Origin of the sequence: Pseudomonas sp. 09C 129 (assembly GCF_002843625.1) — a bacterium.
GTDB classification, from domain to species: Bacteria; Pseudomonadota; Gammaproteobacteria; order Pseudomonadales; family Pseudomonadaceae; genus Aquipseudomonas; species Aquipseudomonas chlororaphis.
This window is the reverse complement of sequence record NZ_CP025261.1, coordinates 1,192,087-1,249,757: the sequence shown is the minus strand read 5'-3', so window position 1 is coordinate 1,249,757 and position 57,671 is coordinate 1,192,087. Positions and strand designations below refer to the sequence as shown.

Sequence of the window (57,671 nt, the reverse complement as noted above, 5' to 3'; positions counted from 1 at the left end):
GCCGCTGGCGATCCTGCTGAGCACCAACCTGATCAACATCGCCCTCAACCTGTGGTTCGTGCTGGGCCTGGACTGGGGCGTGGCCGGCTCGGCCAGGGCCTCGGTGATCGCCGAATGGACCGGTGCGCTGATCGGCCTGGCCATGACCCGCCCGGCCCTGCGCGCCTACCCGGGGCAGATTGCCTGGGCGGCGTTGCAGCGCTGGGCCAGTTGGCGGCCGTTGCTGGCGGTCAACCGCGACATCTTCATCCGCAGCCTGGCGCTGCAATCGGTGTTCTTCCTGATCACCGTGCAAGGCGCGCGCCTGGGGGACGCGACCGTGGCCGCCAACGCGCTGCTGCTCAACGGCCTGCTGCTGACCGCCCACGCCCTGGACGGCCTGGCCCACGCGGTGGAAGCCCTGTGCGGCCACGCCATCGGCGCCCGCGATCGCCTGGCGCTGCGCCGCTCGCTGGTGGTCGCCGGCGGCTGGTCGCTGCTGGCCAGCATCGGTTTTGCCGTGCTGTTCCTGTGCGCCGGGCACCTGTTCATCGAGATGCAGACCGACATCGCCGAAGTGCGGCAGACCGCCTTCACCTACCTGCCCTACCTCGCCGCCCTGCCGTTGATCGCGGTCTGGAGCTACCTGCTGGACGGCCTGTTCATCGGCGCCACCCGCGCCCGGGAAATGCGCAACGGCATGCTGCTCAGCGTGCTCCTCACCCTGCCCTGCGCCTGGGCCTTGCAGGGCCTGGGCAACCACGGCCTGTGGCTGACGTTCCTGCTGTTCATGCTGGTGCGCAGCCTGACTCTGCTGGCCTTCGCCCTCGGGCTGCGCCGGCACGATGGCTGGTTCAGCCCGGCCCGCTGAGCTTTGCGGCGCGCATAAAAAAACCACCGCAAGCGGTGGTTTTTCTTGAGCCGTCGAAACCTCAGGAAGACAGGTACGACGAGCGGGTCAGGCCCAGACGCAGGGCGTCGAGGAACTGGGTACGCTCGCTGGCGCTGATCTTCGCGCTGGCCACCTTGTCGCGGTAATGAGTCATCAACTCCTCCGGCGACAAGTGCACGTAACGCAGCATGTCTTCGATGGTGTCATGGGTCTCGATCCCGGCGTGGTACACGGTGCCGTTCGGGTTCTGGTAGATGTTCACCGAGTCGGTATCGCCGAACAGGTTGTGCATGTCGCCGAGGATCTCCTGGTAGGCACCGACCAGGAACACGCCCAGCAGATAGTCCTCACCCTCGTTCAGGCCATGCACCGGCAGGCTGGTCTCGATGCTCTGCTCGTCGACGTACTGGTTGATCTTGCCGTCGGAGTCACAGGTCAGGTCTTGCAGCACGGCGCGGCGCAGCGGCTCTTCGTCCAGGCGATGCAGGGGGATGATCGGCAGGACCTGGTCGATGGCCCAGGTGTCCGGCAGGCTCTGGAACACCGAGAAGTTGCAGATGTACTTGTCGGCCAGCTTGTCGTTGAGTTCGTCCAGTACCTGGCGGTGCGAGCGCTGGCGCGCCTTCAGCGAGTTGTGCAGGCGCCGGCACACGGCGAAGTAGCACTGCTCGGCCAGGGCTTTCTCGGCCAGGGTCAGCTTGCCGTCGGCGTACTGGGCGGCCACGTCGCTCATGTAGTGGGTGGCGCGCCAGTAGGTTTCGGTGACCATCTCAATATCGGTCGGGCCCAGCAGATCCACCAGCCATTGCACGGTTTCCGGCAGGCTTTCCTTGTTCTCGATCAGCGGCACGTCGTCGTTGTGTTTCTCGACGTCGGTCACCTGCACCACCAGCATGGCGTGGTGCGCGGTCAGCGAACGGCCGCTTTCGGAGAAGATGTGCGGATGCGGCAGGCTCTGCGCGTCGCAGAACTCCTTGAGCATGCCGACCACGACACCGGCGTAGTCGTCCATGTCGTAGTTGATCGAACTGGCGTTGCGCGAGTGGGTACCGTCGTAGTCCACGCCCAGGCCACCGCCGACGTCGATGTGATCCACCGGCAGGCCGAGGTTGCGCAGCTCGCCGTAGTAACGAATGGCTTCCTTGAAGCCATGCTGGTAGTCCGCCAGGTTGGCGATCTGCGAGCCCATGTGGAAGTGCAGCAGGCGGATGCCCTGGTCCAGGCCGGCGCCGCGGAAACGCTCGACCACCGACAGCAGCTGCGCCGCCGACAGGCCGAACTTGGATTTCTCGCCACCGGTGTCGGCCCACTTGCTCGACGCCAGGGACGACAGGCGCACGCGCAGGCCGACCTGCGGCTTGACCTTGAGCGAGGCGGCCTCTTCGATCACCAGGGCGACTTCGGATTCTTTCTCGATCACGATGAACACGTTGTGGCCCAGCTTCTGGCCCATCAGCGCCAGGCGGATGAACTCACGGTCCTTGTAACCGTTGCAGACGATGGTGCCGCCTTTCGGCGCCAGCGCCAGCACCGCCAGCAGCTCGGGCTTGGAGCCGGCTTCCAGGCCGATGGAGACGTTCTGGGTGGCGATGATGTTCTCGATCACCGCTTCCTGCTGGTTGACCTTGATCGGGTACAGCGCGGTGTACTTGCTCTGGTATTCCAGGCGCTCGATGTTGGCGTCGAAGGCACCGGTCAGCTGGCGCACGCGGTCCTGCAGGATATCCGGGAAGCGCACCAGCAGCGGCAGGGACAAGCCGCTCTTGCGCAGCTCCTCGACTTGTTCGAACAGGTCGATGGGCGAGCTGTTCGGGCCGTTCGGACGAACTTCGACGCGACCGGCGTCATTGATCGCGAAATACCCGGCCCCCCAATGGCGAATCCCATAAACACTGCGGCTGTCCGCAACTGTCCATTGGCTGCCATCGTCTTTGCGTGTGCGTCGTACGGACATCGAAGTCCCCTATAAAGAAGTCATAGAGCGCCACCCCGGTCCGGGGCTGGCGCAGTCTAAAGAATGAAAATGACGATTAGCCTGCAACGAGGACGTAGACCTCGGTTACAGCGCTGAGTTTAGAAACCGGTCATGAACAGGCTCTGTGAAAACCATGAAGACGACGGCGAGCCTGAATCGGATCAGGGCTGCATCAAGTCGGGGGTGGTTTTCACAGAGGCTGCTAGCCGCCGGACTTCTTCGCCTTGAAACCGTGCTTGATCAGCTCTGCCAAGAGTAGCTCGACATGATCGCCCTGGATCTCGATGACGCCGTCTTTCAGCGCGCCACCGGTGCCACAACGTTTCTTCAACGTGGTCGCCAGCTCCTTGAGCGCGTCTTCGGCCAACGGCACGCCGGTGATGGTGGTCACCGTCTTGCCGCCGCGGCCCTTGCTTTCGCGACGCACGCGAGCGATGCCGTCGCCGGCAGGGATAACGGTTTGTTTGCAGATGCAGGCTGCCACCGGCTGGCTACAGTCCGGGCAATGTCGACCTGCGTCGGTGGAAAATACCAGGCCACCAAGGGCGGCGAAGGATGCGGCTTTTTTGGCCACCGGCAATCCTCTTGGGAGGACAAAGACTGGTCGAAGCACATGGCCTGTGCCATCGACCGCGAAGCCCCACTCAGGCAGGGGCAGCGCTACTGGACCGGTGCGCTTATATAAGAAGCAACGCCGGCTCAGCTTGAAAAAGGTCGCGCAGTGTAACGGCAAAAAGCCGACTTGCTAAGAGCCTAACCGCGCCAATTTATACAACTTTAGCGACGCCGCGCCAGATAGCGCTGCAAGGCCGCCAGGGAGTCCGGGCAATAGGGCTTTTCGGTGATTTCCCGCATCACTTCGTCGATCGCAATGAAGCGCGCTTCCAGCACCTCTTCCGGCTGCAGGCGCAGAGGCCCGTCCCAGACCGCCGAAAAGGCCGAGCACCAGAGACGATTGTCGGTGTCTTCGAAAAAGAAATGGTCATGGGCGGTCAATTCCACCCCGCTCACCCCCAATTCTTCCTCCAGCTCCCGGGCCGCCGACTCGGCGTAGCTTTCAACGGCCAGCACCATGCCGCCCGCGGCCACGTCCCAGTAACCGGGATAAATGGCCTTGCTCAGGGTGCGCCGATGCACGCACAGCTCGCCGGCGGAATTGAACAGCAGGATATAGGTGCCGCGCCCGATCAGGCCGCGCTCGCGCAACTCCGAGCGTGCCAGCGTGCCCAGCAACTGGTCTTCGCCATCGACCCAGGCGACTTGTTCGGCATCGGAGGCCGCGCGATGCGCGGCCTCATTGGAGGTAACCACCATGAATCAACCCTGATTGAGCAATTGACGCAAGTCGATGACAGCCGCGTTGGCGCGGGAAATATAGTTGGCCATGACCAGCGAGTGGTTGGCCAGCACGCCGAAGCCACTGCCGTTGAGAATCATCGGGCTCCAGATCGGCTCCTGGGACGCTTCCAGTTCACGGATGATCTGGCGCACGCTGACAGTGGCGTTCTTCTTGGCCAGCACGTCGGCGAAGTCGACCTCGATGGCACGCAGCAGGTGCGACAGGGCCCAGGCCTGGCCGCGCGCTTCATAGAACACGTTGTCGATCTGCATCCAAGGAGTTTCCACCACCTCTTCGTCGACCTGCGGCGACTGGCCCGGCGCCGGGGTTTCGGTTTTCAGCGCGGTGTTGAGCTTGACCCGGCCGACGCTGGCCGACAGGCGCTGGGACAACGAACCCAGGCGGGTCCCGACATCACCCAGCCAGTTGTTCAGGTTGTCGGCACGGGCGTAGAACAGCGCGCTCTTCTGGTTCGGATCGGACAGGCGTGCCTGGTAGCGGCTCAGGGAGTTGATGCCTTCCTGGTACTCGGACTCGCTGGACGGCAGCACCCAGCTCTTGTTGTCGAAGTTGAAGCGCGGCTCGGCCTTGGCCAGGTCGGCGTCCTCGGCGGACTGCGACTGGGAACGGGCGAAGTCCTTGCGCAGGGCCCGGGTCAGGTCGCGGACCTGCACCAGCACGCCGTATTCCCAGCTCGGCATGTTGTCCATCCACAGGCCCGGCGGGAAACGGTCGTTGGAGATATAGCCACCCGGCTTGTTCAGCAGGGTGCCGGCCACGGTCTTGAGGGTTTCCACCGTGGTGTAGCCCACGACCATCTGCTTGCCTTCCTTCTCGGCGGCAATTTGCGCGCCTTGCTGGACGGGGAACAGCGACGGTTCCTGGCTCCAGTACCAGCCCAGGGCACCGGCCACCAGCAGGTACAAGGCCACCAGGGTGCCCAGGGCGCGGCTGAACAGCAGGCCACCAAAGTAGCTGCGTGTCGCCGACTTGGGTTCGGCAGCACGATCCGGCGCGCTGCCCGCGCGGTTCTTCCAGTCCAGCATGGCTATATCCTTTCAATCACTTGGGTTCATCGGTTCGACCACAACCCTACTCCATCGTGCCTCGAACCGAGCGGATTAAAAATCATCCGCCGCGCAAGGCGCCACATGCCGGGTGTACATCGAGCGGCCACTATAAATGAAGCACAGTTCAGAACCTATGCGACCAGTCGGTCGGGAACTGAATAAGGTCGCGTTGCAGATTGTTGACGTACGACACTCGTACAATCCATAAGAGGTGCTAGCATAGAGCCACCAGTCGATCTCAGCATGCACCCTAACTAGTAGTCAGGATATGACCGAGCCAGAAGACCCCAGCCGTGAGCGCCTCAAGCACCACTTTGCCCAGCGGGTAATTCACCAGGCGCGTCAGATCCTCGAGATATGGCAGCGCCTGCAGCGCAGCGAATGGTCGACAGCCGACATGTCCGAACTCAGCGAGGCCAACCTGCGCCTGCTGCGTTTCGCCGAACGTTTCGAACAACCCGAACATACCCAGCTGGCGCGCAGCATCAGCGACTCGCTGGAAGCGGTGGACGCCAACCGCGGGCGCCTGAGCAGCGGCCTGATCACCGACCTCAACCGCCTGATGCAACGCCTGTCGCGCACCGGCCTGCGCCATGGCGACCAGTTGGAGCAGACCTTCCTGCCGCCCCTGCGCAAGCCGATCTACGTGATGCTGCAAGACCACGATCGCGGCGAGCGCCTGGCCAAGCAGCTGGAATTCTTCGGCCTCAGCGCCCAGTCCCTGGACAGCATCGCCGCGTTCCGCTCCTCGATGGTCGAGCGCTTGCCGGCGGCGATCGTCATCGACGTCGACTTCTGCGGCAACGGCATGGGCCTGCAACTGGCCGCCGAAGCCCAGGAAGGCCTGGAGCAGAAGCTGCCCCTGCTGTTCTTCAGCCTCCACGAAACCGACACCCCGACCCGCCTGGCCGCCGTGCGCGCCGGCGGCCAGGAGTTCCTCACCGGCACCCTGGAAGCCTCGAGCCTGCTGGAGAAGATCGAGATCCTCACCTGCGTCGCCCAGTACGAACCTTATAAAGTGCTGATCATCGACGACTCCCGCGCCCAGGCCCTGCACACCGAGCGCCTGCTCAACAGCGCCGGGATCATTACCCGGACGCTGATCGAACCGATCCAGGCCATGGCCGAACTGGCCGACTTCCAGCCGGACCTGATCATCCTCGACATGTACATGCCGGCCTGTACCGGCACCGAGCTGGCCAAGGTAATCCGCCATAACGACCGTTATGTCAGCGTGCCGATCATCTACCTGTCGGCCGAAGACGACCTGGACAAGCAGCTGGACGCCATGAGCGAAGGCGGCGACGACTTCCTGACCAAGCCGATCAAGCCGCGCCACCTGATCACCACCGTGCGCAACCGCGCCGCCCGCGCGCGCAACCTCAAGGCGCGCATGGTCCGCGACAGCCTGACCGGGCTGTACAACCACACCCATATCCTGCAACTGCTCGAAGACTGCAGCTTCCGCGCGCGCCGCGAAAACAAGCCGCTGAGCTTCGCCATGCTCGACATCGACCACTTCAAGCGGGTCAACGACAGCCACGGCCACCCCATGGGCGACCGGGTGATCAAGAGCCTGGCGCTGTTTCTCAAGCAACGCCTGCGCAAGACCGACTTCATCGGCCGCTACGGTGGCGAAGAATTCGCCATCGTCATGCCCGACACCGACCTGGAAGCGGCCTGCAAGGTGCTGGATGAAATCCGCCAGCGCTTTGCCGAAATCCATTACCCGGCCCAGCCCCAGGACCTGTGGTGCACCTTCAGCGCCGGAGTGGTTGAACTGCGGGAAGACTCCGACAGCCTGATGATGGCCAGCCAGGCCGACGAAGCGCTCTACCGTGCCAAGGACAGCGGGCGCAACCGGGTCCAGGCAGCGCGCCATCAAAGCGCCACTTTTTCACCGGAATCCACCGATTCGGTCATAACCCTGTAATACAAACGCAATAAGTTCAGGCGCTTACCATTCAAGTCGTTGGTAGGACGCGATGCGCCTGAAGCTGCTGACCAATCTCAATACCCTGCTATTAGTTGCCGTTTGCCTGGCCCTGGGCGCAACGCTCTGGTGGTCGCAACGCGCCCTCGAACGCCCCTACCTATTGATGGAGCGCTACCTGGGGCTGTCCCAGCAGTTCCAGAACCAGGTGGCGCGCAACATCGAGGACTACCTGGCCAGCGGCGACGCCCTGCGCCTGAGCAGCGCCAGCCAGGCCATCGAAACCCAGCAGGCCCAGCTCGACGAACTGCCCTCGGAACTGGCGCAAAGCCTGCGCCCGAGCCTGTCGGGCCTGGCCGAGTTCAGCAAGACCGACCTGCTGGCCGCCGGCAAACTGGCCGGCGATCCGCAAGCGCTGCTGCTGCAGGCCGAGCGCGAGCTGGGGGCCAGCCTCGAACAACTGAGCCAGTACGCGACCGGGGCGGCCAGCAATCCGAGCGCCGCGACCTACCTGCCGTTGCTGCTGACCGCCTCCCAGCACCTGGGCAAGCTGTCCCTGGCCCGCGACAAACTGGTGAGCAGCGGCCGCAGCGAACTGGCCGCCGATGTCGAGCGCGAAGTGAGCAACATGCGCGCCCAGGCCGAGCAGCTGGAAACCCTGCCGTTGCTGGGTGTCGCGGCCAGCAATGCGTCGAACACCGATGACTTCGCGGCCATGATGGGCCTGGAGAACACTGAGAAGGCCGCCGTCGAAGACGCCGGCATCGGCCTCAAGCGCGAACTCAACAGCCTGCTCGGCCGCTACCCCGCCGAGCTGAACCGCACCCGCGAACAGATCCAGAAACGCGCCGACCTCAGCGCCGCCACCCACCTGAAAATCACCGCCGTGCAGCAGGCCATCGCCGAACTGGAACCGGTCGTGCGCGCCCAGCACGGGCAGATCCAGGGCGAAGTGCGGCTGATGCAGGGCCTGATGATCGGCCTGATCCTGCTGATCGCCCTGCTGATCGACACCTTGCAGCGTCGGCTGGCACGGGTCCTGACCAATCTGGCGCCGGCCCTGTCGACCTGGGCCGAAGGCGACTTCAGCCGCGACATCCAGCTGGGCCGGACCAACCGCGAACTGCACGACATCGAAGAATCCCTGAACCGCCTTCGCGCCTACCTGGTGGACCTGGTGGGCACCATCCGGCAGAACGCCGAACAGGTCGCCGGCAGCAGCCGCGCCCTGGCGGAACTGAGCAGTGGCCTGCACGGCGGGGCCGAGCGCCAGGCCGGCGACACCGCGCAGATCCGCGACGCCCTGGGCGAGCTGGAAGCGACCATCCAGCAAGTCGCCGGCGATGCCAGCCAGGCCGCCGATGCCAGCCGCAGTGCCGGAATGGCGGTGGAACAGGGGCAGAAAGTGATCGGCCTGAGCCTGACCGGGTTGCATGCCCTGGTCGGCGAAGTACAAGGCAATGCGCAGATGATCGAACAACTGGCCGAGGAGTCGGCGACCATCGGCGGCGTACTCACGGTGATCCGCTCCATCGCCGACCAGACCAACCTGCTGGCCCTGAACGCCGCCATCGAAGCCGCGCGAGCCGGGGAAATGGGCCGCGGTTTTGCCGTGGTCGCCGAAGAAGTGCGCTCCCTGGCCCAACGCACGGCGGGTGCCACCGCCGAGATCCAGACCCTGATCGCCGGCCTGCAGGCCGCCGCCCGGCAATCGGTGGAAGGCATGCGCGCCCAGGTCGAACATGCCGAAGCCACGGCCAGCCAGGCCCAGGCCGCCGACGGTGCGCTGGATGAAATCGTCGGGGCGATCCAGACCATTTCCGATACCGCCATCCGCATCGCCGATGTCACGGCCCAGCAAAGCGGCGCCGTCAGCGAAATCCGCGACCACAGCGAGCGCATCCATCAATTGGGCGGGGATAACCTGCAACGCATCGGCGAAGGCCGCGAACAAGGCGAGAACCTGCTGGCCCTGGGCGGCCAGCTGCACACGGCGGTGCAGGCATTCCGCGTCTAGCCCTATAGTCCTGTAGCCGCTGCCGAGCCTGCGAGGCTGCGATCGAGGACGCAGTCCTCGCAAAACCGGCCTATGCAGGTTGCCTGAAAGAACGCGGTCGCAGGCTCGGCAGCGGCTACGGGGCGCATACGCATACCCCACCGCTCTCCGCTATCATGCGCACACCTTCGATTCGCGAGATTGCCATGCGTCGCCTGCTTTGCCTGATGCTGTTTGTGCTTGCCCTGCCGGCGAACGCCGCCGGGTTGCTGGACAGCCGCCCCAGTTCGACCCTGGGTTCGATCAACAACAGCGCCGACTTCCTGCCGGTGCGCGAAGCGTTCCAACTGAGCCTGCTGCAAAGCACGCCGCAGTCGATCAAGCTGCGTTTCGTCGCCACCGAGGGTTACTACCTCTATCGCCACCGCTTCCAGTTCCGCGCCGAGCCCGCCGATATCACCCTGGGTGCCGCCCAACTGCCCAAGGGCGAACAGAAACACGATGAGTTTTTCGGCGACGTCGAGGTCTACCACGGCATTGTCGATGTCGAACTGCCGCGCAGCGCCACGGACCAACGGGGCTTCACCCTGGCCGTGACCTACCAGGGCTGCGCCGACAAGGGCCTGTGTTATCCACCGGAAACCGAGCGTTTGCAGATCGATGGCGCGGCCTCCTCGGCAAATGCCTCAAGTGCCGGCGGCCCCGCTACCGACAATGGGAAAACCGCCTGGAGCTGGCGCGAACTGGCGCTGTTCTTCCTGGCCGGCATCGGCCTGACCTTCACCCCCTGCGTCCTGCCAATGCTGCCGATCCTGTCCGGCGTGGTCCTCAAGGGCCAGGTCGGCGGCTGGCGCGGCTTCAATCTGTCGCTCGCCTACGTGTTGCCGATGGCCGCCTGTTTCGCCCTGCTCGGCGCCTTGATGGGGCTGTTCGGCGCCCAGCTCAATTTGCAGGCACGCCTGCAATCGGCCTGGGTGCTGGTGCCCTTTGCGTTGTTCTTCGTCGTGTTCGCCCTGGCGATGTTCGATGTCTTCGAACTCAAGCTTCCGCGCTTTATCAGCCAGCGCCTGGAACGCATCGCCGGGCGTACCGAGGGTGGTTCGCTGTGGGGCGCGGCGATTCTCGGGGTGGTGTCCAGCCTGCTGGTATCGCCCTGCGTTTCGGCGCCGCTGGCAGGCGCCCTGCTGTATATCAGCGCCAGCGGCGACGCCCTGGGCGGTGCCCTGAAACTGTTCGCCCTGGGCCTGGGCATGGGCGCGCCGCTGTTGCTGGTGGCCACCGGCGGCGCGGCCTGGCTGCCGAAAAGCGGGCCATGGCTGGTCTACGTGAAAAACGCCATTGGCGTGCTGTTGCTCGGCCTGGCGATCGGCCTGCTGAGCCGGGTCTTGCCGGGCCAGATCAGCCTGTTGCTGATTGGCGCGCTGGCGGCCGGCGTCGGCCTGTTTCTCGGTGCCCTGGAGTTTGTCTACAAGGCACCGCGCGCGCGCCTGGCGCAGCTGGGCGGGCTGTTCCTGCTGTTTTATGCCCTGGCCTGCTGGTACGGCGCATTCAGCGGCCAGACCGACCCGCTCAGCCCGCTCGCCCGCCCACCGGTCGCGGCCACCAGCAACAGCGCCGGACAAACCAGCGCCGGCCAGTGGCAGACCATCACCACCCCCGGTGAGCTGGAGCAGGCCCTGGCCGATGCCCGGAATGCCGGTACCCCGCTGCTCCTCGACTGGTACGCCGACTGGTGCATCAGTTGCAAAGTCATCGAACGCGAGGTGCTCAACGACCGCCAGGTCGTCGAACGCCTGCAGGGCTACCGCCTGGTGCGCTTCGATATCACCGCCAGCAACCGCGAACAGCGCGCCCTGCTGGACCGCTACCAACTGTTCGGCCCGCCGGCGCTGATGTTCTTCGGCAAAGATGGCGTCGAACGTGCCGATGTGCGTGTGGTCGGCGAAATCAGCGCCGCGGACTTCGCTGAACGCATTGCTGCAGCAAATGACCGGATTTAGTCAGTTGGTCACATATTTTAGGTAAACATCGGTCATCGTGCTGCCTATTGCAGAGAACTGGACAGTCACAAAGGCTTTGCGGCATAGTCGCCGGGTTCTGATAACCGCACATTCCAATCACTGCGCAATAACAAGGAACGGCAGATGGCGACCCTACTGGTTCTTCACGGACCCAACCTGAACCTGCTCGGCACCCGTGAACCGGGGGTCTACGGTGCAGTCACCCTGGCTGAGATCAATCAGGACCTGGAACGCCGGGCCCGCGAGGCCGGCCACCATTTGCTCTACCTGCAAAGCAACGCCGAGTACGAATTGATCGACCGTATCCACGCCGCCCGCGATGAAGGCGTGGACTTCATTCTGATCAATCCAGCAGCTTTTACGCATACAAGCGTCGCATTACGTGACGCGCTGCTGGCGGTGAGCATCCCATTCATCGAAGTGCATTTGTCTAACGTGCACAAACGCGAACCTTTCCGCCATCACTCCTACTTCTCCGACGTTGCGGTGGGAGTGATCTGCGGCCTTGGCGCCAGCGGTTACCGACTGGCCCTGGAGGCCGCACTAGAGCAGCTTGAACAACAAGCTAAACGCCCCTGACCGACCCTTGGGAGTTGATGATTCATGGATATCCGTAAAGTTAAGAAACTGATCGAACTGCTGGAAGAATCCGGCATCGACGAGCTCGAGATCAAGGAAGGCGAAGAGTCCGTACGCATCAGCCGCCACAGCAAGACTCCAGCCCAGCAGTACTACGCACCGGCACCGATGGCTGCTCCAGTTGCCGCGCCTGCTGCTGCCGCTCCGGCCGCCGCTGCCGCACCAGCAGCTCCAGCTGCCCCAGCGCTGAACGGCACCGTTGCCCGTTCGCCGATGGTCGGCACCTTCTACCGCAAATCCTCGCCAACCTCGCCAGCCTTCGTTGAAGTCGGCCAGAGCGTGAAGAAAGGCGACACCCTGTGCATCGTCGAAGCCATGAAGATGATGAACCACATCGAAGCTGAAACCAGCGGTGTGATCGAATCCATCCTCGTCGAAGACGGCCAGCCGGTTGAGTACGACCAACCGCTGTTCACCATCGTTTGAACCGCGGAGAGCCAACGATGTCTGCGAAGTTGGAAAAAGTTCTGATCGCCAACCGCGGTGAAATCGCCCTGCGGATTCTGCGTGCCTGCAAAGAGATGGGTATCAAGACCGTCGCCGTTTACTCCAAGGCCGACAAGGAACTGATGCACCTGGGTCTGGCGGACGAATCCGTCTGCATCGGCCCGGCCTCCGCCGCGCACTCCTACCTGCACATTCCGGCGATCATCGCGGCCGCCGAAGTGACCGGCGCCACCGCCATTCACCCAGGCTACGGCTTCCTCGCGGAAAACGCCGACTTCGCCGAGCAGGTCGAGAACTCCGGCTTCGCCTTCATCGGCCCGAAAGCCGAGACCATTCGCCTGATGGGCGACAAGGTATCGGCCAAGCACGCCATGATCGCTGCCGGCGTACCTACGGTTCCCGGTTCCGACGGCCCGCTGCCGGAAGACGAAGAAACCGCGCTGCGCATCGGCCGTGAAGTCGGCTACCCGGTGATCATCAAGGCCGCTGGCGGCGGCGGTGGTCGCGGCATGCGCGTGGTGCATAAAGAAGAAGACCTGATCTCCTCGGCCAAGCTGACCCGCTCCGAAGCGGGCGCGGCGTTCGGCAACCCGATGGTCTACCTGGAGAAGTTCCTGACCAACCCACGTCACGTGGAAGTCCAGGTGCTGTCCGACGGCCAAGGCAACGCGATCCACCTGGGCGACCGTGACTGCTCCCTGCAGCGTCGCCACCAGAAGGTGCTTGAAGAAGCGCCGGCTCCGGGCATCGACGAAACCGCGCGCCAGGAAGTCTTCGCCCGCTGCGTCAAGGCGTGCATCGACATCGGCTACCGCGGCGCCGGCACCTTCGAGTTCCTGTACGAGAACGGCCGTTTCTACTTCATCGAGATGAACACTCGCGTGCAGGTAGAGCACCCGGTATCGGAAATGGTCACTGGCGTCGACATCGTCAAGGAGATGCTGAGCATCGCCGCTGGCAACAAGCTGTCGATCTCCCAGAAGGACGTGGTCATTCGTGGCCATGCACTGGAATGCCGGATCAACGCCGAAGACCCGAAAACCTTCATGCCAAGCCCAGGCACGGTCAAGCATTTCCATGCTCCGGGCGGCAATGGCGTACGCGTCGACTCGCACCTGTACAGCGGTTACGCGGTTCCACCGAACTACGACTCGTTGATCGGCAAGCTGATCACTTACGGGGCAACCCGTGAAGAAGCCATGGCGCGCATGCGCAATGCGCTGGACGAAATCGTGGTCGACGGGATCAAGACCAACATCCCGCTGCACCGCGACCTGACCCGTGACGAAGGCTTCTGCAAAGGTGGCGTGAACATTCACTACCTGGAGCACAAGCTGGCCGGTCAACACTGATCGACACCGCACCAGAACGACAAGGCCGCTTTCGAGCGGCCTTGTCGTTTCTGCCCCCTTGTAGGAGCGAGCCTGCTCGCGATAGGGCCATCAGCGACAGCGCGCATTTTCCTGGTGTTATGCGGCGCCCTTGCAGGCATCGCGAGCAAGCTCGCCCCTACAGAGAGGCGGTGCGGGCAAGTGGAAATGGTGCCTGGCGTGTCGTCTTCTGCGCCTCGCTCGCGTAAACTTGCGCGCTTCTCGCAGCCCGCTAGGCTGCACATTACATATTTCAAAGGTGCCCGCCATGCCTTGGCTGCAAGTCCGTCTCGCCATCAGCCCAGAACAAGCCGAAACCTACGAAGACGCTTTTCTCGAAGTCGGCGCCGTTTCGGTGACCTTCATGGACGCCGAGGATCAGCCGATCTTCGAACCGGAACTCAACACCACCCCGCTGTGGAACCACACTCACCTGCTGGCCCTGTTCGAAGACGGCACCGAGGCCGCCAGCGTGCTGGCCCACCTTGAGCTGCTGACCGGCAGCCCGCTGCCCGAACATCACAGCGAAGTGATCGAAGACCAGGACTGGGAACGCAGCTGGATGGACAACTTTCAGCCGATGCGTTTCGGCCAGCGCCTGTGGATCGTCCCGAGCTGGCACGCCGCTCCCGAGCCGGACGCGGTCAACCTGCTGCTCGATCCGGGCCTGGCCTTCGGCACCGGCACGCACCCGACCACCGCCCTGTGCCTGGAATGGCTCGACGGTCAGGACCTGAAAGGCTGCAACGTGCTGGACTTCGGTTGCGGTTCCGGGATCCTGGCGATCGCCGCCCTGCTGCTGGGCGCCAAACAGGCGGTGGGCACCGACATCGACGTGCAGGCCCTGGAAGCCTCCCGCGACAACGCCGGGCGCAACAACATCGCCGAAGCGCTGTTCCCGCTCTATCTGCCGCAAGACCTGCCGCAGGTCCAGGCGGACGTGCTGGTCGCCAACATTCTTGCTGGCCCGCTGGTTGCCCTGGCGCCGCAGTTGTCCAGCCTGGTCAAGAGCGGCGGACGCCTGGCGCTGTCGGGCATCCTCGCCGAACAGGGTGAAGAAGTCGCTGCCGCCTACGCCCGGGACTTCGACCTGGATCCGATCGCCAACCTCGATGGCTGGGTACGCATCACCGGCCGTCGGCGCTAGAATGGCCGCCTGTATAAACCGGATCGCCGCATGACCGACAGTTTCGTCACCCAGTGTCCGCATTGCCAAACCAGCTTCCGCGTCAGCCACGCCCAGTTGAGCGTGGCCCGGGGCGTGGTGCGCTGCGGCTCGTGCCTGCAGGTGTTCAACGCCGCACGGCAGTTGCTTGAGCAACGCGCTGGCAAGGACGCTGTCGTCACACCTCCCGCACCGACGGCCCCTGCTGAACCGCTGACCCCGCCGCCACCGCGCGCCATCAGCCAGAAGCAGTGGAGCGCCACCGAGCTCGACCTGGACAGCCTCGACCTGGACGAGGAACTGGCCAAGCTCGAACAGCGGGAAATCCAGCCGACCAAGGCCTTCGGCCAGGAACGCGCCTCCAGGGAAGACGCCCTCAGCGCCCGCCGCGACCAGCCGGATGCCGAAGAGGAACACTGGCCCGACAGCCTGTTCAGCCAGCCACCAGGCACCAGCGGCGACCTGAACGAAAAACCTGAACAGCCGCCCGTCGACGCCGGCCGCTCCGGGCGTACCGAACCGTCGCTGTCCTTCAACCTGGACGATCTGGAAGACGAACCCAAGGCGCCCTCCCTGCTCCTGGACGACGACCTGGAGCCCACGCCAGCGCACGGCTCCCTGAAGGCCGACGAGCCCGATGAGATCGAGCCGCCAGCCAGCCCGGCGCCACGCAACAAGCGCGGGCGCGCCGAGCCCGAGGCGCCGGACGCCGTGCTGCTGGACCTGGAAGACGACCCGATCCAGCTGGACTGGCAAAAGCGCCGCTCGCCCTGGGGCCGCCGCCTGCTCTGGAGCCTGTTGATCCTGCTGGCCGCCGCCGGCCTGGCGGGCCAGTACATCGCCTATCACTTCGACGAACTGGCGCGCCAGGACCAGTACCGCCCCTGGTTCCAGCAGTTTTGCCCGGAACTGGGCTGCACGGTGCCCTCGAAGGTCGATATCGGCCGCATCAAAAGCAGCAACCTGGTGGTGCGCAGCCACCCGGACTTCAGCGGCGCCCTGGTGGTGGATGCGATCATCTACAACCGCGCGCCGTTCTCCCAGCCCTTCCCGCTGCTGGAACTGCGTTTCGCCGACCTCAACGGCCATCTGATCGCCAGTCGTCGCTTCAAACCCGGCGAATACGTCAAGGGTGAGCTCGAAGGGGTGTCGGAGATGCCGCCGCAGACACCGATCCATATCGCGCTGGACATCCTCGATCCGGGCCCCAAGGCCGTCAACTACAGCCTGAGCTTTCACTCGCCCGAGTAAGGCGCGCCATCCGAGCAAAGGCCGCCCGGGATTGACGGCGGTTTTCTGACTGCTGCCCAGCGGACCAAACCGTTGGCAATAACAGAATAACTGTTCAGATTTTATCCAATTCAGCCTTTATCCAGTCATCGAGAGCGGGTATCATGCCAACCCTTTTTCGAACTCTCATGATCCGGCCCCACAACAGGGAAGTCCTATGTCGGCGGTACGCATCGGCCCATATACATTGCACAACGGCTTGATTCTCGCCCCCATGGCGGGCGTCACCGACCAGCCCTTTCGTCAGCTTTGCAAGCGGCTGGGTGCAGGCCTTGTAGTCTCGGAAATGGTCACCAGCGACATGAGTTTGTGGAACAGTCGCAAATCGCGCCTGCGCATGATCCACGAGGGCGATCCCGAGCCGCGCTCGGTACAGATCGCCGGTGGCGATGCACAGATGCTGGCGGATGCCGCCCGCGCCAACGTCGAGTTGGGCGCACAGATTATTGATATCAACATGGGTTGCCCGGCGAAGAAGGTCTGCAACAAGGCCGCCGGCTCCGCGTTACTGAAAGATGAAGATCTGGTGAACGAGATCCTGCAGGCCGTGGTGGCCGCAGTCGATGTGCCGGTCACCCTGAAGATCCGTACCGGCTGGGACCGGGCGAACAAGAACGGCCTGACGGTGGCGAAGATCGCCGAACAGGCAGGCATCACGGCATTGGCGGTCCATGGCCGGACCCGGGCCGACCTGTACACGGGCGTTGCCGAGTACGACACCATCGCTGCGATCAAGCAGGCGGTGTCGATCCCGGTCTTCGCCAACGGCGATATCGACTCGCCCGAGAAGGCCCGCTACGTCCTCGACGCTACCGGTGCCGACGGGCTGTTGATTGGCCGGGCCGCTCAGGGGCGGCCATGGATTTTTCGTGAAATCGAACATTTTCTGCGTACCGGTCAAACCCTGCCGGCACCTGAACTGTTCGAAGTGGAACGTATTCTGCTTGAGCATCTGGCCGCGCTGCATGCCTTCTATGGCGATGTCATGGGCGTACGCATTGCTCGCAAGCATGTGGGCTGGTATCTCGCAACTCTGCCGGGCGCCAGGGAGTTTCGCGCCCACTTCAATCGTTTGGAAGATACGGAAGCACAGTGCGCCAACGTTCGTGAGTTCTTTGCCGAGCGTTACAAGAGCCTGGTGACAGGGGACGGAGAAGGGGTGGCCGCATGACGATGATGACCGAGACTTTAGTGAGTGGAACAGCACCCGTGAGCGACAACGTGAATTTGAAACAGCACCTCAATACGCCGAGCGAAGAAGGCCAGACCCTTCGCGGGAGTGTCGAGAAGGCGCTGCACAATTATTTCGCCCACCTTGAGGGCGCGGCCGTCACGGACGTGTACAACCTGGTGCTCTCCGAAGTCGAGGCTCCTTTGCTCGAAAGCGTGATGAACTACGTCAAGGGCAACCAGACCAAGGCCAGCGAGCTGCTCGGTCTGAACCGCGGCACCCTGCGCAAGAAACTCAAGCAGTACGATTTGCTGTAAGCATTCAATCAAACCAGAAAGGCGCCCGCGTAAAACCGGTCGCCTTTTTTGCTGACTCCTTTGCTTTTGATGGAAATTGAGATGACCGACCAGACTACCCGCCTGCCGATCCGCCGCGCCTTGATCAGTGTTTCCGACAAGACCGGGATCCTCGAATTCGCCAAGGAGCTGGAAGCCCTGGGCGTGGAGATCCTCTCCACCGGCGGGACCTTCAAACTGCTGCAGGACAACGGCGTGGCCGCAGTGGAAGTCGCGGATTACACCGGTTTCGCGGAAATGATGGACGGCCGGGTGAAGACCCTGCACCCGAAAATCCACGGCGGTATCCTCGGTCGTCGCGGTATCGACGACGCCATCATGAACGAGCACGGCATCAAGCCGATCGACCTGGTAGCGGTCAACCTCTATCCGTTCGAAGCCACCATCTCCAAGCCGGGCTGCGACCTGCCGACCGCCATCGAGAACATCGACATCGGTGGCCCGACCATGGTCCGCTCGGCGGCCAAGAACCACAAAGACGTGGCCATCGTGGTCAACGCCAGCGACTACGGCCAGGTGCTGGAAAGCCTCAAGGCCGGCGGCCTGACCTACGCCCAGCGTTTCGACCTGATGCTCAAGGCCTTCGAACACACCGCGGCCTATGACGGCATGATCGCCAACTACATGGGCACCGTGAACCAGGCGGCCGAAACCCTGACCACCGAAGGTCGCAGCGAATTCCCGCGCACCTTCAACAGCCAGTTCATCAAGGCCCAGGAAATGCGCTACGGCGAGAACCCGCACCAGAGCGCGGCGTTCTACGTGGAAGCCAAGCCTGCCGAAGTCGGCATCGCCACCGCCACCCAGCTGCAAGGCAAGGAACTGTCGTACAACAACGTGGCCGACACCGACGCCGCGCTGGAATGCGTGAAGAGCTTCGTCAAGCCGGCCTGTGTGATCGTCAAGCACGCCAACCCGTGCGGCGTGGCCGTGAGCCCGGACGCCGAAGGCGGTATCCGCCAGGCGTACGAACTGGCCTACGCCACCGACACCGAATCGGCCTTCGGCGGCATCATCGCCTTCAACCGCGAACTGGACGCCGAGACCGCCAAGGCCATCGTCGAGCGTCAGTTCGTTGAAGTGATCATTGCCCCTTCGGTCAGCAACGAAGCCCGTGCCATCGTTGCCGCGAAAGCCAACGTGCGCCTGCTGGCCTGCGGCCAATGGTCGGCAGACCGCGTTCCGGCCTGGGACTACAAGCGCGTCAACGGTGGCCTGCTGGTGCAGAGCCGCGACATCGGCATGATCGGCGCCGACGACCTGAAAGTGGTGACCAAGCGCGCCCCGACCGAACAGGAAATCCACGACCTGATCTTCGCCTGGAAAGTGGCCAAGTTCGTCAAGTCCAACGCTATCGTCTACGCCAAGAACCGTCAGACCATCGGCGTCGGCGCCGGCCAGATGAGCCGCGTGAACTCCGCCCGTATCGCCGCGATCAAGGCTGAACACGCCGGCCTGCAAGTGCAGGGCGCGGTCATGGCGTCCGATGCGTTCTTCCCGTTCCGCGACGGCATCGACAACGCGGCCAAGGTCGGCATCACCGCGGTGATCCAGCCAGGCGGCTCGATGCGCGACAACGAAGTGATCGCCGCCGCCGACGAAGCCGGAATCGCAATGGTATTCACCGGTATGCGCCACTTCCGCCACTAACGTGGAGCGGCAAGTTTCAAGCTGCAAGCGGCAAGTAAAAGCAGACCGGAGTCGCTTTTGCTTGTGCTTGCAGTCTTCCCTAATTCAGAGCCGCACGCTGCACCCCCAGAGCGATACAGATTGCTCTCCACTTGCAGCTTGCGGCTTGTAGCTTCCTCCGAAGGAGTCTGACTTGAACGTTTTGATCATTGGTAGCGGCGGTCGTGAACACGCCCTGGCCTGGAAAGTCGCTCAAGACCCACGGGTCGAGAAAGTCTTCGTTGCCCCGGGCAACGCCGGCACCGCCATCGAAGCCAAGTGCGAGAACGTGGCCATCGACGTATTGGCCCTCGAGCAGCTGGCCGACTTTGCCGAGAAGAACGTGTCCCTGACCATCGTCGGTCCGGAAGTACCGCTGGTGGCTGGCGTGGTCGACCTGTTCCGCTCCCGTGGCCTGGATTGCTTCGGTCCGACCGCTGGCGCGGCCCAGCTGGAAGGCTCGAAAGCCTTCACCAAGGATTTCCTGGCGCGCCACAAGATCCCGACCGCCGACTACCAGAACTTCACCGAGATCGAGCCGGCCCTGGCTTATCTGCGGGAAAAAGGCGCGCCGATCGTGATCAAGGCCGACGGCCTGGCCGCCGGTAAAGGCGTGATCGTCGCCATGACCCTGAGCGAGGCCGAAGACGCCGTGCGCGACATGCTGGCCGGCAATGCCTTCGGCGACGCGGGTTCGCGTGTGGTGATCGAAGAATTCCTCGACGGCGAGGAAGCCAGCTTCATCGTCATGGTCGACGGCAAGAACGTGCTGCCCATGGCCACCAGCCAGGACCACAAGCGCGTCGGTGACGGCGACAGCGGCCCGAACACCGGCGGCATGGGGGCCTACTCCCCTGCCCCGGTGGTCACCGCCGACGTGCACCAGCGCGTGATGGACCAGGTGATCTGGCCGACCGTGCGCGGCATGGCCGACGAAGGCAACGTCTACACCGGTTTCCTGTACGCCGGCCTGATGATCGACAAGGCCGGCAACCCGAAAGTCATCGAGTTCAACTGCCGCTTTGGCGATCCGGAAACCCAACCGGTGATGCTGCGCCTGCAATCGAGCCTGGTGCTGCTGGTCGAGGCCGCCCTGGCCCAGGCGCTGGACAAGGTCGAAGCGCAATGGGATCCACGTCCGAGCCTGGGCATCGTCCTGGCCGCTGGCGGCTATCCTGGTGACTACGGCAAAGGCGCGGTGATCGAAGGCCTGGACGCGGCCGCCAAACTGGAAGGCAAAGTCTTCCACGCCGGCACCGCGCTCAAGGACGGTCAGGTGGTAACCTCCGGCGGCCGCGTGCTCTGCGCCACCGCCCTAGGCGAAAGCGTGGGTGCCGCGCAGCAGCAGGCCTACCAACTGGCAGCTAAGATCGATTGGCAAGGCTGCTTCTACCGCAAAGACATCGGTTACCGGGCCATTGCCCGCGAGCGTGGCGAAAGTCAGGAGTAATCCTGTCTTCCTGTCCGGCAAGGGCCCCAGGCCCTTGCCGGACGGCTCCAGCGCCGCGCATAGTTATAATCTGGCATCAACCTACGAAGGGATTTCGCCGTGCGCTGGCTCAGGACTGCCATAGGTTTCACCGTCACTCTGCTGACCCTGCTCTGCTTGATCCCGGCCCAGGCCGCACAAGGCAGTAACTGGGCCGTTTTGCTCGATGAACAGGCCGACCTGCAACTGAGCGATATCCGCTCCCCGCGCTACACCAATCAATTCAGCCCGATCGAACTGGAACGCATCACCGCCGCCGAACCCGGAGGCGCGTTATGGCTGCGTTTCAAACTGCAACCGGGCAAGCACGAACAACTGCTGCGGATCTTCGCGCCCGACCTGTCACGCCTGGACATGTATGTGCTGGACGGCGACAACCTGGTCGAGCAACTGACCTCCGGCACCCAGCAGCCCCAGGCCGAACGGCCTTTGCCCAGCAGTGACTTCATGCTGCCGCTGCCGCAGAACCAGAAGACCCTCGATGTCTACCTGCGCCTGGTCTCCGACCATCAGTTGCGCCCTTACATCACCCTGCAACCGGCGGTCATGACCGCGGCCAATCAAGGCCAGAGCGTGCTGTACGGCCTGCTGTTCGGCTGCATGGGCATGCTGATGCTGCACAACCTGGTGCGCTACGCCTACACCCGTTCGCGCAGCAGCCTGTGGCTGGCGTCCTGCGAAGCCCTGGTGATGCTCAGCCTGGCGCTGATGCTCAACCTGTTCGGCCCCTGGCTGCCGGACTGGCACGCGATACAGACCCCTGGCGCCTACCTGGCGCTGTTGCTGACCACCCCTTGCGGGCTGATGTTCGTCTATCGTTTTTTTGCCCCGCTGGGCCCGCACCCACTGAACAAGCTGCTGCTGGTCGACATCCTGATGGTCGGCCTGTGCAGCCTGTTGCTGCTGTTCGTCGATTCGCTCCCGCTGAACCTCATCACCTACGGCCTGGTGGCCCTGGTCGGCCTGAGCATGCTGTTCATCGCCGGTTATCACTGGCACAAAGGCTACCGCCCGGCGCGCTACTTCGTGGCCGGCATGGGCATCTTCAACATCGGCGCGCTGATCGTGCTGCCGGCGCTGCTGGGGCTGACCATGGTCGCGCCCCAGGGCCTGATCATCACCCTGCTGGTGACCATGTGCCTGAGCGGGTGGGCGATGAGCATCGCCCTGGGCGAGCGCCAGCGCAGCATCACCGAGAACGAGTTCAGCGTCAGCCGCGACCTCGCCGCCAGCAACGCCGAGGTCAATGCCAAGGCCGAGTTCCTGGCCAAGATCAGCCACGAGATCCGCACACCGATGAACGGCGTGCTGGGCATGACCGAGCTGCTGCTGGGCACGCCACTGTCGGTCAAGCAACGCGACTACGTGCAGACCATCCACAGCGCCGGCAACGAGCTGCTGACCCTGATCAACGAGATCCTCGACATCTCCAAGCTCGAGTCCGGGCAGATCGAGCTGGACGACGTGCAGTTCGACCTCAATGCACTGATCGAAGACTGCCTGAGTATTTTCCGCGCCAAGGCCGAGCAGCAGAACGTCGAGCTGATCAGCTTCATCCAGCCGCAGGTGCCGCGCGTGATCAGCGGCGACCCGACGCGCTTGCGCCAGGCCATGCTCAGCCTGTTGGAAAACGCCCTGAAGAAGACCGACGAAGGCGAGGTCCTGGTGGTGGTCGCGCTGGACGAGCGCACCAGCAAACCGCGCCTGCGCATCGCCGTGCAGGACAGCGGCCAGCCGATGGAAGCCGAAGAGCGCGATGCCCTGCTGCATTCGGAACTGCACAGCAAGAACTTCCTCGCCAGCACCCGCCTGGGCGGCAATCTCGGCCTGGTCATCGCCCGCCAGCTGATCCTGCTGATGCATGGCGAGTTCGGGGTCAAGACCAGCGCCAACCAGGGCAGCACCCTGTGGCTGACCCTGCCGCTGGACCCTGAGCGCCTGGAGCACCCGACGTCCGACCTGGATGGCCCGCTGCAAGGCGCCCGGGTGCTGGTGGTGGACGACAACGACACCTGCCGCAAGGTCCTGGTGCAGCAATGCAGCGCCTGGGGCCTGAACGTCAGCGCCGTGCCTTCGGGCAAGGAAGCCCTGGCCCTGCTGCGCACCAAGGCGCACCTGCGCGACTACTTCGATGTGGTGCTGCTCGACCAGAACATGCCCGGCATGACCGGCATGCAACTGGCGGCCAAGATCAAGGAAGACCCGAGCCTGAACCACGACATCCTGCTGATCATGCTCACCGGCATCAGCAACGCGCCGAGCAAGGTCATCGCACGCAACGCCGGGGTCAAGCGCATCCTCGCCAAACCCGTGGCCGGCTACACCCTCAAGACCACCCTGGCCGACGAGCTGACCCAGCGCAACAAGGGCCAACTGGTCCCCCATCAGCCCCATTCGCTGAGCGGGGTTGCGGTGCCGGTCAAGGTGCCGAGCGACTTCCGCATCCTGGTCGCCGAGGACAACAGCATCTCCACCAAGGTGATTCGCGGCATGCTCGGCAAGCTCAACCTGCAGCCCGATACCGCGAGCAACGGCGAAGAAGCCCTGCAAGCGATGAAGGCCCAGCGCTACGACCTGGTGCTGATGGACTGCGAAATGCCGATCCTCGACGGTTTCTCCGCCACCCAGCAACTGCGGGCCTGGGAAGTCGGCAACCAGCGCGTGCGCACGCCGGTGGTGGCGCTGACCGCGCACATCCTCACCGAGCACAAGGAGCGCGCGCGGCAGGCCGGCATGGACGGGCACATGGCCAAGCCGGTGGAGCTGTCGCAACTGCGCGAACTGATCGAACACTGGGTGGCGCAGCGCGATCAGCAGAACCGCACCACGGCGCAACCGTCCTGAGCCGACAGTCCGGCAAACGCCTGTTAAACTCCGCTCGCCCTCCTTCGCTGTGAGTTTGCGCCATGCTCCATGTGCTGTTCAGCGTGTACCTGAAGATGCTGGTGCTCTACAGCCCCTTCTTCGTCCTGTCCTGCTTCATCAGCCTGACTCGTGGCTACTCCAGCAAGGAGCGTCGGCGCCTGGCGTGGAACGTCGCCCTGGCGACCCTGGCCTCCAGCGTGCTGCTGTATCTGTTCGGACGAGTGATCTTCAATGTGTTCGGCATCACCGTGGACGCCTTCCGCATCGGAGCCGGCAGCGTGCTGTTCATCTCGGCCCTGGGCATGGCCCAGGGCAAGTCGGCGATCCAGACCGACAACGTGCAGCAGGACGTGACCATAGTGCCGCTGACCATACCCCTGACCGTCGGCCCCGGCACCATCGGCGCCCTGCTGGTGATGGGCGTCAGCCAGCCGCACTGGGACGACAAACTCACCGCGATCCTCAGCATCGCCCTGGCCAGCTTCACGGTCGGCGTGGTGCTCTACCTGTCCAACCGCATCGAACGCATCCTCGGCGAGCAAGGCTTGCAGATCGTCAGCCGACTGATGGGCCTGTTCGTCTGCGCCCTGGCGGCGCAGATCATCTTTACCGGGGTCAAGGGGTATCTGGGGTAGAGGCAGCGGCAAGCTTCAAGCTACAAGCGGCAAGAACGAGCGGGCTCACTGGGGACAGTGAGCCCGTGTTTTTTCTGGGGTGGACTTTTTATGCCTGCAGTTGCCACTGCAAGGCATCCAGGGCGTCGCAGCCGTCTTGCAGCAACAGGTGGGCGGCGTTGACGAAGTGAATCAGATCCTGATCGCCCACACCTTTGACACTCAGGCAATTGAGGCTGTGCATCAAATCCCGCGAAGCCTTGATGCGCTGTACCGCCCCGCCATGCAGATCGGCTGCGGGCGCGTTGCGGTCGAGGTGGAAAATTGGGGTGGGGGTGAGATTGCTTTGTAGTGGGATGAACTCGGTCATTGGGAAGCTCCATGGTTAGCATTTCTGCATTCATAGGCTCGCTTTCCGACCGGCTAAGATCGGCCGCCGATGCGTCGGCGACCGGGCAACTATGGCTTCGCAAAAAAACTGCGACAACCCTCAATGTGTTGCCATTCTTTCCCTCTGACGGCCCCCACGCTTCCTGTAGCCGCTGCCGAGCCCGCGAGGCTGCGATAGGACCGAAGGTCCTCCAGCGGTTTCAAGACCCTGCGTCCGCTTCGCGGCCGATCGCAGCCTCGCAGGCTCGGCAGCGGCTACAGGGTTAGCGCCGACCGGTAGGTCGCGCCCGGCTTTTGATCTTGATCTACCCGCCCCATCGGGAGGCCGAGTGGAGGTGTTCATCAGGGGGATGGCGCGCAGCGCCCCTCGACGCAGTCGAGGACATCGTATGGAGGTCGAAGCGAAGCCGACCGGAGTCGATGCCCCCTGATGGACGCCGGAGCGAGGGAACCTGAGCGCAGCGAAGGCCGTACGCAGGGGCAAGCGTTTTTGCTTACTTTTTAGGCGTTTGTAAAAAGTGAGTCGCCGTAAGGGCGAAACCGCCAGCAGCCGTGACCGCAGCAACGGATATGTACACCGTCCAAGAAATGCAGCGCCAAAACGGACGCCATCGCGGGCAAGCCTCGCTCCTACGGTGGTTCGAGGTTGCCTAAGGTTTCTGCCCGTACCACCTCGGCGTATACACCCATTCCCCACCTCCAGCCTTGGGGAATACGCAAGTAGTAGAGGAGCCAACCAACACCATGGTCCGCATATCCACCTGCTCCGGCGTCAGCTCGCCCAGGGTGATAACCCGCAACGTCTGCCCCGGACGGCCGATATCCCGCCCCAGCACCACCGGCGTGTCCGCAGTGCGGTGCTGGCGCACGATCTCCAGCGCGCGCCCCAGTTGCCAAGGGCGCGAGCGCGAGATCGGGTTGTAGAACGCCAAGGCCAGGTCGGCCTGGGACGCCAGGTCCAGGCGCTTCTCGATGATTGTCCAGGGCTTGAGGTTGTCCGACAGCGACAGCACGCAGAAATCATGCCCCAGGGGCGCGCCAGCCTGTGCGGCGGTAGCCAGGGAAGCGGAAACCCCGGGAAGGACTTCCAGCTCGACCTGATGCCAGCTCGGCTCGCTGGATTCGTGCAGCGCTTCCAGCACCGCCGCGGCCATGGCGAAAACCCCCGGGTCGCCGGAGGACACCACCACCACCGAACGGCCTTGGGCCGCGAGCTCGAAGGCGTGGCGGGCACGCTGCATTTCTTCGCGGTTGTCGGTGCAGTGCATGACCTGGTCGGCGCGGAACGGGCCGGCCATGCGCACATAGGTTTCGTAGCCGAGGATATCGTTGGCCCGCGCCAGTTCGGCTTTCACCGCCGGCACCATCAGTTCGGCGGCGCCAGGGCCCAGGCCGATCACCGCCAGGCGGCCACGGGGGCGGCCGATCTGCTGCGGGTCCAGCGGCTGGCTGGCCACGGCAATGGCGATGTCTTCACCCACGCTGAGCGGCGGCAACAGTTGCGGCACGGCCTGTTGCGCCAGTTCGACCACGCTGCTGGCGGCCGGGGCGAAACGCAAAGGTACGCCCAGCTCGGCGGCGGCTTCGCGCAAGGCCGGGCTGGCCATCTCGGTATCGGCGGCCAGCAGGCAAGCGACGGACTGCACGGCGATTTTGGCGGTGTGCAGGGCGGCTCGCAGATGCGCGGCGAGTTCGGGGCCGCTATCGCGAGCAAGCTCGCTCCTACAGGTGAGGGCGATGAGGACGCTGCGCGGATAGATCAGCAGCTCATTGGCGGATGGCTCGCACTCGGCGGAGCCGACGCGAATGGTCAGCCGGGCCTGTTGGTCTTCCGGCAACTTGGCCTCGGCCAGCCAGGGCGCGGCGCCTTCGATGCGCACGCTTTCACCGCCCAGCAGATCGGAGACGAAACGCTTGCCCAGCTCCAGATCACCCAGGGCATAGCCGCTCGGTGGGTTGAGCAGGCAGGTGCCGAAGCGCAGCTCGCCGCTGGTGGTGATGGCCGCCGCCACACCCAGGCCGGCGGCGATTTCCCGGGCCATGACGTTCACTCCGCCCAGGCCACCGAGCAACGGCACCACGGCGCTGCCGTCTTCGGCCACGGCCAGCACCGGCGGCTCCGCGCCCTTCTCCAGCAGCAGCGGCGCCAGGGTGCGGATGACGATGCCTGCAGCGCACAGGGCGATGATCGGCGTGTCCTGTTGATACAGCTGACGCAAGGTCGCGCCGAACTCCTGGTACGGGCGGTCGGCGCCCTCGACCCGTTCGGCCAGGCCGTGGATCAGCGCATCCGGGTACAGCTGCTGAAGCTTGCGCGCAGTCGCCAGGCTGCCTTGGCCAAGGATGACGATGGCCGGTGCGGAACGGGCCATCAACCTTGCCACCTTTCACCGGGCACGATGATCAACGAGAAATACGGCGAGGACATCGGCTGCACTTCATCCAGCGGCAGGATCTTCTGGTTGGCCATGGTCGCGCGCTCGACGTACAGCGCGCGCTCGGCCAGGCCCAGCTCTTCGAGCACCTGGCGCACCTTGGGGAAGTTGCGCCCCAGCTTCATCACCACCGCCGCGTCGGCATCGGTCAGGCGGCGCTTGAGTTCGTCATGGGGCAACACGCCGGAGAGCACCGACAGGCTCTGGTTGCGATACACCAGCGGCGCGCCCAGCACCGAGGCGCCACCGAGCATCGAGCACACCCCCGGCACCACTTCGGCCGGGTAACGCTCGGCCAGGCGGTCGTGCAGGTACATGTAGGAACCGTAGAAGAACGGGTCGCCTTCACAGATCACCGCCACATCGCGGCCGGCGTCCAGGTGCCTGGCCAAGTCTTCGGCGGCGCTGTCATAGAAGTCGCTGATCACTTGCTCATAGGACAAAGGCGCCGGCAGCACTTCGGTGGTCACCGGGTAGACCAGCGGCACCAGGGTCTGCGCGCCTTGCAGGTGTGCTTCGATGATGCCGAAGGCATTGCCCTTTTTACCCTTGGCGACGAAGTACGCCACCACCGGCGATTCGCGCAGCAGGCGCAGGGCCTTGACGGTAATCAGTTCCGGATCACCGGGGCCGACGCCCAGGCCGATCAAACGTCCAGGTTGCTGCATCATTCGATCTCCGTGGCCAGGGCGTTGACGGCGGCGGCGGCCATGGCGCTGCCGCCCAGGCGGCCTTGCATGATCACAAAAGGCACGCCGCGGCTGTCGGCGGCGAGCATCGCCTTGGACTCGGCCGCGCCGACGAAACCTACCGGGAAACCGAGGATCAGCGCCGGTTTCGGCGCGCCGGCGTCGAGCATTTCCAGCAGGTAGAACAGCGCGGTCGGGGCGTTGCCGATCACCACCACGCTGCCTTCCAGGTACGGCCGCCACAGTTCCAGGGCCACCGCCGAGCGGGTGTTGCCCAGCTCGCGGGCCAGCTCCGGCACGCTTTCGTCGCGCAGGGTGCAGATCACCTGATTGTTCGCCGGCAGACGGGCGCGGGTAATGCCTTCGGAGACCATGCGCGCATCGCAGAGAATCGGCGCGCCAGCGGCCAGGGCAGCGCGCCCGGCCTTACCCGCGCCTTCGGAGAACTGCAGGCCGTCGATGGCATCGACCATGCCGCAGGCGTGGATCACCCGCACCGCGAGCTTTTCCAGGTCCGCGGGGATGCGATCGAGCCTGGCCTCCTCGCGAATGATCGCGAAGGAGTTGCGATAGATCTCCTGACCGTCGCGGATGTAATCAATCATGGGTGTTGCTCCGTGGGCGGGCATCGAGCAATGCGCCGGCCGCTTCAAGGGAAAGGTTGCGTGCGTGCAGCGTGCCGAAACCCGGCTGCGCGGCATCGCGAAAATAGAGGTCGTAACGACCGGGGGCGACGGCCAGCAAGGTAGCCGGTGCCACATGGGCGGCGGCGCAGGAACGCGAGCAGCCGGACAGGTGCACGTCCAGCTGATGTCCGTGACGCTGGAGCAAGGCAGCCAGCTTCAGCGCGTCGCCCTTGGTGTCGGCCAGGGCCTTGCCGCAGCCGCTGGAACCGGTGCAGGCAATCAGGTGGGCCAGGGGCTGCTCTGGCGAGCAGAGAAACCCCAGCTGTTGCAGGCAGCGCGTGACTTCAGGCGCATCTTCGGCCCGCAGATTTGGCAGCAACAGGCTCTGCCAGGGCGTGAACCTCAGGCTGCCGTCGCCCCATTGCTCAGCCAGCTGCGCCGCGCCGCGCAGCATCGACGGGGCCAGCCGCCCCAGGGGCGTGACGGCACCGACATAGACCTGGTCCGGTTGCCGCTGTGGATAAGTGCCGATATGCAGCGGCTCGGAAGGGGCCACGCGCTGCCAATCGCCAATTCTGATCACCGGCCCCGGCAAGCGCGCGGACACCTGCGCCAGCAGCGCGTCCGCCGAGTGTTCCGCCAACAGCTGGCGCATGCGGGTCTGTTCGGGGCGGGCCAGGTCGAGGAACAGCTCCAGCACCGCCACCACCAGGGCCAGCCCATCCTCCAGCGCCACGCTGGCCAGGGGCCGGTCCCCAGGGCAGCCGGCCAGACCGAAGGCCAGCCAGGGCTCGCCCGCACCTTCGAACGCCGAAAGCCACAGGTCATGGGGATGCTCCAGCATGGCCAGGGCCTCGCCGCCGTCGAGTTGCACGGCGAACTTGGGCGACAACTCATGAAAGCGCGGATGGCTTTGCACAGTGGCGAGAATCTGCCCGGCCAGGGGACGGGTGTCGACGATCATCGTGCGGTCGATCCCGGCCGTGGGGCTGAGCATCAGGTTGCGCACGTCATCGCCGGCCGCAGTGGTCGGTCCCAGGCCGGCGGCCAGCAGATCGGCGATCAGCGCCTGATGTTCGGCGCCGATCCCGCGAATCTGCAGGTTGGCGCGGTTGGTCGCCTCGATCACCCCGCCGGCATAACGCTCGGCCGCAGCGGCCACCGCGCGGGCCTGGGCGATGCTGATCGCCCCGCCGGCCAGCTTGATCCGGCAGATACCGCCGTCCAGTGCCGGGACGATACGCAGCAACCCCGGACAGGCCGAGGGGCGTAAGGCGGTGGACATCGGGCGTTCGTTCAAGGGGGTGACCGGCTGTGTGGGAAAGGCGCTTCGTGGGCGAAGGCGCGGTATTATGCCTGCTTTGTCCGAAGGCATGAAAAGCCTGCCTGTCGGAAGAACAGGTTTTACCCTCGAGGAATAGCGATGTCGCCCTGGCTGACAGTAGTGGGAATCGGTGAAGACGGCTTCAAGGGCCTGGGCAAGAACGCCCGGCGGGCCCTGATGGGCGCTTCGCGGATCGTCGGCGGCCAGCGGCAACTGGACCTGTTGCCGGTGTGCATCCGCGGCGAGCGGCAGCTGTGGCCGAGCCCGCTCTCACTGGAGCCGGTGCTGGCCAAGCGCGGCGAGCCGGTGTGCGTGCTGGCCAGCGGCGACCCGATGTTGTTCGGCGTCGGCGCCAGTCTGGCGCGGCAGGTGGCTCATGAAGAAATGCATGTCCTGCCCTCGCCTTCCTCTTATTCACTGGCGGCCGCTCGCCTGGGCTGGCCGCTGCAAGAGGTGGTGACGCTCTCGGTGGTCGCCCGCCCCGTGGCGGCCCTCAGCGCCCAGCTGTTCAGCGGCGTGCGCCTGCTGGTCCTGAGCAATGACGGCCTCAGCCCCTCGGCCATCGCCGCGCTGCTGCGCGAACGCGGCTTCGGCCCGAGCCGTCTCAGCGTGCTCGAGCACCTGGGCGGCGAGGCCGAACGACGGACCGACAGTACCGCCAACGACTGGAGCGACCCGGCCATCGCCGACCTCAACCTGGTGGCCATTGAATGCCTGGCCGAGCCCGATACGCCGCGCCTGTCGCGCCTGGCCGGCTTGCCCGACTCGGCCTTCCAGCATGACGGCCAGCTGACCAAGCGCGACGTCCGCGCCATTACCCTGGCCCGCCTGGCACCTGTGCCTGGCGAACTGTTGTGGGATGTCGGCGCCGGCAGCGGCTCGATCGGCATCGAGTGGATGCGCGCGCACCCCAGCTGCCGGACCCTGGCCATCGAAGCCGACCCAGGCCGCCAGCAACTGATCGAACACAACCGCGACGCCCTCGGCGTGCCCGGCCTGCAACTGGTTCGCGGCAGCGCGCCCCAGGCGCTGGATGGCCTGGAAGCCCCGGACGCGATCTTCATCGGCGGCGGCGTGACCCGCCCCGGCGTGCTCGACGCCTGCTGGGCCCGGCTCAAGCCCGGTGGCCGGCTGGTGGCCAACGCCGTGACCCTGCAAAGCGAAACGACCCTGATGGCCTGGCGCGAACGGCATGGCGGCGAGCTGACCCGCATCCATGTCGCCCAGGCCCTGCCGCTGGGGGACTTCGACACCTGGCGCCAGGCCCTGCCCATTACCTTGCTCGACCTCGTCAAGCCGCTATGAGCACCCTGCCCTCCCCTGTAGGAGCGAGCTTGCTCGCGATCCAGACCACGCGGTCCGTCTGGCGGACGCTATCGCGAGCAAGCTCGCGCCTGCACAAGGCCGCGCGGCATGCGTGAAGAAACGGCGGAACAACCGGCCCCGCTGCGCAGCGGCCTGACCACCGGCAGCTGCGCCACCGCCACCAGCCTGGCGGCGGCGCGCCTGTTGCTCGGCGGCGCCAGCAGCGACGCCGTGGAGATCGTCCTGCCCAAGGGCAAGCAGGTGCAGATGCGCCTGGAGTTCTGCCGCCTCACCGACACCGGCGCCGAAGCCGGCACGATCAAGGATGCCGGCGACGACCCCGACGTGACCCACGGCGCCCTGCTCTATTCCCAGGTGCGCCTGAGCCCGGACAGCGGCATTCGTTTCATCGCCGGCCAAGGCGTGGGCACCGTGACTCGCCCGGGGCTGGTGCTGGGTGTGGGCGAGCCGGCGATCAATCCGGTGCCGCGCCGGATGATCAGCGAACACCTGGCAACCCTGGCCCGGGAACAGGGTTACCAGGGCGGCTTCGAGGTCACGGTCAACGTCAAGGATGGCGAAGCCCTGGCGCTGAAAACCATGAACCCGCGCCTGGGCATTCTCGGCGGCCTGTCAATCCTCGGCACCAGCGGCATCGTGCGGCCGTTTTCCTGCGCGGCCTATATCGCCTCGATCCACCAGGGCATCGATGTCGCCAAGACCAACGGCTACCTGCACATCGCCGCCTGTACCGGCAACGCCAGCGAAGACACCATGCGCCGCGTCTACGACCTGCCGGAAATCGCCCTGATCGAAATGGGCGACTTTGTCGGCGCCGTGCTCAAGCACCTGCGCAAAGTGCCGGTGGACAAGCTCAGCCTGTGTGGCGGTTTCGGCAAGATCAGCAAGCTCGCGGCCGGGCACATGGACCTGCACAGCCGCCACTCCAGCATCGACCTGCCGCAACTGGCCGAGTGGGCCGCGGCGGTCGGCGCCGACCAAACGCTGCAAAACGCCATCCGCGGTGCCAACACCAGCCAGCAGGCACTGGCCATGGCCAGCACCGCCGGCATCGCCCTGGGCGACGCGGTGTGCCAGCACGCCCTGGATTTCGCGCGCAGCGTGGTGCCGCCACAGGTCCAGGTCGAAGTCTTCGCCATCGATCGCCAGGGCGGCATCGTTGGCCATGCCGGAGCTTTTCGATGAAACCCATACTGCTGCTGGGCGGCGTGACCGAGGCCCTGGCCATCGCCCGGACCCTGGGGCCGGAGCACATCTATAGCCTGGCGGGCATCGGGCGCGTGCCCGCAGACCTGGACTGCCAGGTGCGGGTCGGCGGCTACGGCGGCGCCGAGGGCCTGGCCCGGTTCATCCGCGAGCAAGGCATCGAGCTGCTGCTGGACGCCACTCATCCCTATGCCGCCCAAATCAGCCAGAACGCCGCCACGGCCGCGCAGCTGTGTGGCATCCCCTGCTGGGCCCTGCGCCGACCGGCCTGGCAGGCGCAGGCCGGCGACGACTGGCGCGAAGTCCGCGACTGGGCCGAACTGGTCCAGGCACTCGAACCCTTCAAGCGCCCGCTGTTCACCCTGGGCCGCGAGCCCTTGCAGCATCTGCATGAGATCCCCGCCGGGCAGTTCTGGACCCTGCGCGCCCTCGACCCATACCCCGGCAATGACCGGTGCGAAGTGATAGGCGCACGCGGCCCCTTCCTGATCGACAGCGAACGCGAGCTGTTCGAACGCCGCCGTATCGACGTGCTGATCAGCAAGAACAGCGGCAGCAGCGCCACCGAACCCAAGCTGGAAGTGGCGCGCGAGCGTGGGGTGCCGGTGCTGATCCTGCAACGGCCGTCGTTGCCAGCCGTCGATCGGGAATTCCATGACCTGGACGAATTGCTCCAGGCCCTGCGCTGACCGCCTGGCCGCGCAAAACCCGGCCGATACATCGAGTTACCAAGTCCCCCGCTGAACGGTAGGACACAGCCCTGGCCGCCGCGCCACGGGACCTTCGCGTATTGAAGACAGAGGAAACACTTGCAGCGTTGGCCACGGACAGGCTTTGCGGCACGATCAAAGGCCTACCCATATAGTAACTTATTTGTTACCTTTAAGGCCGACGATGATCACAGTCGAGGAATACCAGCAAGAGAACCAGCGCAGCCCCTTCGGTCGCTGGTTCGAAACGCTGGATACCCAGGCAGCCGTCAAGGTTTCCACCGCGCTGCTGCGCCTGGAAATGGGCAACACATCCAACATCAAGTGGTTCGACGGGCTTGGCGAATACCGCATCGATTGGGGCCCCGGCTACAGAATCTACCTGATCCAGGAAGGCCGGCACCTGGTGATCCTGTTTGGCGGTGGCGACAAGTCCAGCCAGCAGGCAGACATCAGGCAGGCAAAAAAACTGATCGCCAAATTCCATCACCGCAAGAAGGCCGAACTGAAAACGAGGTGACACCCATGGCACTGACTCGAAGCTTCAAGCACAGCATTGCCGAACGCGCCGAGCGCGACCCGGCGTTTTCCCAGGCGCTGCTGGACGAGGCTGCTACGCTGTTTCTCAACGGCGAACCGGAGATGTCGCGGATCATTCTGCGCGACCTGGTCAACGCCACCGTCGGCTTCGAAGCCCTGGCCCGCGAGACCGCCAAGCCCAGCAAGAGCCTGCATCGCATGCTGTCCGCCAGCGGCAACCCGAGCATGGACAACCTGGCCGCAATCTTCGCCGCCATCCGCGCCAAGCTCGGCGTGGCCATCGAGGTCCGCGCGGTACCGGCTCACTGAGGAACGGCCAATCCAGGTGGCTCTGCGACACCACACCGCACGGCGCCTTTTTACTTATCCACAGCGATCAGGCTAAATACCCCCCTGTTCGCTCAACCTGACGGATCGTCACCATGTCCCGACAACGGCTCGCATTTGCCTGGATCGCCTGCTTCGCAGTGCTGTTCAACATGCTTGCCATGCCGCTTTCGGGAGCCATGCAGCAGGCCGATCGAGCACCTGCCGAGCAACTGTTGTGGGGCAGTTTCTGTTCCTCCAGCGGCACCAAACTGGTGGCGATCTCCCTGGGCAAGCTGGAACAGCAAGCCCCGCAGAACGACGATCACTCCACGATGCAGCACTGCTGGTGCTGTTCCGGCTCGGCACCCCTGGTCGCCCTGCCAGGCCATGCGCCGCAGTTGTATTTCGCCCGTTTCGAGTCCAACCGCAGCGTCGCGCCACCCGCGCTGGTCATGCCCACGCCACGCCAGCAATGGCCGAGCCTCAATCCCCGCGCTTCACCTCTGGTCTGATTCCACCTCGCAATTGATCTGCGTGTCGAATCGTTCTGGAGAACTGCCATGTTGAAATCCGTACAGGCCCTGCAAGCCCTGCTGCTGGCCGCCCTGCTGTTGCCCGCTGGTTTTGCCACCGCCCATGAATACCAGGCTGGCGAGTTGCAGATTGCCCACCCCTGGTCACAGGAGCTGCCGCCCAACGCACCGACGGTGGCGGCCTATTTCGTCATTCACAACACCGGCAAGAATGCCGACCGCCTGCTCGGCGTCGACTCGCCGATCTCGGGCAAGGCCGAGCTGCATGAACACGTGCAGCAGGGCGACCTGATGAAAATGCAGCAGGTGCCCAACGTGGCGATAGCCCCAGGTGCGACCGTCACCTTCGCCCCCATGGCCTATCACGTGATGCTGCTGGAGCTCAAAGACCGCAGCCTGCTCAGCGACGGCAAGCGCTTCCCGCTGACCCTGCACTTCGAGAAATCCGGCGACGTCACGGTCGAGGTGGCAGTGCAGAAGCAGGCGCCCGTGGGCAACCAGGAACACATGCACGCCCAATAAGCCCCGGCCATCGTTACCGTGAATGCCTTGCGCTCGCCTGGCACCCGGCGATCCGTGCGCACGCCCCTGAAAGTACGGCGCGGCAGCTGGATCAGCCTGTTCGCCATGCTGATGATCTTTATCGGTCCACTGATTTCCCAGTCGATGCCGATGGATCAGGCCATGCCGATGAACCTGTCCATGTCGATGGACATGAACATGGGCGAGCCCGGCTGCCACGGTGAAAACCCTCACGGCACGGAGCACGGCAAGGTCCAGGGCGAACACCATGCGCTCTGGGAAAAATGCGGCTATTGCAGCCTGCTGTTCAACTGCCCGGCACTGCCTGGCAGCCTGTCGTTCACAGCACTCGACAGTTCACCGTCCAGCCACTTCCTCACCCCCTCGCCGCGCCTGGGCCATGCCCGGCAGACGGTGTTCCCCGGCGCCCGGACCCGCGCGCCACCTGTCATTGCGTAAACCCCTCAACCGCACTTCACCCGGCCGACTGTAGAAAAGACAGCCGCAGGCTGCTGGCCGTGTTGTTTACGAAATGATTGATGGAACCTTTATGTCCAGGTTTTCTGCTGACACTCGCCTGTGCTCCGCCCAGGCCCCCGCTACCTTTGCCCTGAACGAACCTCGCGTACGTTTCAACCACGCCATCGCCCTGCTCTGCGGCGCCCTGCTCACGCCGCTGGCCCTGGCGGCCGAACAACCGGTGGATCACAGCCAGCACGGCGAAGAACTGAGCCCGACGGTGATCACCGCCATCGCCCCCAGCTCACCGCTGACCGTGGTCACCAACCCCAAGGATCCGCGCCAGCCGGTCCCGGCCAGCGATGGCGGCGACTACCTCAAGACCATCCCCGGCTTCGCCCTGGTGCGCAACGGCGGCACCAACGGCGACCCGGTGCTGCGCGGCATGTTCGGCTCGCGCCTGAACATCCTCACCAACGGCGGCATGATGCTCGGCGCCTGCCCTGGCCGCATGGACGCGCCGACCTCCTATATCTCGCCGGAAACCTACGACAAGCTGACGGTGATCAAGGGTCCGCAAACCGTGCTCTGGGGGCCGGGCGCTTCGGCCGGGACCATCCTCTTCGACCGCGAGCCGGAAAACTTCGGCGAGCTGGGTACCCGGGTCAATGCCAGCGTCCTGGCCGGCTCCAACGGCCGCTTCGACAAGGTGGTGGATGCCGCCGCCGGCGGACCGCGGGGTTACGTGCGGGTGATCGGCAACCAGGCCCATTCCGACGACTACAAGGACGGCAACAACGACACCGTGCCGTCGCGCTACGACAAGTGGAACGGTGACGTGGCCCTGGGCTGGACCCCGGACGCCGACACCCTGCTGGAGCTCACCGCCGGCAAGGGCGACGGCGAAGCGCGTTACGCCGGGCGCGGCATGGACGGCTCGCAGTTCAAGCGGGAAAGCCTGGGCCTGCGTTTCGAGCGTTCCAATATCGGCGAGGTGCTGGATAAGGTCGAGGCGCAGGTCTACTACAACTACGCCGACCACGTGATGGACAACTACAGCCTGCGCACGCCGTCCGGCACCGGGATGATGGCCGGCCCCATGGCCAGCAACGTCGACCGCCGCACCCTCGGCGCGCGGATCAAGGCCACCTGGCGCTGGGCCGATGTGCAGTTGATCAGCGGTATCGATGCGCAGACCAACGAGCATCGCCAACGCAGCGCCATGGGCATCGACACCTATAAGGACCAGCCGCGCACCAAGGACGCCGACTTCCATAATTACGGCGCATTCGGCGAACTGACCTGGTACGCCGCCGATCGCGACCGGCTGATCAGCGGCGCCCGAGTGGACCGCGCCTCGGCCAAGGACTACCGCCAGAGCATCGGTTCCGGAATGATGGCCAGGCCCAACCCGACCGCCGGCGATACCCGCGCCGACACTCTGCCCAGTGGTTTCATCCGCTACGAGCATGACCTGGCCGACAGCCCGACCACCGTCTACGCCGGCCTCGGCCACGCGCAACGTTTCCCGGATTACTGGGAGCTGTTCTCGCCGAAAATGGGCCCGTCCGGATCGGTCAACGCCTTCGATTCGATCAAGCCGGAAAAGACCACCCAGCTCGACTTCGGCCTGCAATACAAGACCGCGGAACTGGAAGCCTGGGCCTCGGGCTATATCGGCCAGGTACGCGACTACATCCTGTTCAACTACCGCCCCGGGATGATGGGCATGACCTCGCAAGCCGAGAACATCGACGCCCGCATCATGGGCGGCGAGCTCGGCGCGGCCTACAAGCTGACCGACAACTGGAAGGCCGACGCCACCCTCGCCTACGCCTGGGGCAAGAACAGCAGCGACGGCTCGCCGCTACCGCAGATGCCGCCGCTGGACGCGCGTTTCGGCCTGACCTACAGCGCGGACAACTGGAGCGCAGGTGCCCTGTGGCGAGTGGTGGCGGCGCAGAACCGCATCGACGAAAACAAGGGCAACGTGGTCGGCAAGGACTTCGGCAAGAGCGGCGGCTTCGGCGTGTTCTCGCTCAACGGCGCCTATCGGATCAACAAGAACCTGAAGGTCAGCACCGGCGTCGACAACCTGTTCGGCAAGGCCTACGCCGAGCACCTGAACCTGGCCGGCAACGCCGGGTTCGGCTACCCGGCCAATGACCCGCAAGCCATCAACGAACCGGGGCGCACGCTCTGGACCAAGGTGGATCTGAGCTTCTAAACACAACAACAAATGGAGCCGCTGCCGAAGGGCTGCGATAAGGCCGAAGGCCTTCAGCGCTATTGAGTACGTTGCGGCCGTTCCGGCCGATCGCAGCCTATCGGCAGCGGCTACAGAGAGTAATTGCCCATGCGGAGCATTCCCTGATGAGCCAACCGAAAGTGTCTTTCTACAACCTGGCCTGGCGCTGGCATTTCTACGCCGGACTGTTCGTGGCCCCTTTCATGGTGATGCTGTCCCTGACCGGGATCATCTACCTGTTCAAACCCCAGCTCGACCCGCTGATGTACGGCCACCTGCTGCAGGTGCCGGCGGGGCACCACATGCTCAGCGCCGATGAACAACTCCAGCGGGTCCGGGCCGCGTATCCCCAGGGCCATGTCAAACAGTACCTGCCGCCGCTCGAAGCCGGACGCAGCGCGCAGTTCGTGGTGCAGAAGGAAGGTGGCGAACTCAATGTGTTCGTCGACCCTTACCACGGCAATATCCTTGGCGAGCAAGACGCCAAGAACAATCTGCAAGCCATCGCCCGGGCCATTCATGGCGAGCTGATGATCGGCACCCTCGGCGACCGCCTGGTGGAACTGGCCGCGGGCTGGGGCATCGTCCTGGTGGTGTCCGGGCTGTACCTGTGGTGGCCGCGCGGCAAGTCTTCGGCCGGGGTGTTGTGGCCGCGGTTCAGCAGCCGCGGCCGTGTGCTGTGGCGCGACCTGCACGCCGTGGTCGGCTTCTGGGGCGCGGCGTTCCTGCTGGTGATGCTGCTCAGCGGGATGACCTGGACCGGCTTCTGGGGCAAGCAATACGCCGAGCTGTGGAATCGCTTCCCGGCGACGATGTGGAACGACGTGCCCAAGTCCGACCAGCAGGCCGGCGAGCTCAACACCGCCAGCCGCCAGACCGTGCCCTGGGCCATGGAGAACACACCGTTGCCGATGTCCGGCGACCATGCCGAACACATGGCCCACGGCGCCGCGCACGAAGGCCCGGCGGCGCCCACGGTCAGCCTGCAGCAGGTGCAGGACATCGCCACCCAGCGCCAGGTCGAAGCCGGCTACAGCATCACCTTGCCGACCAGCGCCAGCGGCGTGTTCACCATCGCCGTGTTCGCCGACGACCCGCGCAACGACGCCACCCTGCATGTCGACCAGTACACCGGCAAGGTCCTGGCCGATGTGCGCTGGCAGCAGTACAGCAACGTCGCCCGCGCCACCGAAGTCGGGGTGATGCTGCACGAAGGCAAGATGTTCGGCCCGTTCAACCAGATCGTGGTGCTGCTGATCTGCCTGATGATTCTGCTGAGCGCCGTCAGCGGCCTGGTGATCTGGTGGAAGCGTCGTCCTCAGGGGCGCCTCGGTGTACCGCCGCTGCGCCATGACCTGCCGAAATGGAAAACCGCGATGGCGATCATGCTGGCGCTGGCCGTGGCCTTTCCCCTGGTCGGGGCCTCGCTGGTGGCCGTGTGGCTGCTGGATCGCGTGCTGTTGTCGCGCTGGAACCGCTCGACTGAATCAGCCTCATCTTCATCATGAATCAGGCGAGATGCGCGGTTTAGAGGGATCTGTAGACTGCTGTCGGTTCAATTTACGACACGCATAATGTTACTTTGTAACATTAAAGTGTAAGATCCCCTACCCGCAGCCGCCCATGCTGCGGGTAACCCTCTCGAAGAAGCGACTCAGCCGCCCCGATGAACCGCCCGACAACTAAGCTCCTGGCGTCCAGCCTCTGCCTGCTGACCCTGAATCACTCCGCCCAGGCCGACGACGCCCCCCTGATACTGCCCACCGGCACCATCAGCGCGCCTGCCATCGATACGCAGGACATCAGCCTGCACACCCCGACCACCGCCGGTTCGCGCCTGGGCCTGAGCGCCCTGCAAACCCCGGCCAGCACCGAGAGCCTGAGCGGCGAGCGCATTCGCCAGCGCGGCGACCGCAGCGTGCAGGACGCGGTGTCGCGCAGCACCGGGATCAGCCGCACCGGCACGCCCGGCGACGGCGGCACTTCGTTGTCGGCGCGCGGCTTTACCGGCCAGGGTTCGGTGATGCAGCTGTACGACGGCAATCGCCTGTACAGCGGCATGGGCACCGTGACCTTCCCGGTGGACACCTGGTCGGTGGAGCGGGTGGATGTGCTGCGCGGTCCGGCCTCGGTGCTGTATGGCGAAGGCGCCACCGGCGCGGTGGTCAATGTGATCCCGAAGAAACCCTTCGCCGGCGAGATCGAAAACCACCTGCGCCTCGGCTACGGTTCCTACGACAGCCAGCAGCAAGCCCTCGACAGCGGCGGCTCGCTGAGCGACACCCTGAGCTATCGCCTGAACCTCAACCGCCTGCGCAGCAACGGCTGGATCGATCGCGGCGACAGCACCAGCGACTTCATCAGCGCGGCGCTGCGCTGGCAGGCCACGGACGACCTGGCGTTCACCCTCGCCCACGACTACGGCGACCAGCAGCCGATGAATGATTTCGGCACCCCGCTGGTCAATGGCCGCTTCCATGAGGGCCTGCGGGACAAGAACTACAACATCGGCAACGACAAGCAGCACTACAACGATCAGTGGACGCGCCTGACCAGCGAGTGGCAGCTTTCCGACAGCGTCAGCGCCAGCAACGAGCTGTATTACCTCAAGGCCCAGCGCCGCTGGCAGAACGCCGAGAACTACAGCTGGGACACCGCCGGCCAGCAGCTTCTGCGCAGCGGCAATTTCGCCATCAAGCACCAGCAGGAGCAGGTCGGCGATCGCCAGACCTTCACCTTCAAGCACAGCCTGTTCGGCCTCGACAGCCAGACCCTGGCCGGGGTCGATTACAACCGCATCCGCTTCCAGCTCAATAGCAACTCGCCGTTCAAGGATGCGCTGCCGGATGGCCAGCCGCTGGATCTGCAACACCCGGACAAGGGCCGCTTCGACAGCGCCTCGGCCTATCGCCCGCAATTCCAGAGCACCACCAAACAGATGTCGGCCTTCGCCGAAAACCGTACCCAACTGAGCGAGCGCTGGTCGCTGGTGACCGGCGTGCGCCGCGACTACGTGCAGGTGGATCGCGACAACCTGGTGGACGGCAGCCAGAGCGACAAGACCCTGACCGGCAACAACTGGAAGGCCGGGCTGGTGTTCGCCCTGACGCCGGACACCTCGTTCTACGGCCAGTACGCCACCAGCACCGACGGCGTCGGCGGCCTGATTTCCCTGAGCCCGAGCCAGCAGCAATACGACCTGGCCCGCGCCCGGCAGAGCGAGATCGGCCTCAAGCAGATGTTCTGGGACCAGCGCGGCGAGTGGACCCTGGCGGCCTATCACATCGTCAAGAAGAAGCTGCTGACCGACGACCCGGGCAACCCGACGCTCAAGCAACAGGTCGGCCAGCAATCGTCCCGTGGCCTGGAAGCCAGCCTCGAGCTGCAACTGCCCCACGCCTGGCAACTGCAAGCCAATGCCGCCATCGTCAAGGCCGAGTACGACGACTTCCAAGAACAGGTCGGCAACCAGTTCGTCTCGCGCAGCGGCAATCGCCCGGTGGACGTGCCACGGCGCACCGCCAACCTGTGGCTGAACAAGGCGGTGACCGATAACCTGCGGGCCGGCGCCGGGGTGCGTTATGTCGATGCCCGCTACGCCGACCTGGCCAACCGCAACGAGCTGCCCAGCTACACCGTGGTCGACGCGGTGCTGTCGTGGAAAGCCCTGCGCGATACCACCTTCGGTTTGCAGCTGAACAATCTGTTCGACCGGCAATACGCGCAAAGCCAATACAATGAGGGCCAGCAATGGATCCTCGGCGAACCGCGGTCGTTTTTCGTGACCGCCGATTACGCCTTTTAACCAATACCTGTAGCCGCCGCCGAAGGCTGCGATCGGTCTGCGCGGCACTCCGACGCAGCACACGCGCTCTTGAGGTCCTCGGAAGGTCCTGCGGACCTTTTCGCAGCCTTCGGCAGCGGCTACAGGGCATCACACGGACACGGCATGACCTCGCTGAACCTCACCAACCTGGCCTGGACACCCCTGGGCCAGGGCCACTGTCATCACCAGTTCCAGCTGCGTGAGGCCAGCCTGCGCGTGGCGCCGGGGGAATTCGTCGGGCTGATCGGACCCAACGGCAGCGGCAAGACCAGCCTGCTGCGCTGCAGCTATCGCTTCAGCCGGCCGGACCAGGGCGAAGTCCGGCTCGATCACTACAACGTCTGGAAGCAGACGCCGCGCTGGTGCGCGCAACGCATCGCCGTGGTGTTGCAGGAGTTCCCCGATGCCTTCGGCCTGACCGTCGCAGAAGTGGTCGCCATGGGCCGCACCCCGCACAAGGGCCTGTTCGACGGCGACAGCGCCGCAGACCGCGCCATCGCCCGCCAGGCGCTGGAGTCGGTGGGCCTGCTGGGTTTCGAGGCGCATGCCTTCGCCACCTTGTCCGGCGGGGAAAAGCAGCGGGTGATCCTGGCTCGCGCCCTGGCCCAGCAACCGCAACTGCTGATCCTCGACGAGCCGACCAACCACCTCGACCCGCGCTACCAGCTGGAGCTGCTGCAACGGGTCAAGCGCCTGGGCATCGGCACCCTCGCCAGCATCCACGACCTGAACCTGGCCGCCGCCTTCTGCGATCGCCTGTACGTGATCGATCACGGACGCATCGTCGCCAGCGGCACGCCCGAGCAAGTGCTGACGGTCACGCTGCTGCGCGAGGTGTTCGGCGTCGACGCCCTGGTCGACCGACACCCGCTGTCCGGCTACCCACGAATCACTTGGATAACCCAACCATGACCCCGCGCGTCTCCCTCAACTGCCTGATCCCTGCCGGCCTGGCCCTGTCGCTGCTCGCCAGCCAGGCCTGCGCCGAAGCCACCCGTTACCCGCTGACCGTCCACAGTTGCAACCGCGAGGTGACCTTCAAGGAAGCACCGAAGCACGCCCTGAGCCACGACATCAACATGACCCAGATGATGCTCGCCCTGGGCCTCAAGTCGCACATGGTCGGCTACAGCGGCATCAGCGGCTGGAAGGCGGTGACGCCCGAGATGCAGGCCATCCTCGACGGCCTGCCGGAGCTGGCGGCCAAGTACCCGTCGGTGGAAACCCTGCTCGACGCCAATGTCGATTTCTTCTTCGCCGGCTGGGACTACGGCATGCGCGTCGGCGGCGACCTGACCCCACAGACCCTGACGCCGCTGGGCATCAATGTGCTGGAGCTGACCGAGTCCTGCGCCTTCGTGATGAAGCGTCCGGCCGCCAGCCTCGACGACACCTACAACGACCTGCGCAACCTCGGGCGAATCTTCGACGTGCAGGACCGCGCCAACCAGTTGATCGCCGGCATGCAGCAGCAGGTCGCCGCGATCCAGCAGGACCTGCCCACGGAAAAACCGCGGGTGTTCCTCTACGACAGCGGCGAAGACCGCGCCATGACCTCCGGCCGCCTGGGCATGCCCCAGGCGCTGATCGATGCCGCCGGTGGGCGCAACATCCTCGACGACGTCGAGGCCAGCTGGACCCGGGTCAACTGGGAAACCGTGGTCGAACGCAACCCGCAGGTGATCGTGATCGTCGACTACAGCGAAGTCACTGCCGAGCAGAAACAGCAGTTCCTGCTCAACAACAAGGCGCTGCAATCGGTGGATGCGATCCGTAACCAGCGCTTCATCGTGATCCCTTACGTGCAGGCCACGCCGGGCATCGATAACGTCGAAGCGGTGCAAACCCTGGCCAAGGGTTTCCACGGCGCATGATCGATCGTCGTTATGCCTTGTTGCTGGCAGCCCTCGGCGCGTTGCTGCTGGCGTCCTGCGTGCTGTCCCTGGGCTTCGGCTCGGCGCGGGTGCCGGTGGACGTGGTCTGGCGCATCCTGCTGCACAAGACCCTCGGCCTGGGCGAGGCGGACTGGAGCGCCGGGCAGGAACATATCGTCTGGCTGATCCGCGTGCCACGCATGCTGCTCGGGGCCCTGGTCGGCGCCGGGCTGGCCTTGATCGGCGCGGTGCTGCAAGCCGTGACGCACAATCCGCTGGCCGACCCGCACCTGCTCGGCGTGACCTCCGGCGCCACCCTGGGCGCGGTGATCGTGGTGCTGCATGTGGGTGAAATCGTCGGCCTGCTGACCCTGCCCATCGCCGCCTTTATCGGCGCGTTGGCGAGCATGCTGCTGGTGCTCGGCATCGCCGCGCGCCACGGCCGGCTCGACAGCGACCGCCTGCTGCTGTGCGGGGTGGCGGTGTCCTTCGTGATGATGGCGGTGGCCAACCTGCTGCTGTTCATGGGCGACCACCGCGCCAGCTCGGCGGTGATGTTCTGGATGCTCGGCGGGCTGGGCCTGGCGCGCTGGGAACTGCTCGCGGTGCCGGCGGCCAGCGTGCTGCTGGGGCTGGTCCTGCTGTTGGGCATGGCACGGCCGTTGAACGCGCTGATGGCCGGCGAGCAGACCGCGGTGACCCTCGGCCTGAATGCCCGCAACGTGCGGCTGCGGGTGTTCCTGATCGCGTCCTTGATGACCGGGGTGCTGGTGTCCATCAGCGGCTCCATCGGCTTCGTCGGGCTGATGGTGCCGCACATTGCCCGGCGTCTGGTGGGCGCCGAGCATCGGCGGCTGTTGCCGGTGTGCGTGCTGCTGGGCAGCGTGTTCCTGGTCTGGGTCGATGTCGCCGCCCGCACCCTGATCGCCCCCGAAGACCTGCCCATAGGCGTGGCCACGGCGGCCATTGGCGGGCTGTTTTTCATCGGCCTGATGCGCCGCCGCTGAAAGGCGTCCTACAGAAGAACAATGTCCGACGAAGCCCTGTAGCCGCTGCCGCAGGCTGCGCTAAGGCCGAAGGCCTTTGGCGATCTTGAAGCCGTGCGCGCCCTTCGGTCGCGATCGCAGCCTGCGGCAGCGGCTACAGGTCATCACTGGCACCAGCGCGGCGCATTCGTGCGCACCAAAGACGCCTGACGGCCCCGCATTGGTGCGCCAGCTTTCTCCCCCACTCCGTAAAAGCGACGTTTTCATGCCCTGTGCCGACTAGGCACACCCCTTGCAAAACAGCCCTTCAGTAGTCCGCATCTGCCAACCAAGAAAACTCATAAGTTCATGGAGATCGCACAATGAAGCGTCGCAGCTTGATCAAGGCTTTCACACTCACGGCAAGCATTGCCGCGATGGGCATGACCTGGACCGTCCAGGCCGCCGAGACCATCAAGGTCGGCATCCTGCATTCGCTGTCGGGGACCATGGCGATCTCCGAAACCTCGCTCAAGGACATGGCGCTGATGACCATTGACGAGATCAACGCCAAGGGCGGCGTCAACGGCAAGCAGCTCGAGGCGGTGGTGGTCGACCCGGCGTCGAACTGGCCGCTGTTCGCCGAGAAGGGCCGCCAGCTGCTGACCCAGGACAAGGTCGCCGTGGTGTTCGGCTGCTGGACCTCGGTGTCGCGCAAGTCGGTGCTGCCGGTGTTCGAGGAACTCAACGGCCTGCTGTTCTACCCGGTGCAATACGAAGGCGAAGAGATGTCGCCGAACGTGTTCTACACCGGCGCGGCGCCTAACCAGCAGGCGATCCCGGCGGTGGAATACCTGATGAGTGAAGACGGCGGCAGCGCCAAGCGCTTCTTCCTGCTCGGCACCGACTATGTCTACCCGCGCACCACCAACAAGATCCTGCGCTCGTTCCTGCATTCCAAGGGCGTGGCCGACAAGGACATCGAAGAGGTCTACACCCCGTTCGGCCACAGCGACTACCAGACCATCGTCGCCAACATCAAGAAGTTCTCCGCCGGCGGCAAGACCGCGGTCATCTCCACGGTCAACGGCGACTCCAACGTGCCGTTCTACAAAGAGCTGGCCAACCAGGGCCTGAAAGCCACCGACGTACCGGTGGTGGCCTTCTCCGTGGGCGAGGAAGAACTGCGCGGCATCGACACCAAGCCACTGGTGGGCAACCTCGCGGCCTGGAACTACTTCGAGTCCGTGGAGAACCCGGTGAACCAGAAGTTCGTCGCCGACTGGAAAGCCTACGCCAAGGCCAAGAAGCTGCCGGGCGCGGATAAAGCCGTGACCAACGACCCGATGGAAGCCACCTACGTCGGCATCCACATGTGGGCCCAGGCGGTGGAGAAAGCCAAGTCCACCGACGTCGACAAGGTCCGCGAAGCCCTGGCCGGCCAGACCTTCGCCGCGCCGTCGGGCTACACCCTGACCATGGACAAGACCAACCACCACCTGCACAAGCCGGTGATGATCGGCGAGATCCAGCCGGACGGTCAGTTCAACGTGGTCTGGCAGACCGAAGGCCCGATCCGCGCCCAGCCGTGGAGCCCGTTCATCCCGGGCAACGACAAGAAGCCGGATTACGCGGTGAAGAGCAACTAAGCAACGGATGGATGCCGGCCGCCGCTCCCGCGTCCGGCACAACCTCTGTAGCCGCTGCCGCAGGCTGCGATAAGGTCCGCAGGACCTTCGAGGCCCTCAAGAGCACGTCCTCTGCGAGGCCGATCGCAGCCTGCGGCAGCGGCTACAGACCCACGCTCCGCGCAAGGCCATTGATATGCCCACTGCCCTCTACCGTTTCATTCTCGCCTGCCTGCTGTTGCTGCCATTGGCCGCCAGGGCCGGCGACGCCGAAGACTTCGTCGCGGCCAACGCCACGCAACAGGCCAGGCTGCTGGAAAGCTGGGCCGCGCAGCCCGACCCGGCGCGCCTCGAACTGCTCGGCGCCTTGCAGCAAGGCCAGCTGACCGTCGATGGCCAAGCCAAGACCTTGCGCCTGAACAATCGCCTGCGGGGTCTGATCGACACCGCCATGGCCAGCCATCAACTGCTCGCCGCCGACGCAAAAGTCCGCCTGGCCGCCGCGCAGCAGTTGCAGAAAAGCGCCAAGCCGGCGCAGCTGAAATTCCTCGATGCCAGCCTGGCCGCCGAACAGGACCAGGGCGTACATGACGCCCTGAGCCTGGCCCTGGCCAACCTGCAACTGGTGGACGGCGACCCGGCCGTGCGCCTGGCCGCGGTGCGTCTGCTGGGTGAAACCGGCGACCCGCTGGCCCGCACCCGCCTCGAAGGCCTGCTCGAACCCGGCGTGGAAGCCGATGCCGGGGTGCGCACCGCCGCCGAAACCAGCCTGGCCCAGGTCAAGCGCAAACTGCTGGTGGGCGAAGTGCTCGGCCAGGCCTTCAGCGGCATGTCCCTGGGCTCGATCCTGCTGCTGGCGGCCCTGGGCCTGGCGATCACCTTCGGCCTGCTCGGGGTGATCAACATGGCCCACGGCGAGATGCTGATGCTCGGCGCCTACTCCACCTACATGGTGCAGCTGCTGTTCCAGCGCTACGCCCCGCAGGCCATCGAGTTCTACCCGCTGATCGCCCTGCCAGTGGCGTTCTTCGTCACCGCCGGCATCGGCATGGCCCTGGAACGCACGGTGATCCGCCATCTCTACGGCCGGCCGCTGGAAACCCTGCTCGCCACCTGGGGCATCAGCCTGATGCTGATCCAGCTGGTGCGCCTGGTGTTCGGCGCGCAGAACGTCGAGGTGTCGAACCCGGCCTGGCTGTCCGGCGGGATCCAGGTGCTGCCCAACCTGGTGCTGCCCTACAACCGCATCGTGATCATCGCCTTCGCGCTGTTTGTCGTCGTACTCACTTGGCTGCTGCTGAACAAGACCCGCCTGGGCCTGAACGTGCGCGCGGTCACCCAGAACCGCAACATGGCCGCCTGCTGCGGCGTGCCCACCGGAAGGGTGGACATGCTTGCCTTCGGCCTCGGTTCCGGCATCGCCGGTCTCGGTGGCGTGGCTCTGAGCCAGATCGGCAACGTCGGCCCGGACCTGGGCCAGAGCTACATCATCGACTCGTTCCTGGTGGTGGTGCTCGGCGGCGTCGGCCAACTGGCCGGTAGCGTGTTCGCCGCGTTCGGCCTGGGGGTAGCCAACAAGATTCTCGAACCCCAGATCGGCGCCGTGCTCGGCAAGATCCTGATCCTCGCGCTGATCATTCTGTTTATCCAGAAACGTCCGCAAGGCCTCTTCGCATTGAAAGGACGGGTGATCGACTGATGAATCAGCCTCTATTGGTTACCGCTACACAAAAGGCCGGGCCCAAGGTCTCGGTCGCCGTCGGCGCGCTGATCCTGGCGGTGCTGCTGGCCCTGCCGCTGCTCTCGCTGCTGGCGCCGGACAACCCGCTGCACGTCTCGGCCTACACCCTGACCCTGGTGGGCAAGATCCTCTGCTACGCCATCGTCGCCCTGGCCCTGGACCTGGTCTGGGGTTATGCCGGGCTGCTGTCCCTGGGCCATGGCCTGTTCTTCGCCCTCGGCGGCTACGCCATGGGCATGTACCTGATGCGCCAGGCCGCGGGGGACAGCCTGCCGGCGTTCATGACCTTCCTCTCGTGGACCGAGCTGCCGTGGTACTGGAGCGGCACCGGCAGCTTCCTCTGGGCCCTGTGCCTGGTGGTGCTGGCGCCGGGCTTGCTGGCGCTGGTGTTCGGTTTCTTCGCCTTCCGCTCGCGGATCAAGGGCGTGTATTTCTCGATCATGACCCAGGCCCTGACCTTCGCCGGCATGCTCCTGTTCTTTCGCAACGAGACCGGGTTTGGCGGCAACAACGGCTTCACCAACTTCCGCACCATCCTCGGCTTCGGCATCACCGAGCCCGGGACCCGCGCGGTACTGTTCCTGGCCACCGTGCTGTTGCTGGTGGCCAGCCTGTATATCGGCTGGCGCCTGGCCCGGAGCAAGTTCGGCCGGGTGCTGACCGCGCTGCGGGACGCGGAAAACCGCCTGATGTTCTGCGGCTACGACCCACGCGGCTTCAAGCTGTTCGTCTGGGTGCTGAGCGCGGTGCTGTGCGGCCTGGCGGGGGCCTTGTACGTACCGCAAGTGGGCATCATCAACCCCAGCGAAATGTCGCCGACCAACTCCATCGAGGCTGCCGTGTGGGTCGCCCTGGGCGGTCGCGGCACGCTGATCGGCCCACTGCTCGGCGCCGGCGTGGTCAACGGCATGAAGAGCTGGTTCACCGTGGCCTTCCCGGAATACTGGCTGTTCTTCCTTGGCGCGCTCTTCATCATCGTCACCCTGTATTTGCCCAAAGGCATCATCGGCTTGCTGAAGAAAAGGGGCGAATCATGAGAATCACACCGACGGCCGAATTCATGCTCGAACCTATCCTCGATGCCAACAAGGATGCAGGCGCCAGCCGCGACGCCATCGGCCTCGGCCAGGCCGCCGGCAAGGGCCTGAACACCCGCCACGGCACCATCCTGACCCTGGAAGACATCAGCGTCAGCTTCGATGGTTTCAAGGCGCTCAACGACCTGAACCTGTACATCGGCGTCGGCGAGCTGCGTTGCATCATCGGCCCCAACGGCGCGGGCAAGACCACCCTGATGGACGTGATCACCGGCAAGACCCGGCCCACCCACGGCAAGGCCTGGTTCGGCGAAACCCTGGACCTGACGCAGATGAGCGAGGTGCAGATCGCCCAGGCCGGCATCGGCCGCAAGTTCCAGAAACCCACGGTGTTCGAAGCCCTGAGCGTGTTCGAAAACCTGGAGCTGGCGCAGAACACCGACAAGTCGGTATGGGCCAGCCTGCGGGCGAAACTCTCCGGTGAGCAGAAAGACCGCATCGACGAAGTGCTGGAAACCATTCGCCTGACCGCCTCGGTGGAACGCCAGGCCGGCCTGCTGTCCCACGGCCAGAAGCAGTTCCTGGAAATCGGCATGCTGCTGATGCAGGACCCGCAGTTGCTGCTGCTCGACGAGCCGGTGGCGGGCATGACCGATGCCGAGACCGAGTTCACCGCCGAGCTGTTCAAGCGCCTGGCGGGCAAGCATTCGCTGATGGTAGTGGAGCACGACATGGGCTTCGTCGGCTCGATCGCCGACCACGTCACCGTGCTGCACCAGGGCAGCGTGCTGGCCGAAGGGTCGCTGGAACAGGTGCAGGCCGATGAACGCGTTGTTGAAGTTTATTTGGGGCGATGAATCGGCCAGCTTCAAGCCGCAAGCTTCAAGCGGCAAGTGAACAGCAAAGCCATGCACCTCGCTCTTACTTGCAGCTTGAAGCTTGCCGCTTGAAGCCCTACTAACGGAGTTCCAATGCTACAGGTCCAACACCTTCATCAGTACTACGGCGGTAGCCACATCCTGCGCGGCCTGAGCTTCGAGGCGAAGGTCGGTGAAGTCACCTGCCTGCTCGGACGTAACGGGGTGGGCAAGACCACCCTGCTCAAATGCCTGATGGGCCTGCTGCCGGCCAAGGAAGGCACGGTGAACTGGGAAGGCCAGGCCATCACCGCCTACAAGCCCCATCAACGGGTGCATGCCGGCATCGCTTACGTGCCCCAGGGCCGGGAAATCTTCGGCCGCCTGACCGTGGAAGAAAACCTGTTGATGGGGCTTTCCCGTTTTGGCGCTAAGGAGGCCAAGGAAGTGCCGGCCTTCATCTACGAGCTGTTCCCGGTGCTGCTGCAAATGAAACAGCGGCGCGGCGGCGACCTGTCCGGCGGCCAGCAACAGCAGCTGGCCATCGGCCGGGCCCTGGCCAGCCGGCCACGGCTGTTGATCCTCGACGAGCCCACCGAGGGCATCCAGCCGTCGGTGATCAAGGAAATCGGCGCGGTGATCAAGAAACTCGCGGCCCGCGGCGATATGGCGATCCTGTTGGTGGAGCAGTTCTACGACTTCGCCGCCGAACTGGCCGACCAGTACCTGGTGATGTCCCGGGGCGAAATCGTCCAGCAGGGCCGCGGCGAAAATATGCAAGCCGAGGGTGTACGCGGCCTGGTTACCATCTAAGTTACGATCTAGCCTGTAACGTCCAGACACTAAGCACAAACCATGAACCTGCCAGCCCACACCGCCCTGTTCACCCCCAGCTGGCACGCCGAGCTGGAACTCGGCTACGCCCGCTTTGGCGACAGCACGCGCCCGGTGCAGCGCCGGCACAAGGGCCCGCTGCGGGTGCAGAAGCACCTGTATGCAGAAGGCCCCGAGGTCTGCCAGCACATCATCGTGCATCCGCCCGGCGGAATTGCCGGCGGCGACCGCCTGCAGATCCGCGCCAGCGTCGACCGCGATGCCTGGGCGCAGCTGACCAGCCCCGGCGCCGCCAAGTGGTATCGCGCCAACGGGCCCGCCTATCAGACCCTGGAATTGAACGTCGCCGCCGGCGCCACCCTGGAATGGCTGCCCCAGGAAACCATCGTGTTCAGCGCCGCCCAGGCCGAACTGAGCACCCGTATCGAGCTGCAAGGCGACGCCCGGCTGTTCTACTGGGATGTGGTGGCGCTCGGCCGCCCGGCCAGCGACGAGCGCTTCGACCTCGGGCATTTCCAGTCGCACCTGGACATCCGCCGCGACGGCCAGTTGCTCTGGCACGAACGCCAGCGCATCGGCGGCGGCGACGGTTTGCTCGACTCACCGATCGGCCTGGACGGCCAGCCGGTCTTCGCCACCCTGCTGGCCACCGGCGAAATCGACAGCCAGCTGCTGGAGCGTTGCCGTTCGCTGCCTCATGCCGTGCGCGGCGACCTGACGCAACTGCCCGGCCTGCTGGTGGCCCGCTGCCTGGCCAGCGAAGCGCTGCTGGCCCGCGCCTGGCTGATCGACCTGTGGCGCCTGTTGCGCCCGGCCCTGCTGGGGCGCGAGGCGCTGCCGCCGAGGATCTGGAACACATGACACAGCGACACGACTTTCCTGTAGCCGCTGCCGCAGGCTGCAATCGTCCGCGTAGCGGGCGCCAAACCAGACGCCGCGGTGTATCAGGCAGATCGCGTCAACCAGGGTGCGTCTCCTGCGGAGCCGATCGCAGCCTGCGGCAGCGGCTACGGATGCATCGCGCCATGCCCCCTTTCAACGGCTCAACAACGGATTTTGAACGATGGACCTGACCCCACGCGAAAAAGACAAACTGCTGATCTTCACCGCCGGCCTGGTGGCCGAACGGCGCCTGGCCCGTGGCGTGAAGCTCAATTACCCGGAAGCCATGGCCTATATCTCCGCGGCGCTGCTCGAAGGCGCCCGCGACGGCCAGACCGTGGCCGAGCTGATGCACTACGGCACCACCCTGCTGACCCGCGAACAAGTAATGGAAGGCATCCCGGAGATGATTCCGGAAATCCAGGTGGAAGCGACTTTCCCCGACGGCACCAAGCTGGTCACCGTCCACCAACCGATCGCCTGAGGCCGCCCATGACGTACTCCATCCGCGATGCCGTGCATGCCGACCTGCCGGCGATCCGCGATATCTATAACGACGCCGTACTCAACACCACGGCGATCTGGAACGAACAGGCCGTGGACCTGGGCAATCGCCAGGCCTGGTTCAGCGCCCGCCAGGCCCAGGGTTATCCGATCCTGGTGGCGGTCGACGCCGACGAAAGCGTGCTCGGCTATGCCTCGTTCGGCGACTGGCGGCCCTTCGACGGCTTCCGCCATACCGTCGAGCACTCGGTGTATATCCGCAACGACCAGCGCGGCAACGGCCTCGGCCCGCGCCTGATGCAAGCGCTGATCGAACGCGCCGGGGCCTGCGACAAACACGTGATGGTCGCGGCCATCGAAAGCGGCAATGCCGCCTCGATCCGCCTGCATGAACGCCTGGGCTTCGTCACCACCGGCCAGATGCCGCAAGTGGGCACCAAGTTCGGGCGCTGGCTGGACCTGACGTTCATGCAATTGACCCTCGATCCGGGGGCGCCACCGCCCACCGTCCACAAGGAGTGATACCCGATGAACGCCGCCCAACTGCGTCGAGTCCATGCGGAGAGCTTTGCCCACTATCGCCAGGGGTTGATTGATCTGTTGTTCGACGCCGTGGGCCACGGCGCCTCGGTCGGATTCATGGCCGACCTCGACGAGGAACAGGCCCGCGCCTACGTCAACAGCGTCCAGGCCAGCGTGACCGACGGCAGCCTGCTGCTGTGGGTGGTGGTGCAGGACGAGCGGGTCCTGGCCAGCGTGCAACTGGCGCTGTGCCAGAAGCCCAACGGCCTCAATCGCGCCGAGGTACAAAAGCTGCAGGTGCGCCACGACGCCCGCCGCCGTGGCCTGGGCCAACAGTTGATGCACGCCGTGGAACAGGCGGCGCGCCAGCACAAGCGCGGCCTGCTGTACCTGGACACCGAAGCCGGCTCGGACGCCGAAGCCTTCTACAGCGCCCAGGGCTACACCCGCGTCGGCGAACTGCCGAACTACTGCCAAAGCCCGGACGGCACCTACAGCCCGACCGCCATTTACTTCAAGACTCTGGGGCAACCCGTATGATTCCAGGCCAATACCAGATCCAGCCCGGCGACATCGAACTCAACACCGGCCGCCGCACCCTCAGCCTGAGCGTCGCCAACAGCGGCGACCGGCCGATCCAGGTGGGCTCGCACTATCATTTTTTCGAAACCAACGACGCCCTGACCTTCGACCGCGCCGCCAGTCGTGGCATGCGCCTGAACATCCCGGCCGGCACCGCCGTGCGCTTCGAGCCGGGGCAGACCCGGGAAGTCGAGCTTGTCGATCTGGCTGGGTTGCGGCGAGTTTACGGGTTCGCGGGACGAATCATGGGCGACTTGTAGACTTCAGCCGCAAGTCTCTAGCTGCAAGCTGCAAGAAAAAGCACTTCGCGGCGCTCCCCCTACATTGTTTTTACTTGAGGCTTGCAGCTTGAAGCTTGCAGCTCATAGGCGAGGATCATGGCAATGAAAATCAGTCGTCAGGCATATGCCGACATGTTCGGCCCCACCGTCGGTGACAAGGTGCGCCTGGCCGACACCGAGCTGTGGATCGAAGTCGAGAAGGACTTCACCACCTACGGCGAAGAAGTGAAGTTCGGCGGCGGCAAGGTGATCCGTGACGGCATGGGCCAGGGCCAACTGCTGGCGGCCGAGGTGGTCGATACCCTGATCACCAACGCGCTGATCATCGATCACTGGGGCATCGTCAAGGCCGACGTCGGCCTCAAGGACGGGCGCATTGCCGCCATCGGCAAGGCCGGCAACCCGGACATCCAGCCCGACGTGACCATCGCCGTCGGCGCCAGCACCGAAGTCATCGCCGGCGAGGGCATGATCCTCACCGCCGGCGGCATCGACACCCATATCCACTTCATCTGCCCGCAGCAGATCGAAGAGGCGCTGATGAGCGGCGTCACCACCATGATCGGCGGCGGCACCGGGCCGGCCACCGGCACCAACGCCACCACCTGCACCTCGGGGCCGTGGCACATGGCGCGCATGCTCCAGGCGGCGGACGCGTTCCCGATGAACATCGGCTTCACCGGCAAGGGCAACGCCAGCCTGCCGGAACCCTTGATCGAACAGGTCAAGGCCGGAGCCATCGGCCTCAAGCTCCACGAGGACTGGGGCACCACCCCGGCCAGCATCGACAACTGCCTGAGCGTCGCCGACCAGTACGACGTGCAGGTGGCGATCCACACCGACACCCTCAACGAATCGGGCTTCGTCGAAACCACCCTCGGCGCGTTCAAGGGCCGCACCATCCACACCTATCACACCGAAGGCGCCGGCGGCGGCCATGCCCCGGACATCATCAAGGCCTGCGGTTTGCCCAACGTGCTGCCGAGCTCGACCAACCCGACCCGGCCGTTCACCCGCAACACCATCGACGAACACCTGGACATGTTGATGGTCTGCCACCACCTCGACCCGAGCATCGCCGAGGACGTGGCCTTCGCCGAAAGCCGCATCCGCCGCGAGACCATCGCCGCCGAAGACATCCTCCACGACCTGGGCGCCTTCTCGATGATCAGCTCCGACAGCCAGGCCATGGGCCGGGTCGGCGAGGTCATCACCCGCACCTGGCAGACCGCCGACAAGATGCACCGCCAGCGCGGCCCGCTGCCGGGCGACGGCGCCGGTAACAGCAATTTCCGGGTCAAGCGCTACATCGCCAAATACACGATCAACCCGGCGATCACCCACGGCATCAGCCACGAAGTGGGCTCCATCGAAATCGGCAAATGGGCCGACCTGGTGCTCTGGCGTCCGGCGTTCTTCGGGGTCAAGCCGACATTGATCCTCAAGGGCGGGGCCATCGCCGCCAGCCTGATGGGCGATGCCAACGCCTCGATCCCGACCCCGCAACCCGTGCATTACCGGCCAATGTTCGCAAGCTACGGCGGCAGCCGGCACGCCACCAGCCTGACCTTTATCAGCCAGGCCGCGCTGGCGGCCGGGGTGCCGCAACAATTGGGGCTGAAAAAGCAGATCGCGGTGGTCAAGGGCTGCCGCGACGTGCAAAAGAGCGACCTGATCCACAACGACTACCTGCCGGATATCGAGGTCGACCCGCAGACCTATCAGGTCAAGGCCGACGGCGTGCTGCTCTGGTGCGAACCGGCGGAGGTGTTGCCGATGGCGCAGCGCTACTTCCTGTTCTAGAAAGCTGGCTGTTCTAGAAACCTGGATCCAACGGGCGCCCATCCGGGCCGCCCAACGGTCAGCAAAGCCGGACGTCTTACCGTGTTGAACGGCTCAATCGCGACTAGAATTCGACAGGCCGCCCTCACTCTGCTGCCTGACAAGGTTCCCGGCCATGCGTCTACCCGATTTCATCGTGCAACAGGTTGATCGCATCGTTGATGAGTGGGAGCGGTTCGCCCGATCCATTGCCCCCGATACCGACTCCCTGACCCGCCTGCAATTGCGCGACCACGCCAAGTCCATCCTGCTGGCCGCCGCTCGCGACATGCGCACTGCCCAGACCGCCAGCGAACAGGCCGCCAAGGCGCGAGGCGAAGGCCCGGAAAAGACCCCGAGCCTCGACGAAGCCGCCGCCAGCCATGGCGAATTGCGGCACAACGTGGGCTTCGACCTGGTGCAGATGACCTCGGAATTCCGCCACCTGCGCGCCTGCGTGATCCGCCTCTGGGTCGCCAGCCTGGAGTCGCCGGAACTGGCCTATTTCCAGGACATGATCCGTTTCAACGAAGCCATAGACGAAGCATTGGCCGAGTCCACCGCGGCCTATGCCGAACAGGTCAACCGTTCGCGGGATATCTTCCTGGCGATTCTCGGCCACGACCTGCGAACCCCCTTGCAGGCGGTGAGCATGTCCACCGAGATGCTGGCGCGCAAAGTCGCGCTGGACGCCGATGCGCTGGCCTACGTGTCGCGGATCAAGAGCAGCTCCCGGCACATGGCGACGATGGTCGGCGACCTGCTGGAGTTCGTGCGCAGCCGCCTGGGCAGCAGCCTGCCCATCGAGCCGGCGCCCATGGACATGGCCAGTGCCGCCAAGGCAGCCATGGACGAAGCCTGCGCCGGCTGGCCGGACTGCACGCCGGCGCTGAACTTCCATGGCGACAGCCATGGCATCTGGGATCGCGGGCGCATCGAGCAGATGCTGCAGAACCTGATCGGCAACGCCCTGCAGCATGGCAGCAATAACCACACCGTGACCGTCACCCTCACCGGCGCCGCCGAGCAGGTGCTGCTGACCATCCACAACTACGGCCCGCCGATCCCCAAGGAAGCCTTGAGTACCCTCTTCGATCCGCTGGTACGCAGCGCCAACGAAGAACTCGGCAGCTCCTCCACCAGCCTCGGCCTGGGCCTGTTCATCGTCAAGGAAGTGGTCACCGCCCACCAGGGCAGCATCGAGGTCAGCTCCAGCGAGGCCGATGGCACCACCTTCACCGTGACCCTGCCGCGGGTGTCCCACGCCGAATAGTCGTAGAGAGCAAACGGCCGACATACCCGTAGCCGCTGCCGAGCCTGCGAGGCTGCGCTCGACCGCGGAGCGGTCGTAAACCGGGCACTGCTTTCCTTCAGGTAAACCGCTAATACAGGTTTTGCGAGGACTCCGTCCTCGAACGCAGCCTCGCGAGCTCGGCAGCGCCTACAGACGCTCGTCACTCGCTGAGCAGACGCCCCAGGCGCTGCTTGAGCATCTGGTTTTCCGTGCGCAATTCGCGGACTTCATCGAGCAGTTCCAGCGCCAGGGCGACGCCTTCCCACTCCAGTTCCAGATCACGCCGCAACTTGGCGGCGCGCTTGGCGACCGCCAGTTCGTAATCGGTGAAACGCCAATCCCGTGGCGCCGAGCCATGGGGATCGAGGATCCCGTGCTCGACGATTTCCATCACATAGGCGGCCGGCAGATCGGCCACCTCGCAGAACTCTTCCATATCCAGCTGAACGATCAGGGTGCTCATGGTTAGCGACTCCTTGTTTCAGATCAGAATGGGTTGCAGATCAGAAATGCTCCCGCGGATTGAAGGCGGCCTTTTTCGCCAGCTCCTGCCACAGCGCCTTGACGTCGTCGCCGGAGGCCTTGGGCATCACGGCCTTGAGCTGCACGAACAGATAACCGCGATGCCCGGCCTTGTTCAGCAGGCCATGGCCCTTGGCGCGCAGGCGTTGGCCGTTCTGGCTGCCGGCCGGCACCTTGAGGTTGATCTTGCCGGTCAGGGTCGGCACCGCGACCTCGGTCCCCAGCGCCAGCTCCCAAGGGGCCAGCGGCAAGGTGATGATCAGGTTCTCGCCCTCGATATCGAACTTCGGATGGGGCGCGAAACGAATGGTCAGGTACAGGTCGCCATTGACCCCGCCACCGACACCCGGCGCGCCCTGGCCCTTGAGGCGGATACGCTCGCCGTCGGTGACGCCGGCCGGGATCTTCACGTTCAGGCTCTTGCTGGTGTTGCTGACGTGCTGGCCGGCAGCGTTGTACTGCGGCACCTTGAAGCTGACCTTCTTCGACTCGGCCGACAGGGTCTCTTCCAGGAAGATCGGTAATTCCATTTCCACGTCTTGCCCCCTGCGCCCGGCGCTGCGCGATTGTCCACCGCCGAAACCCGGCCCGCGGTTGCCGAAGATCGAACTGAAGAAGTCCGAAAAATCCCCGCCATCGCCGAAACCGCCGGCATCCGCGCGACCCTTCCAGCCCGGTGGGCCCTGGAACGGCTGGCCGTGCTGGCCGTAACGCCGCAGATCGTCGTATTCGGCCCGCTTGTCCGCGCTTTTCAGCGCTTCGTAGGCTTCCGACGCGTCCTTGAACTTGGCTTCGGCGTCTTTTTCCTTGCTGACATCCGGGTGGTATTTGCGCGCCAGCTTGCGGTAGGCGGCCTTGATCGCCTTGTCGTCCGCCGTCGGCTCCACCCCGAGAATCTTGTAATA

General features: G+C 64.9%; 51 protein-coding genes and 1 pseudogene (2 of these 52 only partly in view). 41 read left to right on the top strand and 11 right to left on the bottom strand.

Annotation, left to right across the window (positions count from 1 at the left end; all coding sequences use genetic code 11):
• Positions 1–850: the 3' portion of an MATE family efflux transporter gene (locus tag CXQ81_RS05785; protein ID WP_101336725.1), read on the top strand. The gene continues 497 nt to the left of window position 1, outside the view; 850 of the gene's 1,347 nt are visible here — the last part of the coding sequence; its start codon lies beyond the left edge, outside the window; it ends in the stop codon at positions 848–850.
• A 61-nt stretch (positions 851–911) separates the two neighbouring features.
• Here the strand turns inward: CXQ81_RS05785 and speA are convergent, their stop codons facing one another.
• The 4 genes from speA to CXQ81_RS05765 all read right to left on the bottom strand — a co-directional run bounded on the left by speA (position 912) and on the right by CXQ81_RS05765 (position 5,231).
• On the bottom strand, positions 912–2,825 hold the full coding sequence (gene speA / locus CXQ81_RS05780; RefSeq protein WP_092422387.1) for an arginine decarboxylase: 1,914 nt from the start codon (positions 2,823–2,825) through the stop codon (positions 912–914).
• Positions 2,826–3,048: 223 nt separating this feature from the next.
• Positions 3,049–3,420 carry a translation initiation factor Sui1 gene (locus tag CXQ81_RS05775; protein ID WP_007921638.1) on the bottom strand — a complete coding sequence of 124 codons (372 nt, stop codon included), beginning with the start codon at positions 3,418–3,420 and terminating at the stop codon, positions 3,049–3,051.
• Between the two features lie 203 nt (positions 3,421–3,623).
• Entirely contained in the window at positions 3,624–4,160 is a 537-nt protein-coding gene (locus CXQ81_RS05770) for an NUDIX hydrolase (RefSeq protein ID WP_007921639.1), read from the bottom strand.
• 3 nt (positions 4,161–4,163) lie between these two features.
• The gene (locus CXQ81_RS05765) at positions 4,164–5,231 is read right to left on the bottom strand and encodes a DUF2333 family protein (RefSeq protein ID WP_053259488.1); all 1,068 of its coding nucleotides are present in this window, start codon (positions 5,229–5,231) and stop codon (positions 4,164–4,166) included.
• Positions 5,232–5,523: 292 nt separating this feature from the next.
• Between CXQ81_RS05765 and CXQ81_RS05760 the strand changes: the two genes are divergently transcribed.
• The 14 genes from CXQ81_RS05760 (at position 5,524) to CXQ81_RS05695 (ending at position 24,300) form a co-directional block, all read left to right on the top strand.
• Positions 5,524–7,188, top strand: coding sequence for a PleD family two-component system response regulator (locus CXQ81_RS05760; RefSeq protein ID WP_007921641.1), 1,665 nt, complete (start codon positions 5,524–5,526; stop codon positions 7,186–7,188).
• Positions 7,189–7,240: 52 nt separating this feature from the next.
• Positions 7,241–9,205, top strand: a complete 1,965-nt coding sequence (locus CXQ81_RS05755) for a methyl-accepting chemotaxis protein (protein WP_101336724.1) — start codon at positions 7,241–7,243, stop codon at positions 9,203–9,205.
• A gap of 185 nt (positions 9,206–9,390) precedes the next feature.
• Positions 9,391–11,184 (top strand): protein-disulfide reductase DsbD, encoded by a 1,794-nt coding sequence (locus tag CXQ81_RS05750; RefSeq protein ID WP_101336723.1) that lies wholly within the window; start codon positions 9,391–9,393, stop codon positions 11,182–11,184.
• Between the two features lie 144 nt (positions 11,185–11,328).
• Positions 11,329–11,784: a type II 3-dehydroquinate dehydratase gene (aroQ, locus tag CXQ81_RS05745; RefSeq protein WP_007921644.1), complete on the top strand. Its 456-nt coding sequence runs from the start codon at positions 11,329–11,331 to the stop codon at positions 11,782–11,784.
• A 24-nt stretch (positions 11,785–11,808) separates the two neighbouring features.
• Complete coding sequence (accB, locus tag CXQ81_RS05740; RefSeq protein WP_007921645.1) at positions 11,809–12,270, top strand: acetyl-CoA carboxylase biotin carboxyl carrier protein; 462 nt, start codon at positions 11,809–11,811, stop codon at positions 12,268–12,270.
• A 17-nt stretch (positions 12,271–12,287) separates the two neighbouring features.
• Complete coding sequence (accC, locus tag CXQ81_RS05735; RefSeq protein WP_007921646.1) at positions 12,288–13,643, top strand: acetyl-CoA carboxylase biotin carboxylase subunit; 1,356 nt, start codon at positions 12,288–12,290, stop codon at positions 13,641–13,643.
• A 286-nt stretch (positions 13,644–13,929) separates the two neighbouring features.
• A complete protein-coding gene (prmA, locus tag CXQ81_RS05730) occupies positions 13,930–14,808 on the top strand; it encodes a 50S ribosomal protein L11 methyltransferase (RefSeq protein ID WP_007921647.1) in 879 nt (292 codons plus the stop codon).
• A gap of 30 nt (positions 14,809–14,838) precedes the next feature.
• Complete coding sequence (locus CXQ81_RS05725) at positions 14,839–16,077, top strand: DUF3426 domain-containing protein (RefSeq protein ID WP_101336722.1); 1,239 nt, start codon at positions 14,839–14,841, stop codon at positions 16,075–16,077.
• Between the two features lie 196 nt (positions 16,078–16,273).
• The gene (dusB, locus tag CXQ81_RS05720) at positions 16,274–17,287 is read left to right on the top strand and encodes a tRNA dihydrouridine synthase DusB (protein ID WP_007921649.1); all 1,014 of its coding nucleotides are present in this window, start codon (positions 16,274–16,276) and stop codon (positions 17,285–17,287) included.
• Positions 17,284–17,604 carry a DNA-binding transcriptional regulator Fis gene (fis, locus tag CXQ81_RS05715; protein WP_007921650.1) on the top strand — a complete coding sequence of 107 codons (321 nt, stop codon included), beginning with the start codon at positions 17,284–17,286 and terminating at the stop codon, positions 17,602–17,604. The genes dusB and fis overlap by 4 nt, the downstream gene beginning before the upstream one ends.
• 81 nt (positions 17,605–17,685) lie before the next feature.
• Positions 17,686–19,293 carry a bifunctional phosphoribosylaminoimidazolecarboxamide formyltransferase/IMP cyclohydrolase gene (gene purH / locus CXQ81_RS05710; protein ID WP_101336721.1) on the top strand — a complete coding sequence of 536 codons (1,608 nt, stop codon included), beginning with the start codon at positions 17,686–17,688 and terminating at the stop codon, positions 19,291–19,293.
• A gap of 172 nt (positions 19,294–19,465) precedes the next feature.
• Positions 19,466–20,761, top strand: coding sequence for a phosphoribosylamine--glycine ligase (gene purD / locus CXQ81_RS05705; protein ID WP_101336720.1), 1,296 nt, complete (start codon positions 19,466–19,468; stop codon positions 20,759–20,761).
• A 99-nt stretch (positions 20,762–20,860) separates the two neighbouring features.
• Positions 20,861–23,644, top strand: a complete 2,784-nt coding sequence (locus CXQ81_RS05700) for a hybrid sensor histidine kinase/response regulator (protein WP_101336719.1) — start codon at positions 20,861–20,863, stop codon at positions 23,642–23,644.
• Between the two features lie 62 nt (positions 23,645–23,706).
• Positions 23,707–24,300, top strand: a complete 594-nt coding sequence (locus CXQ81_RS05695; protein WP_007923493.1) for a MarC family protein — start codon at positions 23,707–23,709, stop codon at positions 24,298–24,300.
• Between the two features lie 88 nt (positions 24,301–24,388).
• On the opposite strand, the gene CXQ81_RS05690 is transcribed toward CXQ81_RS05695, so the two are convergent.
• The 5 genes from CXQ81_RS05690 to cobG form a co-directional block, all read right to left on the bottom strand.
• The gene (locus tag CXQ81_RS05690; protein WP_007923491.1) at positions 24,389–24,649 is read right to left on the bottom strand and encodes a hypothetical protein; all 261 of its coding nucleotides are present in this window, start codon (positions 24,647–24,649) and stop codon (positions 24,389–24,391) included.
• 670 nt (positions 24,650–25,319) lie between these two features.
• Positions 25,320–27,041 carry a precorrin-3B C(17)-methyltransferase gene (cobJ, locus tag CXQ81_RS05685; RefSeq protein WP_101336718.1) on the bottom strand — a complete coding sequence of 574 codons (1,722 nt, stop codon included), beginning with the start codon at positions 27,039–27,041 and terminating at the stop codon, positions 25,320–25,322.
• Complete coding sequence (locus CXQ81_RS05680) at positions 27,041–27,772, bottom strand: precorrin-2 C(20)-methyltransferase (protein ID WP_101336717.1); 732 nt, start codon at positions 27,770–27,772, stop codon at positions 27,041–27,043. The genes cobJ and CXQ81_RS05680 overlap by 1 nt, the downstream gene beginning before the upstream one ends.
• The gene (locus CXQ81_RS05675; protein ID WP_101336716.1) at positions 27,772–28,398 is read right to left on the bottom strand and encodes a precorrin-8X methylmutase; all 627 of its coding nucleotides are present in this window, start codon (positions 28,396–28,398) and stop codon (positions 27,772–27,774) included. The genes CXQ81_RS05680 and CXQ81_RS05675 overlap by 1 nt, the downstream gene beginning before the upstream one ends.
• Positions 28,391–29,704, bottom strand: a complete 1,314-nt coding sequence (cobG, locus tag CXQ81_RS05670) for a precorrin-3B synthase (protein ID WP_305886555.1) — start codon at positions 29,702–29,704, stop codon at positions 28,391–28,393. Before cobG ends, CXQ81_RS05675 begins: the two co-directional genes overlap by 8 nt.
• A 138-nt stretch (positions 29,705–29,842) precedes the next feature.
• On the opposite strand from cobG, the gene cbiE reads away from it, so the two are divergent.
• From cbiE to CXQ81_RS05540, 26 genes and pseudogenes are all read left to right on the top strand, one after another.
• The gene (gene cbiE, locus CXQ81_RS05665; RefSeq protein ID WP_101336714.1) at positions 29,843–31,048 is read left to right on the top strand and encodes a precorrin-6y C5,15-methyltransferase (decarboxylating) subunit CbiE; all 1,206 of its coding nucleotides are present in this window, start codon (positions 29,843–29,845) and stop codon (positions 31,046–31,048) included.
• A gap of 108 nt (positions 31,049–31,156) precedes the next feature.
• The gene (locus CXQ81_RS05660; RefSeq protein WP_101336713.1) at positions 31,157–32,254 is read left to right on the top strand and encodes a cobalt-precorrin-5B (C(1))-methyltransferase; all 1,098 of its coding nucleotides are present in this window, start codon (positions 31,157–31,159) and stop codon (positions 32,252–32,254) included.
• Positions 32,251–32,964, top strand: coding sequence for a cobalt-precorrin-6A reductase (locus CXQ81_RS05655; protein ID WP_101336712.1), 714 nt, complete (start codon positions 32,251–32,253; stop codon positions 32,962–32,964). Before CXQ81_RS05660 ends, CXQ81_RS05655 begins: the two co-directional genes overlap by 4 nt.
• Positions 32,965–33,169: 205 nt before the next feature.
• Positions 33,170–33,505, top strand: a complete 336-nt coding sequence (locus tag CXQ81_RS05650) for a type II toxin-antitoxin system RelE/ParE family toxin (protein WP_101336711.1) — start codon at positions 33,170–33,172, stop codon at positions 33,503–33,505.
• A gap of 5 nt (positions 33,506–33,510) precedes the next feature.
• Positions 33,511–33,834, top strand: coding sequence for a DNA-binding protein (locus CXQ81_RS05645; protein ID WP_007932872.1), 324 nt, complete (start codon positions 33,511–33,513; stop codon positions 33,832–33,834).
• A gap of 113 nt (positions 33,835–33,947) precedes the next feature.
• On the top strand, positions 33,948–34,346 hold the full coding sequence (locus tag CXQ81_RS05640) for a DUF2946 domain-containing protein (RefSeq protein ID WP_101336710.1): 399 nt from the start codon (positions 33,948–33,950) through the stop codon (positions 34,344–34,346).
• A 48-nt stretch (positions 34,347–34,394) separates the two neighbouring features.
• The gene (locus CXQ81_RS05635) at positions 34,395–34,889 is read left to right on the top strand and encodes a copper chaperone PCu(A)C (RefSeq protein WP_101336709.1); all 495 of its coding nucleotides are present in this window, start codon (positions 34,395–34,397) and stop codon (positions 34,887–34,889) included.
• A 105-nt stretch (positions 34,890–34,994) separates the two neighbouring features.
• A complete protein-coding gene (locus CXQ81_RS05630) occupies positions 34,995–35,348 on the top strand; it encodes a DUF2946 domain-containing protein (RefSeq protein WP_371860895.1) in 354 nt (117 codons plus the stop codon).
• A 91-nt stretch (positions 35,349–35,439) separates the two neighbouring features.
• On the top strand, positions 35,440–37,575 hold the full coding sequence (locus CXQ81_RS05625; RefSeq protein ID WP_101336707.1) for a TonB-dependent copper receptor: 2,136 nt from the start codon (positions 35,440–35,442) through the stop codon (positions 37,573–37,575).
• Between the two features lie 146 nt (positions 37,576–37,721).
• Positions 37,722–39,104 carry a PepSY domain-containing protein gene (locus tag CXQ81_RS05620; protein ID WP_007930931.1) on the top strand — a complete coding sequence of 461 codons (1,383 nt, stop codon included), beginning with the start codon at positions 37,722–37,724 and terminating at the stop codon, positions 39,102–39,104.
• 158 nt (positions 39,105–39,262) lie between these two features.
• On the top strand, positions 39,263–41,401 hold the full coding sequence (locus CXQ81_RS05615) for a TonB-dependent siderophore receptor (RefSeq protein WP_101336706.1): 2,139 nt from the start codon (positions 39,263–39,265) through the stop codon (positions 41,399–41,401).
• Positions 41,402–41,545: 144 nt separating this feature from the next.
• Positions 41,546–42,086: pseudogene (locus CXQ81_RS05610) on the top strand (ABC transporter ATP-binding protein); the annotation flags it as partial.
• A 244-nt stretch (positions 42,087–42,330) separates the two neighbouring features.
• Positions 42,331–43,296, top strand: a complete 966-nt coding sequence (locus CXQ81_RS05605) for an ABC transporter substrate-binding protein (protein ID WP_007930925.1) — start codon at positions 42,331–42,333, stop codon at positions 43,294–43,296.
• The gene (locus tag CXQ81_RS05600; RefSeq protein WP_101336705.1) at positions 43,293–44,303 is read left to right on the top strand and encodes an iron ABC transporter permease; all 1,011 of its coding nucleotides are present in this window, start codon (positions 43,293–43,295) and stop codon (positions 44,301–44,303) included. Before CXQ81_RS05605 ends, CXQ81_RS05600 begins: the two co-directional genes overlap by 4 nt.
• A gap of 341 nt (positions 44,304–44,644) precedes the next feature.
• Complete coding sequence (gene urtA / locus CXQ81_RS05595; RefSeq protein WP_007930955.1) at positions 44,645–45,910, top strand: urea ABC transporter substrate-binding protein; 1,266 nt, start codon at positions 44,645–44,647, stop codon at positions 45,908–45,910.
• Between the two features lie 175 nt (positions 45,911–46,085).
• Positions 46,086–47,588, top strand: coding sequence for an urea ABC transporter permease subunit UrtB (gene urtB / locus CXQ81_RS05590; RefSeq protein WP_037036347.1), 1,503 nt, complete (start codon positions 46,086–46,088; stop codon positions 47,586–47,588).
• Positions 47,588–48,667, top strand: coding sequence for an urea ABC transporter permease subunit UrtC (gene urtC / locus CXQ81_RS05585; protein WP_062823804.1), 1,080 nt, complete (start codon positions 47,588–47,590; stop codon positions 48,665–48,667). Before urtB ends, urtC begins: the two co-directional genes overlap by 1 nt.
• The gene (gene urtD / locus CXQ81_RS05580) at positions 48,664–49,524 is read left to right on the top strand and encodes an urea ABC transporter ATP-binding protein UrtD (protein WP_087089961.1); all 861 of its coding nucleotides are present in this window, start codon (positions 48,664–48,666) and stop codon (positions 49,522–49,524) included. The genes urtC and urtD overlap by 4 nt, the downstream gene beginning before the upstream one ends.
• A 114-nt stretch (positions 49,525–49,638) precedes the next feature.
• Positions 49,639–50,337 (top strand): urea ABC transporter ATP-binding subunit UrtE, encoded by a 699-nt coding sequence (gene urtE / locus CXQ81_RS05575; protein WP_087089959.1) that lies wholly within the window; start codon positions 49,639–49,641, stop codon positions 50,335–50,337.
• 42 nt (positions 50,338–50,379) lie between these two features.
• The gene (locus CXQ81_RS05570; protein WP_097139271.1) at positions 50,380–51,219 is read left to right on the top strand and encodes an urease accessory protein UreD; all 840 of its coding nucleotides are present in this window, start codon (positions 50,380–50,382) and stop codon (positions 51,217–51,219) included.
• 202 nt (positions 51,220–51,421) lie between these two features.
• Positions 51,422–51,724, top strand: a complete 303-nt coding sequence (gene ureA, locus CXQ81_RS05565) for an urease subunit gamma (RefSeq protein ID WP_007927275.1) — start codon at positions 51,422–51,424, stop codon at positions 51,722–51,724.
• Positions 51,725–51,732: 8 nt separating this feature from the next.
• Positions 51,733–52,266 carry a GNAT family N-acetyltransferase gene (locus tag CXQ81_RS05560; RefSeq protein WP_101336704.1) on the top strand — a complete coding sequence of 178 codons (534 nt, stop codon included), beginning with the start codon at positions 51,733–51,735 and terminating at the stop codon, positions 52,264–52,266.
• 6 nt (positions 52,267–52,272) lie between these two features.
• Positions 52,273–52,806: an N-acetyltransferase gene (locus CXQ81_RS05555; protein WP_087089953.1), complete on the top strand. Its 534-nt coding sequence runs from the start codon at positions 52,273–52,275 to the stop codon at positions 52,804–52,806.
• Positions 52,803–53,108, top strand: a complete 306-nt coding sequence (locus tag CXQ81_RS05550; RefSeq protein WP_101336703.1) for an urease subunit beta — start codon at positions 52,803–52,805, stop codon at positions 53,106–53,108. The genes CXQ81_RS05555 and CXQ81_RS05550 overlap by 4 nt, the downstream gene beginning before the upstream one ends.
• Positions 53,109–53,231: 123 nt before the next feature.
• Positions 53,232–54,932, top strand: a complete 1,701-nt coding sequence (gene ureC, locus CXQ81_RS05545) for an urease subunit alpha (protein ID WP_101336702.1) — start codon at positions 53,232–53,234, stop codon at positions 54,930–54,932.
• A 154-nt stretch (positions 54,933–55,086) separates the two neighbouring features.
• Positions 55,087–56,223: a sensor histidine kinase KdpD gene (locus tag CXQ81_RS05540; RefSeq protein ID WP_007930998.1), complete on the top strand. Its 1,137-nt coding sequence runs from the start codon at positions 55,087–55,089 to the stop codon at positions 56,221–56,223.
• 181 nt (positions 56,224–56,404) lie between these two features.
• Here the strand turns inward: CXQ81_RS05540 and CXQ81_RS05535 are convergent, their stop codons facing one another.
• The gene (locus CXQ81_RS05535) at positions 56,405–56,707 is read right to left on the bottom strand and encodes a chaperone modulator CbpM (RefSeq protein ID WP_007923674.1); all 303 of its coding nucleotides are present in this window, start codon (positions 56,705–56,707) and stop codon (positions 56,405–56,407) included.
• Between the two features lie 40 nt (positions 56,708–56,747).
• On the bottom strand, positions 56,748–57,671 hold the 3' portion of the coding sequence (locus tag CXQ81_RS05530; RefSeq protein WP_101336701.1) for a DnaJ C-terminal domain-containing protein. 15 nt of this gene lie beyond the right edge of the window; only the last 924 of its 939 coding nucleotides appear in the window; its start codon lies beyond the right edge, outside the window — the gene reads right to left on this strand; its stop codon occupies positions 56,748–56,750.

Coding starts and splice junctions, on each gene's coding strand:
- CXQ81_RS05760 (WP_007921641.1), top strand. CDS start 5,524: ATGACCGAGCCAGAAGACCCCAGCCGTGAGCGCCTCAAGCACCACTTT.
- CXQ81_RS05535 (WP_007923674.1), bottom strand. CDS start 56,707: ATGAGCACCCTGATCGTTCAGCTGGATATGGAAGAGTTCTGCGAGGTG.
- prmA (WP_007921647.1), top strand. CDS start 13,930: ATGCCTTGGCTGCAAGTCCGTCTCGCCATCAGCCCAGAACAAGCCGAA.
- CXQ81_RS05675 (WP_101336716.1), bottom strand. CDS start 28,398: ATGATTGATTACATCCGCGACGGTCAGGAGATCTATCGCAACTCCTTC.
- CXQ81_RS05605 (WP_007930925.1), top strand. CDS start 42,331: ATGACCCCGCGCGTCTCCCTCAACTGCCTGATCCCTGCCGGCCTGGCC.
- urtE (WP_087089959.1), top strand. CDS start 49,639: ATGCTACAGGTCCAACACCTTCATCAGTACTACGGCGGTAGCCACATC.
- ureA (WP_007927275.1), top strand. CDS start 51,422: ATGGACCTGACCCCACGCGAAAAAGACAAACTGCTGATCTTCACCGCC.
- CXQ81_RS05695 (WP_007923493.1), top strand. CDS start 23,707: ATGCTCCATGTGCTGTTCAGCGTGTACCTGAAGATGCTGGTGCTCTAC.
- cobG (WP_305886555.1), bottom strand. CDS start 29,704: ATGTCCACCGCCTTACGCCCCTCGGCCTGTCCGGGGTTGCTGCGTATC.
- CXQ81_RS05570 (WP_097139271.1), top strand. CDS start 50,380: ATGAACCTGCCAGCCCACACCGCCCTGTTCACCCCCAGCTGGCACGCC.
- CXQ81_RS05770 (WP_007921639.1), bottom strand. CDS start 4,160: ATGGTGGTTACCTCCAATGAGGCCGCGCATCGCGCGGCCTCCGATGCC.
- CXQ81_RS05560 (WP_101336704.1), top strand. CDS start 51,733: ATGACGTACTCCATCCGCGATGCCGTGCATGCCGACCTGCCGGCGATC.
- urtB (WP_037036347.1), top strand. CDS start 46,086: ATGCCCACTGCCCTCTACCGTTTCATTCTCGCCTGCCTGCTGTTGCTG.
- CXQ81_RS05750 (WP_101336723.1), top strand. CDS start 9,391: ATGCGTCGCCTGCTTTGCCTGATGCTGTTTGTGCTTGCCCTGCCGGCG.
- CXQ81_RS05655 (WP_101336712.1), top strand. CDS start 32,251: ATGAAACCCATACTGCTGCTGGGCGGCGTGACCGAGGCCCTGGCCATC.
- accC (WP_007921646.1), top strand. CDS start 12,288: ATGTCTGCGAAGTTGGAAAAAGTTCTGATCGCCAACCGCGGTGAAATC.
- CXQ81_RS05645 (WP_007932872.1), top strand. CDS start 33,511: ATGGCACTGACTCGAAGCTTCAAGCACAGCATTGCCGAACGCGCCGAG.
- CXQ81_RS05540 (WP_007930998.1), top strand. CDS start 55,087: ATGCGTCTACCCGATTTCATCGTGCAACAGGTTGATCGCATCGTTGAT.
- CXQ81_RS05755 (WP_101336724.1), top strand. CDS start 7,241: ATGCGCCTGAAGCTGCTGACCAATCTCAATACCCTGCTATTAGTTGCC.
- CXQ81_RS05550 (WP_101336703.1), top strand. CDS start 52,803: ATGATTCCAGGCCAATACCAGATCCAGCCCGGCGACATCGAACTCAAC.
- dusB (WP_007921649.1), top strand. CDS start 16,274: ATGTCGGCGGTACGCATCGGCCCATATACATTGCACAACGGCTTGATT.
- CXQ81_RS05625 (WP_101336707.1), top strand. CDS start 35,440: ATGTCCAGGTTTTCTGCTGACACTCGCCTGTGCTCCGCCCAGGCCCCC.
- purH (WP_101336721.1), top strand. CDS start 17,686: ATGACCGACCAGACTACCCGCCTGCCGATCCGCCGCGCCTTGATCAGT.
- cobJ (WP_101336718.1), bottom strand. CDS start 27,041: ATGGCCCGTTCCGCACCGGCCATCGTCATCCTTGGCCAAGGCAGCCTG.
- CXQ81_RS05680 (WP_101336717.1), bottom strand. CDS start 27,772: ATGCAGCAACCTGGACGTTTGATCGGCCTGGGCGTCGGCCCCGGTGAT.
- CXQ81_RS05650 (WP_101336711.1), top strand. CDS start 33,170: ATGATCACAGTCGAGGAATACCAGCAAGAGAACCAGCGCAGCCCCTTC.
- CXQ81_RS05660 (WP_101336713.1), top strand. CDS start 31,157: ATGCGTGAAGAAACGGCGGAACAACCGGCCCCGCTGCGCAGCGGCCTG.
- ureC (WP_101336702.1), top strand. CDS start 53,232: ATGAAAATCAGTCGTCAGGCATATGCCGACATGTTCGGCCCCACCGTC.
- aroQ (WP_007921644.1), top strand. CDS start 11,329: ATGGCGACCCTACTGGTTCTTCACGGACCCAACCTGAACCTGCTCGGC.
- CXQ81_RS05635 (WP_101336709.1), top strand. CDS start 34,395: ATGTTGAAATCCGTACAGGCCCTGCAAGCCCTGCTGCTGGCCGCCCTG.
- CXQ81_RS05600 (WP_101336705.1), top strand. CDS start 43,293: ATGATCGATCGTCGTTATGCCTTGTTGCTGGCAGCCCTCGGCGCGTTG.
- CXQ81_RS05555 (WP_087089953.1), top strand. CDS start 52,273: ATGAACGCCGCCCAACTGCGTCGAGTCCATGCGGAGAGCTTTGCCCAC.
- CXQ81_RS05620 (WP_007930931.1), top strand. CDS start 37,722: ATGAGCCAACCGAAAGTGTCTTTCTACAACCTGGCCTGGCGCTGGCAT.
- urtD (WP_087089961.1), top strand. CDS start 48,664: ATGAGAATCACACCGACGGCCGAATTCATGCTCGAACCTATCCTCGAT.
- CXQ81_RS05615 (WP_101336706.1), top strand. CDS start 39,263: ATGAACCGCCCGACAACTAAGCTCCTGGCGTCCAGCCTCTGCCTGCTG.
- CXQ81_RS05765 (WP_053259488.1), bottom strand. CDS start 5,231: ATGCTGGACTGGAAGAACCGCGCGGGCAGCGCGCCGGATCGTGCTGCC.
- urtA (WP_007930955.1), top strand. CDS start 44,645: ATGAAGCGTCGCAGCTTGATCAAGGCTTTCACACTCACGGCAAGCATT.
- CXQ81_RS05690 (WP_007923491.1), bottom strand. CDS start 24,649: ATGACCGAGTTCATCCCACTACAAAGCAATCTCACCCCCACCCCAATT.
- CXQ81_RS05640 (WP_101336710.1), top strand. CDS start 33,948: ATGTCCCGACAACGGCTCGCATTTGCCTGGATCGCCTGCTTCGCAGTG.
- accB (WP_007921645.1), top strand. CDS start 11,809: ATGGATATCCGTAAAGTTAAGAAACTGATCGAACTGCTGGAAGAATCC.
- CXQ81_RS05725 (WP_101336722.1), top strand. CDS start 14,839: ATGACCGACAGTTTCGTCACCCAGTGTCCGCATTGCCAAACCAGCTTC.
- cbiE (WP_101336714.1), top strand. CDS start 29,843: ATGTCGCCCTGGCTGACAGTAGTGGGAATCGGTGAAGACGGCTTCAAG.
- urtC (WP_062823804.1), top strand. CDS start 47,588: ATGAATCAGCCTCTATTGGTTACCGCTACACAAAAGGCCGGGCCCAAG.
- fis (WP_007921650.1), top strand. CDS start 17,284: ATGACGATGATGACCGAGACTTTAGTGAGTGGAACAGCACCCGTGAGC.
- CXQ81_RS05630 (WP_371860895.1), top strand. CDS start 34,995: ATGCTGATGATCTTTATCGGTCCACTGATTTCCCAGTCGATGCCGATG.
- speA (WP_092422387.1), bottom strand. CDS start 2,825: ATGTCCGTACGACGCACACGCAAAGACGATGGCAGCCAATGGACAGTT.